The sequence below is a fragment of the Carboxylicivirga sp. M1479 genome, from assembly GCF_007097485.1.
In the GTDB taxonomy this organism is placed as follows: domain Bacteria; phylum Bacteroidota; class Bacteroidia; order Bacteroidales; family Marinilabiliaceae; genus Carboxylicivirga.
In genome coordinates, this window is the sequence record NZ_VKDE01000018.1 from 1 (window position 1) to 57671 (window position 57671).

Annotated in this window: 37 protein-coding genes, 1 pseudogene and 1 riboswitch (1 of these 39 running past the window's edge); of the genes and pseudogenes, 23 read left to right on the forward strand and 15 right to left on the reverse strand. The window is 38.6% G+C overall.

The window, feature by feature from the left end:
- Positions 1-260 precede the first annotated feature (260 nt).
- The 3 genes from FNN09_RS11980 to FNN09_RS11990 all read right to left on the reverse strand — a co-directional run bounded on the left by FNN09_RS11980 (position 261) and on the right by FNN09_RS11990 (position 6210).
- Positions 261-1385, reverse strand: a complete 1125-nt coding sequence (locus tag FNN09_RS11980; protein WP_143302601.1) for a hypothetical protein — start codon at positions 1383-1385, stop codon at positions 261-263.
- Between the two features lie 80 nt (positions 1386-1465).
- The gene (locus FNN09_RS11985) at positions 1466-2995 is read right to left on the reverse strand and encodes a RagB/SusD family nutrient uptake outer membrane protein (protein ID WP_143302602.1); all 1530 of its coding nucleotides are present in this window, start codon (positions 2993-2995) and stop codon (positions 1466-1468) included.
- Between the two features lie 74 nt (positions 2996-3069).
- Positions 3070-6210, reverse strand: a complete 3141-nt coding sequence (locus tag FNN09_RS11990; protein ID WP_143302603.1) for a TonB-dependent receptor — start codon at positions 6208-6210, stop codon at positions 3070-3072.
- A 285-nt stretch (positions 6211-6495) separates the two neighbouring features.
- Between FNN09_RS11990 and FNN09_RS11995 the strand changes: the two genes are divergently transcribed.
- From FNN09_RS11995 to FNN09_RS12005, 3 genes are all read left to right on the forward strand, one after another.
- Entirely contained in the window at positions 6496-10455 is a 3960-nt protein-coding gene (locus FNN09_RS11995) for a hybrid sensor histidine kinase/response regulator transcription factor (RefSeq protein WP_143302604.1), read from the forward strand.
- A 670-nt stretch (positions 10456-11125) separates the two neighbouring features.
- Entirely contained in the window at positions 11126-12532 is a 1407-nt protein-coding gene (locus tag FNN09_RS12000; protein WP_143302605.1) for an amidophosphoribosyltransferase, read from the forward strand.
- 1348 nt (positions 12533-13880) lie between these two features.
- The gene (locus FNN09_RS12005) at positions 13881-14213 is read left to right on the forward strand and encodes a hypothetical protein (RefSeq protein ID WP_143302606.1); all 333 of its coding nucleotides are present in this window, start codon (positions 13881-13883) and stop codon (positions 14211-14213) included.
- Between the two features lie 152 nt (positions 14214-14365).
- Here FNN09_RS12005 and FNN09_RS12010 read toward each other — a convergent pair whose 3' ends face one another.
- From FNN09_RS12010 to FNN09_RS12035, 6 genes are all read right to left on the reverse strand, one after another.
- Positions 14366-15571, reverse strand: coding sequence for a Pycsar system effector family protein (locus tag FNN09_RS12010; protein WP_221932488.1), 1206 nt, complete (start codon positions 15569-15571; stop codon positions 14366-14368).
- Between the two features lie 19 nt (positions 15572-15590).
- On the reverse strand, positions 15591-19277 hold the full coding sequence (locus FNN09_RS12015; protein WP_143302608.1) for a metallophosphoesterase: 3687 nt from the start codon (positions 19275-19277) through the stop codon (positions 15591-15593).
- Complete coding sequence (locus tag FNN09_RS12020) at positions 19274-20062, reverse strand: SdiA-regulated domain-containing protein (RefSeq protein WP_143302609.1); 789 nt, start codon at positions 20060-20062, stop codon at positions 19274-19276. The genes FNN09_RS12015 and FNN09_RS12020 overlap by 4 nt, the downstream gene beginning before the upstream one ends.
- A gap of 6 nt (positions 20063-20068) precedes the next feature.
- Positions 20069-22090, reverse strand: coding sequence for a polyphosphate kinase 1 (gene ppk1 / locus FNN09_RS12025; protein WP_143302610.1), 2022 nt, complete (start codon positions 22088-22090; stop codon positions 20069-20071).
- Between the two features lie 34 nt (positions 22091-22124).
- Positions 22125-24467, reverse strand: a complete 2343-nt coding sequence (locus FNN09_RS12030; RefSeq protein WP_143302611.1) for a GAF domain-containing protein — start codon at positions 24465-24467, stop codon at positions 22125-22127.
- Positions 24468-25140: 673 nt separating this feature from the next.
- Positions 25141-25911 (reverse strand): 4Fe-4S binding protein, encoded by a 771-nt coding sequence (locus FNN09_RS12035; protein WP_143302612.1) that lies wholly within the window; start codon positions 25909-25911, stop codon positions 25141-25143.
- A 652-nt stretch (positions 25912-26563) separates the two neighbouring features.
- On the opposite strand from FNN09_RS12035, the gene FNN09_RS12040 reads away from it, so the two are divergent.
- From FNN09_RS12040 to FNN09_RS12050, 3 genes are all read left to right on the forward strand, one after another.
- The gene (locus tag FNN09_RS12040; RefSeq protein WP_143302613.1) at positions 26564-28885 is read left to right on the forward strand and encodes a TonB-dependent siderophore receptor; all 2322 of its coding nucleotides are present in this window, start codon (positions 26564-26566) and stop codon (positions 28883-28885) included.
- 39 nt (positions 28886-28924) lie between these two features.
- Entirely contained in the window at positions 28925-30721 is a 1797-nt protein-coding gene (locus tag FNN09_RS12045; RefSeq protein ID WP_143302614.1) for a YfiR/HmsC family protein, read from the forward strand.
- A 167-nt stretch (positions 30722-30888) separates the two neighbouring features.
- Positions 30889-31842, forward strand: coding sequence for an AEC family transporter (locus FNN09_RS12050; protein WP_143302615.1), 954 nt, complete (start codon positions 30889-30891; stop codon positions 31840-31842).
- 465 nt (positions 31843-32307) lie between these two features.
- Here the strand turns inward: FNN09_RS12050 and FNN09_RS12055 are convergent, their stop codons facing one another.
- Positions 32308-32958, reverse strand: coding sequence for a hypothetical protein (locus FNN09_RS12055; protein ID WP_143302616.1), 651 nt, complete (start codon positions 32956-32958; stop codon positions 32308-32310).
- Positions 32959-33166: 208 nt separating this feature from the next.
- Between FNN09_RS12055 and FNN09_RS12060 the strand changes: the two genes are divergently transcribed.
- The 14 genes and pseudogenes from FNN09_RS12060 to FNN09_RS12130 all read left to right on the forward strand — a co-directional run bounded on the left by FNN09_RS12060 (position 33167) and on the right by FNN09_RS12130 (position 49646).
- Entirely contained in the window at positions 33167-34624 is a 1458-nt protein-coding gene (locus FNN09_RS12060; RefSeq protein ID WP_143302617.1) for a sulfatase, read from the forward strand.
- A 120-nt stretch (positions 34625-34744) separates the two neighbouring features.
- Positions 34745-37291, forward strand: a complete 2547-nt coding sequence (locus tag FNN09_RS12065) for a glycoside hydrolase family 2 protein (protein WP_143302618.1) — start codon at positions 34745-34747, stop codon at positions 37289-37291.
- Between the two features lie 136 nt (positions 37292-37427).
- A riboswitch (cobalamin riboswitch) is annotated at positions 37428-37607 on the forward strand.
- Positions 37608-37852: 245 nt separating this feature from the next.
- A pseudogene (locus FNN09_RS12075) lies at positions 37853-38458 on the forward strand (bifunctional precorrin-2 dehydrogenase/sirohydrochlorin ferrochelatase).
- 3 nt (positions 38459-38461) lie between these two features.
- Positions 38462-39244 (forward strand): uroporphyrinogen-III C-methyltransferase, encoded by a 783-nt coding sequence (gene cobA, locus FNN09_RS12080; protein ID WP_143302621.1) that lies wholly within the window; start codon positions 38462-38464, stop codon positions 39242-39244.
- Entirely contained in the window at positions 39237-40091 is an 855-nt protein-coding gene (locus FNN09_RS12085; RefSeq protein WP_143302622.1) for a sirohydrochlorin chelatase, read from the forward strand. The genes cobA and FNN09_RS12085 overlap by 8 nt, the downstream gene beginning before the upstream one ends.
- Positions 40092-40099: 8 nt before the next feature.
- Complete coding sequence (cobI, locus tag FNN09_RS12090) at positions 40100-40801, forward strand: precorrin-2 C(20)-methyltransferase (RefSeq protein ID WP_143302623.1); 702 nt, start codon at positions 40100-40102, stop codon at positions 40799-40801.
- Between the two features lie 2 nt (positions 40802-40803).
- Complete coding sequence (gene cobJ, locus FNN09_RS12095) at positions 40804-42195, forward strand: precorrin-3B C(17)-methyltransferase (RefSeq protein WP_143302624.1); 1392 nt, start codon at positions 40804-40806, stop codon at positions 42193-42195.
- Entirely contained in the window at positions 42188-43387 is a 1200-nt protein-coding gene (gene cbiE / locus FNN09_RS12100; RefSeq protein ID WP_143302625.1) for a precorrin-6y C5,15-methyltransferase (decarboxylating) subunit CbiE, read from the forward strand. The genes cobJ and cbiE overlap by 8 nt, the downstream gene beginning before the upstream one ends.
- Complete coding sequence (gene cobM, locus FNN09_RS12105; protein ID WP_221932489.1) at positions 43380-45248, forward strand: precorrin-4 C(11)-methyltransferase; 1869 nt, start codon at positions 43380-43382, stop codon at positions 45246-45248. The genes cbiE and cobM overlap by 8 nt, the downstream gene beginning before the upstream one ends.
- Positions 45181-47073: a cobalt-precorrin-5B (C(1))-methyltransferase CbiD gene (cbiD, locus tag FNN09_RS12110; protein WP_143302626.1), complete on the forward strand. Its 1893-nt coding sequence runs from the start codon at positions 45181-45183 to the stop codon at positions 47071-47073. The genes cobM and cbiD overlap by 68 nt, the downstream gene beginning before the upstream one ends.
- Positions 47074-47085: 12 nt before the next feature.
- Complete coding sequence (locus FNN09_RS12115; RefSeq protein ID WP_143302627.1) at positions 47086-47850, forward strand: energy-coupling factor ABC transporter permease; 765 nt, start codon at positions 47086-47088, stop codon at positions 47848-47850.
- Positions 47837-48136 carry an energy-coupling factor ABC transporter substrate-binding protein gene (locus FNN09_RS12120; RefSeq protein ID WP_143302628.1) on the forward strand — a complete coding sequence of 100 codons (300 nt, stop codon included), beginning with the start codon at positions 47837-47839 and terminating at the stop codon, positions 48134-48136. The genes FNN09_RS12115 and FNN09_RS12120 overlap by 14 nt, the downstream gene beginning before the upstream one ends.
- On the forward strand, positions 48126-48884 hold the full coding sequence (locus FNN09_RS12125; RefSeq protein ID WP_143302629.1) for an energy-coupling factor transporter transmembrane component T: 759 nt from the start codon (positions 48126-48128) through the stop codon (positions 48882-48884). The genes FNN09_RS12120 and FNN09_RS12125 overlap by 11 nt, the downstream gene beginning before the upstream one ends.
- Positions 48885-48887: 3 nt before the next feature.
- Entirely contained in the window at positions 48888-49646 is a 759-nt protein-coding gene (locus FNN09_RS12130) for an energy-coupling factor ABC transporter ATP-binding protein (protein WP_143302630.1), read from the forward strand.
- Positions 49647-49659: 13 nt separating this feature from the next.
- Here the strand turns inward: FNN09_RS12130 and FNN09_RS12135 are convergent, their stop codons facing one another.
- From FNN09_RS12135 to FNN09_RS12155, 5 genes are all read right to left on the reverse strand, one after another.
- The gene (locus FNN09_RS12135) at positions 49660-50079 is read right to left on the reverse strand and encodes a hypothetical protein (RefSeq protein ID WP_143302631.1); all 420 of its coding nucleotides are present in this window, start codon (positions 50077-50079) and stop codon (positions 49660-49662) included.
- Between the two features lie 306 nt (positions 50080-50385).
- On the reverse strand, positions 50386-51078 hold the full coding sequence (locus FNN09_RS12140; RefSeq protein ID WP_143302632.1) for a YjjG family noncanonical pyrimidine nucleotidase: 693 nt from the start codon (positions 51076-51078) through the stop codon (positions 50386-50388).
- 345 nt (positions 51079-51423) lie between these two features.
- On the reverse strand, positions 51424-52305 hold the full coding sequence (locus FNN09_RS12145) for a hypothetical protein (protein WP_143302633.1): 882 nt from the start codon (positions 52303-52305) through the stop codon (positions 51424-51426).
- Positions 52306-52363: 58 nt separating this feature from the next.
- Positions 52364-53083 (reverse strand): 16S rRNA (cytidine(1402)-2'-O)-methyltransferase, encoded by a 720-nt coding sequence (rsmI, locus tag FNN09_RS12150; RefSeq protein WP_143302634.1) that lies wholly within the window; start codon positions 53081-53083, stop codon positions 52364-52366.
- Positions 53083-54012, reverse strand: coding sequence for a hypothetical protein (locus FNN09_RS12155; RefSeq protein WP_143302635.1), 930 nt, complete (start codon positions 54010-54012; stop codon positions 53083-53085). Before FNN09_RS12155 ends, rsmI begins: the two co-directional genes overlap by 1 nt.
- A gap of 69 nt (positions 54013-54081) precedes the next feature.
- Here FNN09_RS12155 and FNN09_RS12160 point away from each other — a divergent pair, with 69 nt between their 5' ends.
- The 3 genes from FNN09_RS12160 to FNN09_RS12170 form a co-directional block, all read left to right on the forward strand.
- Positions 54082-54657 (forward strand): thymidine kinase, encoded by a 576-nt coding sequence (locus FNN09_RS12160; protein ID WP_143302636.1) that lies wholly within the window; start codon positions 54082-54084, stop codon positions 54655-54657.
- A gap of 2 nt (positions 54658-54659) precedes the next feature.
- A complete protein-coding gene (locus FNN09_RS12165) occupies positions 54660-57113 on the forward strand; it encodes a bifunctional UDP-N-acetylmuramoyl-tripeptide:D-alanyl-D-alanine ligase/alanine racemase (RefSeq protein ID WP_143302637.1) in 2454 nt (817 codons plus the stop codon).
- 430 nt (positions 57114-57543) lie between these two features.
- A protein-coding gene (locus tag FNN09_RS12170; RefSeq protein WP_143302638.1) for an RND family transporter crosses the window boundary here: on the forward strand, positions 57544-57671 show its beginning. 2266 nt of this gene lie beyond the right edge of the window; 128 of the gene's 2394 nt are visible here — the first part of the coding sequence; it begins with the start codon at positions 57544-57546; the stop codon falls past the right edge of the window.

A 57671-nucleotide genomic window follows, 5' to 3' on the forward strand; every position in this document is an offset into this window, starting at 1 on the left:
TTAGATTTTATCTATCTGTTTATTAAAGTTAATGCAGCAGATGGAGCTTTTTGCCTAAGTTAAAAATCACGTTTGACTCCTAATTGGTTTTCTCATATTTAGGTATTCCACAAACTAACGATGTGTTTATATTTTGCTTTTTATTACCACTTGGAACTCGCCAAATTAATCATACTTCTGTGTGAGAAATAATTATCATGGCTCGTTTCATCATCTGTTATTTAATATTAATTGAGTCCTGCACATACAAATTGCTTGTCTTATTCCCATCTTAATTCGTCGAAAACCTTAAGCAATTGTTGTGTAAACTCATCGTTTTTAAAGCGCATATTCTTGCTATCCCATATACGGCGGGTTTGTATGCCACAACTGGCAATTCCATGATCTTTTAATGTATCCAACAAGCACTTGACAAATTCCAAATTCTGTTCCTGTGTCCATTCTCCATATTTCCAGTAGTTGGGTTCCCATCGATCGACCCAAAACTCGATACCGGTTTTATTACTCCAGTTAATTGCATGCATAAGGGCATCTTTGGGTGCTTCGTCATTATTCAGCAGTTGATGTTTCAAGTCGTTAAGGCTGTATTCATTCCATACACCATAGTCTTCCCAATGACCAATACCATAGCCCATCATACCCGATACCATATAATACTCTTCATCAGGGTTTGAGCTGTTTCCGTCATAAGGTAAATCCAGATCTTCGAAGGCAAAATTACCGGCCCTGAACCACATTCTATAGGATATGATGCGTTTGGGGTTGCTCTCCCGAAAGATTTTAGTGAGATCGTCATAAAAACGGTTTGTACTGTCGTTCAGGCTAATTAAATGCGAAGAATCCTGCGTATCTTTAAATTGATCATACAAATAATCCCACCCCTGAAAATGTATGGTCGGGCACATTGCCAATAAATAGTCTTTATCTTTTAAGGCAGTGCATAGCTGCCTCCAACTTTTAAAGTATTTATTTTTAGCTGCTTGCCCCATATAGTAACGTTCTTCCTTTAGCAGGCAGTCATATTGCAAACAAACCGCCATGTCGCGACTGGTAAGTTCATCGATGATTGTTGATACAAAATCCACTGCTTTTGAATCCAAAAGATGGGTATGCGGATCGATCATTTCCCTGGCCTGCAGGTGTAGGCGACCACCGGTAATACCTCTGGATTTTAAGGAATCAAGTAATTGCGGCTCAAAAGAAACATCAGCAAAGCCTGTATGCTTTGGAGGAATATTAAATATCATCCAATTGCCATTACCCATCTTCTGCAACCATTCTTTAGGGGTGATTGGTTGTTTTTCAATGTCTTGCTGACACCCAAAGCTTACTAACAGGATAAAAACAAGCATTGAGGCACTATGTTTTAAGTTATCAACATTCATGCTGTCGATTTAATTTATTATGTATAAATATTTGAGGATACCCTAAAACAAGTTCCGGCATCCTCATTATTTAATTCCTATTAATAACCCTGATTTTGATCACTCACGTTGATGGAGTCATTCGCGGCTATCTCTAAACTGGGAATCGGATAATACATATTGCGCTCAAATACACCATGTTTAACGATTTTACGTCCATAGGTATTGTCGTCTTCCTTAAAGGTTCTGAATTTGTCCCAACCTTTTCTAACAAGGTCAAAGAATAGGTGCTGTTCGGCAGTCAACTCAAAACGTCGTTCATTCCACACCTTCTCCCTAAAACCGGCTTTATCAAGCGTACGTTCCCAGTTGGCCGGTTCCAAACGAGTTGTTCCATTGGCATTTCTTGCCCTGTTTAATACCTCGTCAATAGCATTATAAGCATCATCCGTAGGACCATTTACTTCATTTTCAGCTTCGGCAAACATTAATAACACATCCGCATATCGAATCACAATAAAATTATTATCTCCAGCCGCATTATCGGGTGCCTCAGGGTCTTTCCATTTGGCAATATAAGGCCATGCGCCAGAGTTCTTGTTATAGCCATCTGTAGGATAAACAGGCGTTAGTTTATTTTTATTGACATCCAAATACTCAGCCGTAAAGGTGACATCAATCCGGTAATCACCCGGGTAAAGGTTGGCAAAATCGTCGTAGTTCTTTTGGGTACATGTGCAGCGTCCCCAACCGCCATTTTTTGCTGACCAGCCACTTCCACTTGGATTAAAAAGTTTCGAATAAGCCGAACCTGTTTCCAATCCACGCATAAATTGGACTTCAAAAATTGCTTCCCCTGTGTTTTTAGTTAACCATAGATCAGCAAAATCAGGCGCTAAGCTATAACCACCATTGGTCATTACCCATTGTGCCATATCACGGGCCTGAACCCAATAAGGTGAGTTTTCATCATTGCCGGCCAATGTGATATAAACTTTAGCCAACACTGCTGCTGCTGCACCCTTTGTGACCCTGCCTATATTTATAGGCTCATCTGGCAAAAACTCTAAGGCATATTGTAAATCAGGCATTATCACTTTGTCATACAAGGCTTCTCCCGAGCTTACATCTACATAAGCATTATCAAGAGAGGTTGTTGGCTCTAGCTTTAAAGGCCCTTTGGTAAACATACGTACCACCATAAAATAGGACCATGCACGTAAGAAGCGGGCTTCAGCCATGATGGCATTCTTCTTTTCCTCAGATGCCGCATCTCCCATCTTCATAGTATTGCTAAGCAGATCATTGGTGCTGTCAATCGTCTTATACAAGTATTGCCAGACTTCAGCAATATCTTTATGTAAACTGGTATAATTACCGCCAATAAAATCGTGCGTCGATTTTCGTTTATTGAATGCTCCCGAATTGTACAACAACATTTCGATGGTTTTTTGACGATACACATCAGCTACCGTTGAATAAACACCCGTTATTGCTAAGTCCAGATCCGCTTCTTTGGTAAAGAAGTTATTGCTCGTTTTCATGTCAAATACTTCTTCGGTTAAAAAGTCGGTACAACCGGCACTCACCAACAGTATTACTGACATGATATATACTAATATCTTTTTCATTTGTTTAATTTTTTGTCATTGCCACATTTAACGTTTGGGTGTTGGAACCCCTCGTTTCAATTCAATAATTACAATTAAAGCGTTAGTCGTAAGCTAAAAATAACTGATTGAGCCATTGGGTATGAATTACGATCAATTCCAATTGCATCATTTGCATCGCCATGAATGTTTGTTTCAGGATTATACCAGCTGTAATCAGTTAAGGTAAATAAGTTCGTTCCTGTTACAGAAACATTTAACTGTTTTAACCATTGTATTTTTTGCACCGGCACATTGTAAGCCAGTGAAACATTTTGTAAACGCAAATAGCTACCATCCTCAATAAGTCTGTCAGAAGCTTTTAATTCATTCAAGGATTGTTCCGGTTGCAAACGCGGGTAGTAGTTAGATGTTCCTTCGCCTGTCCAGGCTTTTTTATATGCATCAACAATCACATTTGTACCTGGAGCTGCAACTTTAGTCATTCGCTGAAGGTTATGGTTGAACACATCTACCCCTTGTACCCCCTGGAAGAAGGCATTTAAAGTAAAACCTTTGTATGTAAAAGTACTATTGATACCGTATGTAAAATCAGGATTAGGGTTACCAATGATTGTCTTATCTTTTTCATTCACAACACCATCTCCATTCAAATCAACATATTTAATATCTCCTGCTGAAACGCGATCATCTTCAAACTGGTAAAAGTTTCCTGTTCCCTCAGCAACAGCATGGGCATTAAGTGCATCAACTTCTTCCTGAGTCTGGAATAAACCATCCGTTTTATAACCCCAAAATAAACCAATGGCTTCACCTTCAATAAAGGTATTTACCGGTTCGTTTAAGCCTCCTAATGTCTTGCCCCAGTATTGCGAATAACCATAATCGGACTCCGGCAGACCTAAATTAGAGATCTTGTTACGATAAAGGGAAAAGTTACCTCCAAGATCCCATTTAAATGCACCGTCCATTACTCTGGCATTTAACTCCACATCAACACCCCTGTTCTGTATTTCGCCCATATTGGTCCAGGCTGTCGTGAAACCTGAAGTCAACGGTATATTACGTTTTATTAATAAATCCTTTGATAATTTTTCATAAACATCAACAGATGCCATAAAGCGATTTTCAAATAGGCCAATATCAATACCGGCATTGAGCTGCTCTGAAATTTCCCAGGTGATATCTTTCTCAAAATCACTAAGTAAATATCCACTATGTGATACACCACCATAAGGATAGATGGCACCGCCATACTGCGATAAGGTAGAATATGGTGGCAGACCCTGGTTACCAACTTGCCCCCAACCCAATCTTAATTTTAAATTGGAAATGGTAGAATTATCCTTTAAAAAGTTCTCTTGTGATATTCGCCATGCAACGGAGGCTGAAGGAAAAAATCCGAACTTTTTACTTTCTGAAAATTTTGATGAACCATCGTAACGACCTGTAACAGTAAGTAAATACCGATCTTTGTAATTATAATTCATCCTTGCCAATACAGAAAATAGGGTCGATTGTACCTTGTCAAAGTCAGCTGGCGTGAAAATACTGGCATTTTCCAATCCCCAATAGGTAAGATCATCATCCGAAAATCCATCACCCCTTACTTTAAAATACTCCTTTTGGGCTTTGCTTGTTTCTGTACCGGCCACTCCTGAAAATACATGGTCTTTATTGATATTAAATTTAAAGTGCATCAAATTATTCCAAGTATATGTTAGCTGCTCGCTGGTTGAATAACCTGCCCTGCCTTGGCCTTCCACCATTGGTAGTGTTGATGGCCAATATTGTGCCTTTTTATTGAAGGCATAATTAAGTCCGAACTTACTTTGGAATGTCAACCATTTGAATATTTCATAATCAATCGACATGTTTCCCCTTAAGGTGTTTGTAGTTGGGTGTGATACATATTCATTCACAAACGATAAAGGGTTGGGTGACTCAATAAGTTCCGGATCAATATAGTCATCACCATCATAATCATTAGCATTTGGCACCGGTGACTTTGACAACATCCAGCTGGTAGCTGTCCATGAAGTGTTCTGAGAGTCTCCACTCGTTGATGTTCCTTGTCCACTGGCATGTGTATAAGCAATCTGACTTCTGGTTTTTAAACGCTCATTTAACTTCAAATCATATTTTCCGCTAAATGAGTAGCGATCAAGAGATGAGTTTAACATGATTCCCTCACTCTGAGCTACACCAAGTGACACATAGTAGTTACTTAACTCATTGGCTCCGCTAATCCCAATATTATGCTCATGTGAAAAAGCCGTACGTAAAAGTTCATCCTGCCAGTTATAGCCCACTACATCCTCAGGCAATGGCAAACCATCTTCTTCACCATTGTAAGGCGGATTGGCTTCATCCCCCTGAACTTCAGCACGGGCCAGCTCCCAGTCGTTTAAGTACTGTGCATACTCCTGTGGAGACAATACGTCAATATGTTTTGCTGCTTGTGATAAAGAAATGGATGAACTGTAGGTAATTTCACTTTTACCTTTTTTTCCGCTTTTAGTGGTAATTAATATTACCCCATTACTGGCTCTTGAACCGTAGATGGCTGTTGCCGATGCATCTTTTAATATTTCAATATTAGCAATATCGTTAGGATTTAAACTAATTAAAGGACTAATGCCAACTGAAGAAGTTTCTCCCATTGAACTTGGTGTATTCACGTCAATGTCAAAAGGAATACCATCAATCACATACAATGGCTGATTGGATACACTCAATGAACTGACTCCGCGAATGCGAACATTTACATTGGCACCTGGTTCTGACGAAGCGGTGGATACATGTACGCCACTGGTACGTCCTTGTAGTAATTTATCAACGGAGGCTCCTGCCGCATTATTCTCAAACAGTTTAACCGAGGATACACTTCCGGTCAAGTCACTCTTTCGCATTTCGCCATAACCAACAACAACGACTTCTTCCAGGTCTAACATTTCAGACTTCAGCACCACGTTAATGGTTGATTGTACGCCGACTGTTTTTTCAACGGTCTCAAAACCTATAAAGGAAAAAACAAGGGTAGTTCCTTCTTCAACCTCAATAGTATAGGCACCACTCATATCTGTAATCACACCTTGAGTGGTGCCTTTCACTGTAATATTAACTCCTGGAATTGTTTCCCCGCTAGTATCAGTTACAATTCCATTAATTTGCTTTTGCGCAAATGCTTGGAAGCATCCCAATAGCACCGTTAATAAAATGATAGTTTTTTTCATAGAACGAATTTCATTTATAATTAAAATATGGTCCAAAATTAAAGTCAATCATCCCACTGGTAGTTTTAAATGCGTTCGTAATGGTTTTTAAACGGTTCATAATACGACATAATTGAACGGGTAACCTGAGTCCTACGATAAGAGTCGCCATCACAAACAATTGCATTTCTGAACATTAAGAGACCTCAGCATAACTAATTCATCATTTCCATCTTTAAAGCTGAAAATTACACACGGCGACCGTTTGATTTTATTATTTATCTTTGACGCATATACCAGACAGTCATGAAAAAGTTATTGCTGTACATAATTGTACTGTTCTTTTTATTTTCAAAAGTAACAGGTAATACTAAAAACCTGTCATTACAGGATGGCATTTCAGGCAGCCGCATTTATTCTATTATTGAAGATAAGAACGGCATCATCTATTTAAGCACAAATAATGGGATTGACAGATACAATGGCAGTGATTTTGAGCATTACAAGTTCTACGATGATCGTTATAGCCAAACAGTATTCGGTAGATGCATGCATTACAATAAAAACAAGCATGTTTTGTGGATTGGTACTCAAGCTGGATTATATGAATTTGACTTTGAATCCGATAAAATAATAAGAGTTAAGTGCGAATCACAGGAATTACAAAAATTGAATATTCGCACCATCCGGACAGATAATAATGGTCGTCTATGGCTTGGTGCACGAAGAGGTTTATTTATAAAGAATAATGATACGATCATCAAGGTATCTGAAATCAGCAGAGAAATAAATTCAATTGACTTTATTAATAACAAAACCGCTGTAGTAGGAACTTCAAGAGGCTGCTATAAAGTTAACACTGAAACATTAATGGTTAGTTTCCTGAACTTATTGACCGATACAACTAATGATTTCCGCAACGAACATTTCACGCTTGTTCGGAAAGACAAGCAAAACAGACTTTGGTTGTGCTCGGTAGAGAACGGACTTGCCGTTTATGATATCACCAAAGGTTCGATGATAGAGCTGCCCAAAGCAACTCAACAATTAATCCCGAAAGGAACTACCATAAAACAAATCATCAACCATTCTAACAATAACGTTTTAATTGCAACCGACGGAACGGGAGTTTATGAACTCAATGACCAATTGATGTTGCAACAACATTTGAGGCATGACGAAGATGATCCGAGTACCATTGGTAGCAACGCGATCTATAATATGCTAATTGACTCTAACTATCGCCTTTGGTTAACAAGCTATGGAGGAGGCATTTCAATTATTGATCCTAACCGAATAACCATTGGTCATCTATCGCATCAATACAACGAAAAAAAATCACTTGGGAATAACTATGTGAGAGAAATTATTGAGGATGAACAACAACGACTTTGGTTTGGAACGCGCAAGGGGATAAGCATTTATAATAAATCAACAAAAAAATGGAATCATATTTACAATAAGTCCCTTAAAAACAAGAATCTTGGCAGTAACACCATTCTGTCTATGTGCCAGATAGCACCAAATGAAGTTTGGGTCAGTAGTTATGGTGGAGGCATCAACGTGATTAATACCAAAACGTTAGAAGTTTCTGCTTTATACAACAGAAAAGCGTTGTTAAGAACAATTGGTTCACCACATATTTTTTCAATTCATAGGGACTCACATGATGACATATGGTTAGCTGTCGCAAATGAGCCGCTCTGCAAATATGACAGAAAACGTAAAACAATAAAAAAATACCCGGTTAAAGACGTTAAAAGTATTTATGAAATGAATGAAGGGCTCCTGATATTGGGCTCAAATAACACTTTTGGCACTTTTAACATCGGCAGCGGGCAATATAAGTCATACACCATTGACAAGGAAGATGATGTGCGAAACGTATACACAATCATTAATTGTTTTCATAAAATTAACGAACAGGAAGTCTTTATAGGTACATCAGATGGCTTAAAAATTTTCAACGTGGAGACCAAGGCAATTGAGCATTTTGGTTCTCATATGGGGTTTATTTCCAATGACATCCGCTCAATTTTAAAAGATAAAGATGGTGTTTTCTGGATTGGAACAACAAATGGGATATCGCAATTGAATATCATTAATGATGAGATAACCAATTTTATAGCCCCTGATGAAGTTAAACTAACAGAGGCATTGCCTGGGGCCTCTCTGTATAGCAAAAACGATACTATGTATTTTGGAGGCATTAACGGAGCAACCTACTTTTCCAAAGATGAGTTTAGAAAAAGCATTATTCCTCCAAATCTACATTTCAGCAATTTTAGAATATTGAATAAACTTATAAGGCCGGCAGTAAGTGGTAGTGTTTTGACAAAACACATTAACATGACCGATACGGTTACACTGAAAGCCAATCAAAACTCGTTCGCTGTTTCTTTCTATGGCTTAAACTACACCAACCCTCATAAAAATCGCTATACGTGGAAACTAGATGGTTTTCAAGAAGAATGGGGCGAATCTACACAAATAACTACGGCAAACTACACCAATATTCCACCGGGTGAATATGTTTTAAAGATAAAGTCGACGAATATTCCCAATACATGGAATGGCACTGAAAGAAACCTGCACATCATTATTGAACCGCCAATATGGCTAACTCCATGGGCATATCTTCTCTATTCGATCATGGTGATACTTCTGATGTATGGCATTCTTCGTTTAAATAAGGTTCGATATATGCAGAAACACTCAAAGGAAAAAATCGACTTTTTTGTTCAGTTTGCACACGACTTACGAACTTCTCTAACTCTAATCACTTCTCCTCTTTCAATCATTTCTGAAAACAATAATCTTGAGAAACGGGATAGAGAAATGCTTGAATTATCAAGAAGTAACTTACAAAAGCTGACTGCACGTTTTAACCAATTGTTGGATTTCCAGAAAGCTGACATTAACAAGCTTCAACCCCATATTGAAAAACATAACCTAATAGATCACCTTAACGAAACAATTGAAAATTTTCGCCCTGCCATTAACAATAAAGAGTTAACACTAAAACTGGAAAATTTTGATAATGAGATTCTGGTGTACTATGATCGTAACAAGTTAGACAAAGCCTTATTGAACCTATTATCAAATGCTATTAAATACACACCTGAAAAAGGCAGTTTAACAGTGCGGTGCTTTCTCGACAAGAAACACTGGCACATCACAATAACCGACACGGGTATTGGTATCCCCAAAGTCCAACAAAGGTACATTTTCAATGAGTATTACAGAGGCAGCAATGCCATCAATTCTACTGAGAATGGAAGCGGAGTAGGATTATTATTGGTAAAAAAAATAGTGGAGCTTCACAAGGGAAAAATTACATTTAAGAGCGTAGAGAACATTGGTACAAGTTTTACCATCCAAATACCCTATGCATTAGAAAAACAGGCCACAGAAACATCTCAAATTGAAAGTTCTAACACATCTATTCTCCCTGTTACTACATTACATGAAGAAAACGCTCCAAGTCAAGCTGGGAAATCAGGGAAGCAAATTAAAATACTGATCGTTGAAGATAATAAAGAATTAAGAAGCTATTTAATTGAAGCCTTTAATAACGAATACATTACCTATGATGCATCAAATGGGAAAGAGGCTTTAGAGATTATTAAAAAACAGCATCCTGCACTTATTATTTCTGATGTCATGATGCCTGTTATGGACGGAACCACCCTGACTCAAAAAATAAAAAGCGATCTTGAAACATGCCACATCCCGGTAATTTTACTAACTGCCTTAACGGATACAACATTTAAAAAAGCCGGTTACAAAATTGGTGCAGACGACTATATTGAAAAGCCATTTGACATTTCCCTGTTAAAAGTTAGGGTTGAAAACCTGATAACCGGACGTGACCGACTTAAAAATAAGTTTACCAGCTTTGTTGAATTTAAGGAGAGTGAAGTAACGTATGAAAATAAATTGGACAATGATTTCATTAAAAAAGCTATTCAATTTGTGAATGACAATATGATTAATGAAAAATTATCAGTTGTGGAGCTGAGTAAGGAATTATGCGTCAGTCGCCCTGTATTATATCGTAAAATTAAAGCACTGACTGATCAGTCTCCCCAGGAATTTATAAATCTACTCAAACTTAAAAAAGCCGCGGATATACTTAAAAGTCAACAATTATCAATCAGTGAAACTGCTTTTCTCACCGGCTTTGCCAATCCCAAACATTTCAGTACCAATTTTAAAAAACAATTTGGCATGAGTCCAAGCCAGTTTATTAAACGTGATAAATAGGGCTAAATGCAAGTAAACCTAAACATTTGTCATTGGTCAACTCTGAGGTGAGTGGACTTGATTTACTTATCTTTGCTATTAGAGGCGAAATTAATACCGATGTAAAGCTGTTCAGAAATTCTCAAAATACCTGAATTTATTTACACTACATTTACAACGTATTTTTCATAACATCCTGACATCTTGCATTTAGAAAATTCTGTATCGGCAAGTGAGTTTGAAGGGTAGAAATCCAAGTGTTTAGTGTGTGTTATTGTGTTTTGCTGACTAAATGGGAACAGTTGATAAAGACCGTAAAAACAAATAAAACTATGAGATTCATAAACGCAATTATACCCGCTCGGCGAAGTCTGTAACTTCATTGTTTATAACAGGTAGTTTGCAACTACTATCACAATAACGAGAATTGCTTTTCAGTATATCTTCCTGAAATTGTTCAAAACTTTTTTATGCTTATAACTTTTTTTTAAACCGAATAAAACAGACCAACTGGTCAAGACTTCTTTGATGCAATAGTAATAACTAAACCTCCTATCTTAATCATAAGATTTCTATACTCTTCATTTAGAACAAAAACAAATAACTGTTTATAGCCGTTTGCATAAAATTAACTTTGCAGAAATATCTATTTTAGACAACTTAATACCTCAATCACAAAATATTAATACACATGAGTGGATTCTTTGGCAGCATCTCTAAAAGTGACTGCGTAACAGATGTTTTTTATGGGACCGATTATCATTCTCATTTAGGAACCAAACGAGCCGGGGTGGCATTTTTCAACCGTGAAAAAGGCTTTCAACGCGCTATTCATAGCCTTGAAGATGGTTATTTCAGAAATAAATTTGAAAAGGACATTGAAGACTTTGATGGTACAAGCGGCATTGGTGTTATCTCCGATACAGAGGCACAACCTATTATTGTTACTTCGCACCTTGGTCGGTTTGCTGTGGCTACAGTTTCTAAAATTGTCAATATTGACGAGTTGGAAGAGCGTTTTATTAAACAACACCGTACCTTCTCTGAAACGAGCCAAAGTAGCATTAATGCAACCGAGTTAGTGGCCATGCTAATTGCCGAAGGCAAGACCTTTAAAGAGGGAATCGAGAATGTATACAACAGCATCAAAGGGTCATGCTCAATGCTCGTTATGACCGAGGATAGTCTACTGGTTGCCAGAGATAAACTCGGCCGTACTCCTATCATTTTAGGTAAAAAAGATGGAGCTTATGCCGCTTCATTTGAAACCTGTGCCTTCTCCAATCTCGATTATGAGATTGATAAATACCTGGGACCAGGTGAAATTGTGAAGATCACTGCCGATGGCTACCAACAGCTACGCCAACCTAATGAAAAGATGCAGGTTTGCTCATTTTTATGGGTTTACTATGGTTATCCACCATCGTTTTACGAAGGTATTAATGTTGACGAGAGCCGTTACCGTTGTGGAGCTGCACTGGCAAATAGAAACGGTACTGATGCTGATTTTTGTGCCGGCATACCAGACTCCGGTGTAGGTCATGCTATGGGATATAGCCATGCCACCGGTATTCCATTAAAGCGTCCTTACTCGAAATACACACCAACATGGCCTCGTAGTTTTATGCCACAAAGTCAGAAGACCCGAGATTTAGTAGCAAAGATGAAGCTATTGCCTAACAAAGCATTGATTGAAGGTGGGCGTGGTATTTTCCTTGATGATTCGATTGTACGCGGAACACAGCTAAAAGACAATGTACAGGACTTGCATAAAGCAGGTATTAAGGAAGTGCATGTGCGCATCGCCTGTCCTCCATTAACTTATCCTTGTGAATTCTTAAACTTTAGCCGCTCACGCTCCAACATGGATCTAGCTACCATTAAAGCAGCCAGCAAATTGGAAGGCAAAGAAGATGTGGATATGAAGGAATACTCTGATTGCGATTCTGACAAATACAAAGCCATGGTGGAAGAAATTCGAGAAACGTTGGATTTAACATCACTTAAGTTCCAAAGACTCGATGACTTGATAGAAGCTATTGGCTTATCTAAAGAGAAGTTGTGCACCCATTGCTGGGATGGCTCAAGCTATTTTTAAAGCTAAAATAATGTGAGTTCAATGAAAGGAACAGACTAACTCTTCGTATAACTCCAATAAATCACACCCGAAAGGTCGTCACGTATTAGGATAGGTCGCAGGTCTATTTTAAAATATAAAGTTCTTTAATGAGCTGAAAGGTCGACACATGATAAATATGCTTGATATTATTTTTATGTGTCGGGCCTACAGCCCTCATTATGATGTTTGGATTTTCCAACAGGCCTTTGGGCTGTGCTACTGCGCATTGCCCTTTGAGGCCTTTTGGTGCGGAATCTGAAAATTTCTGGTTTGAAAAGGAGATAAATACAAGATTTTGTTTGATAATAATTGTAATTCTTACATCGAACTCACATTACTTACCCAATTATCCCGTCGTTGGCCTCTAGGGAATGCCTTACCCACCCTCTTGAATCCGATTTTTACCCGATTGGCCGCTTTCATAAGCTGATTGACTGCATTATCCAATCTGTTGATTTCATTTTCTCGCCCAATTGGCGGGTTTTTCTGCCATTTGAGAAACTTATTTGGCTTTTTGAGATACATATTTAATCGATTGACGCTGTTTATTGCTACAAAAGATAAGGTAAAGACCCTATGGACTGCTCTGGTAGGCCCCGGGGCTAATGAAATCAAGGCTCCTGCTCCAGTAATTATGCAAGCTTGTCGGCAATGTTATACCGATTAGTTAATGACCTTAGTGTTACATTTGCTTTGCATTTAACGCTGTCATTAATATATCGGCATTATACCAAGCGCTAATTCCATAATCAAAATGGTATAACAGTAGGTCCATCATATATTCGGTGTAAGTATTCAGTAGTTCATAAGTAGGGAATTGGCTTACTATAAGTAATGTGTGTATAGTGCAATGATGTAGATACTACTGTCATTAAGCTTATAAAATTTGAAATAACTACAAATTAATTTCGTATCATCTTCGATATAAATTCGAAATTACTCGAAGGTGATATAAATTAATTATAGAGATGTTTCGTATTAAAAATGTTTTATGCCTGCTTTATGGTAGCATTATATATGTATAGGAAGTGGAGTATCTATAACTGGTGTTTGGGAGGACAAGCTAATGTTAGTTTCTAAATAGGAGATATAATTCGGAATATCACTGAAATAAAGCATGCAAGTAACAGACGCAAGCATCTTCCAAATTTTATATTGATGCAGAATTGAAAGGAATAACAATTATAAGCTTTGGCTTAAAATAATTGAACTACTTTTGCTGCTATATAAATGCCTTATGAAACGAGTCATACGAGTTGCTTCACACACAGGAGTAAGATTAATTTTGGCGAGTTCCATATGGCAATTGAAAGCAAATTATAAACACATGAAAAGTATAAATAGAAGAACAGAAAAACCATCGGCAGAGGCGAAAGCACTTTCTCTTTATTTGATGGCTTTTAAATCGACCGATTCGGCGTGTAAAGAGCAGTCAAAACGCATGAAACGTTTGTGGGACATCGTGCTTGAAAACGATGCTCGCATGAAAGACTATGTGAAAGAGGTGCAGAAGTTGCTAGCGGTGCATGGTGGTTATGAAAAAGTTGTGGAAAAAACAGTTAAGCATTTTGTTGAAAAAACAGGCGAATGGAAATTGAAGGGCGACGACAAGTTTTGTGTCGATGCTCAGCGTGTTGCAGATGACTTAAAGAAGAAGTAAATAGCACAGGTACTGATGAATTATCAGTACCTTTTTTTTGCTTCATAGGCTAGTAGATGAGGCGATTTCTTCCAAACAATAGCTAGTTGTATTGGCATACGCCAAGCCTCATTCTAACTTGTATTAGGCAACTGCAAGCATGCATCCTAAGCCTACATGCCCGCCTTTAGAAAAATTACAAACAAAGTTATTGACACAATTAAATTCAATACAAAAGCGATATAGGCTATTCTGAGGTAGATGTATTTTTTATTCAGTACTTTCCCCAGAAAAAACAAATCGCGAGTAAGGCTTTTGTATAGGTAGCTTTTGTCCTTCAGCACTTCTTCCATACCCCATTCAAAGTCATCTTGACTCATACGATGGAAATTGCCAAAAAAAGCAAGATTACCCTTTTTGTTTTTAACATCTTCCCGTGTCATTATTCCATGGGTAGTGCGTGGTATGGTTGACACCATGGCCAAAATAATAGTAATAACGCACAAGAATAGTAGAACGGATGCTGGGATAAATAGGCCTTGATAGGCAGCAAAATTTGGGAATAGGGTAGAGAGCACAATTGATATAATAATAGCATTAACGCTAATAATAGTATTGGCTTTATTATCGGCAATTTGACTTAGGCTGATGTGGTTGGGCAGAGTTACCCTAAATAAGGTTTCTATGCCTTTATCTGGTTTTTCAGTTGTGCTTTTGCTTTTCTGATTTTTCTCTTTGTCTTTCTTGTCTTTTTTCAAGCTGTCAATAGCATCCTCCAGTTTTACGATGTCGCGCTTAGCTAGTTCTTCCAGTCTTTTAATATTCTTTAGCTTTCCCTTAGTAAAGTTCTTGAGGGCATATTCGGTGTAATATTGATGTTGATTTAAGAACTCGATACACTCTTGAACCCATTGCTGAGGACTTAGCTCGCGCATTGCTTTTTGCTCATAATACAAATTAGTAAAAGCTTGCTTGAGGTATTTATTACTCTGTAAATGCGAAAGATCGGCATCAATAATTATCTGCTCAAGCAAATCACTAGGCTGATGATTGTGTTGAGTGGCTAATATTAAACGTTTAACGGTTTCTAATTTTGCTTTTTCATAACCCTCAGACTTTAGTAATTCTTCGGCATAACAGGCGCTTTCTGTTTCGTGTTCTTTTCTGTTGCAATGAAAACATGAATCGTGGAAGATGGCTGCCAGCTGTATTTGTTCCAGTTCGTCATCACCTACTTCGGGCGTTGCATTGGCAATTTCGCTTGCATTGATCAGCACATTATTAATATGTTCCCAGTTATGGTAAAACAAATCACTTTGCTTATTCTTATCAATTTTGTCCTTTACAATGTTTAAACAGGTGTTTACTATATCCATCATCATGATCTACTGTTATATTCTAAAATAAAAAACTGGTTCCTACTACAAAGAGTTCGTCGTTTTCCGATATGGAAAAAGTGCCTTTCAGCATAAAAGCATCAAGTATGCTAATAAATGTGCCAAAACCGTATGAGTGATGCCACTTGTCATCTATGCCATCGGCCTGCCACATGCGTATAAGGTCAAAATGCCCTAACAAACCCCAGTCAAACGGAGCAATGTAATTTGGCACCCGTAAAAGGCTCATTCTTACATCAACATTCTGATAAAAGAAAGCTTTTGATGAAAAGCGATTACGCCTAACCCCTCTAAAGTTTTTTATGCCATCAACAAAATTAGACTGGTAAAATGCATATGAACCAAAGTTATTGACATAGCCCGAACGCAAGGCCAGGGTCGTCTGTTTGGATGAGATATTAAGAGGCTGATAAAAGCTTAATGCTGTATTTAAATGCAAATATTCAACATGATTGTTGTTGATGCTGTGATTCCAAAGTAAGCGAGTATAAAATTTAATACCTCTATATGGATGAATGACATTGCTTAGATTTTCATACTTGTATTCCACTGCAGGAGCCAGGTAATTCTGACTTTGTGTTTGCCAACTATCTCCCACAAAGGTAGGGAGTTCTTCAAAGTTAATGTGCAGGTATAAAAGGCCAAATCGTAATTGTCTTGTTTGATCGTCAGACCTCAATTTAAGGTTGAGGTTAAGATGATAATCATTCATTTTTACATTGTATTCATCACTGTCAAAATCAATGTCCGTATAGTCGGTGTCACCGTAGTATTGGTATACATCGGGTAGGTTTATGCGTACATTACCTTCCAGATTAAAATTGCCCACTAGCTTGGTGTAGTCAAAGTTATAATAGAGGTTTAGTCCATTGATGTTAAAGGCGTAATTGGCCAGTGCCTTGTGGTAATATTTATATGGTTCTTTCTTAAAACCGTGCTTAGTATATTTAAAACCTGGTCCGATATAAAAGCCATCATCGGCATTATAGCCCAAGGAAGCCAAGGGCAAGAGCTTGTCGTATTTAAAGGCTTTGCGGTCGTAGTCATAGGCTTCACTATCCTTAACCGTTTTGAGTTTTGTGTCTGCGCCACCAATAACTTTGTTCTTACCTTTCGAATCGTACACCAAGGTGTGTTTTTTTAAGCCTTTAACCACTGAGTTATCTTCAATTTTATCTTCTTTAGGACCAGCAATTATTCTTACCAAAACACTTTTATCGCAAACGCCCTTTAGCTGATATTCGTCTTCTCCATCTAAGCCATAGAGTTGTACTTCTTGTGTTTCATCTGCATTAAATACACGGTGGTAATAGCGTTTCTTTTTTACTTTTTTACCCTTTTTACGTGGGTAAATATTTAGTTCTAACGAAGCACCTTCATGGCGAATTATCTCAAAATAATCGTCACCCAAAGTACCAGGTATGCTGACTGTTTTGGCAAGAATATCATAGTATTGTTCTGCTAGTTGCGGCAATTGATCACGCCTTGCCTTTAGTGTCGATATTATTTTATCCCCATTAACAGCGAATGCCTCAGGCGGTAATGCATGTATTGATTTTTCGATGCTTTCATCACTCAAATTTGCTTTTAACTCTTCGGCATTTCGTAACCAATCACTTTTTGATGCTTCGATTAAAAAGGCACGATCAAAATAACGAGCGTTAAAGTTTAATCCTGCAATGTCTCGCACTTCGGAGTCAAAAGACTGGAATTTTCTCATTAACCATTTACGGTTAACAATGGATGGTAATACGCCGTCAAATGTAAAATAAGCCTGGTCACGATCGCGAGGGATGGCTCTGTAAATTACTTTATCATTGGTTTTAAAGGTAGCCCACCTCCACTGGTCGTCGTGCCTATCCCAGTCGCCAATTGTCATGTCAAATAGGCGTGCCTTTAAATTGTAGTTCTTATCCACCACATGATCGTATTCGGCTTGCATTTTTCGAATGGCATCGGTGTAGCTTCTTACCTTTTCAGAATTACCAAACGATGGAGCATCAGACATGTCGCCATCAGGTCGTTCTTCAAACAAGCAAAACATACCCCCGAATTCATCCAGGTAATCGCCCAGTATCGAATCTTTGGGTACATAAACCAAGCGCGGATTACTGTGGTAAACACCTGCAGCCTTGGATAGCTCAGGAATACTAACTGCCCCATAAGGATGAGAACCTGCCATGCCATCGTAAATCACATCTTGAGCAATAGTACCACGTAATTCTTTCTCAACCAGAAAACGGGTGTTCTTCTTAACGCCACGCAAGGTGTATTCTTTGCCATCGGCTCCCTCCATTCGCAAGGAAATGGTCTGTTGACCGCCACCTTTTTTTATGGGATTCAGGCCACCTTTTTCGTAATGAATATCTAAATAGGGAACTTTTAGAGGGGTGGTCCACAGGTCGCGGTTGAGGTCTCCCTGAAAAAAACGTTTGAATGCTGATGCTGCCAGAGTAGAGTCAGGAACAACCTGAGCCCATTGGTTTTTATAGGATTTTTTGCTGACTGGAGCATTCATCTTTGTGACAACTGGCTTCTTTTTAAAGAGCATCTTTCTAAAGGCCATTAAAGCCGAGTTATCACTAGGGTTGATGGTGTAAAATTCAAGCCATAGTTCACCATTTTTGTAATATAAAAGGCGAGAGTAGCCTCGTTGTTCCGATCCAAATCCGAGGTGGATGTTGTTTTTGATGTAGGATGTTTTGCTGCCGCTACCACTTATAATGTGATGTATGTTTTCCTTATGATGATACTGAAGGTTGTGTTCATGGCCTGCTGTATAAACAATATCTTCATACTCTTTGAGCGCCTCACTAATTTGAAAGACCATATCGTTATAAACAGGGTGTGCCAGGTCTTGGTTATGGCCTATGAACTTGCGATAACCTGGGTAAATACTGCCGATAATGGGCAGTGGGAGGTAAGCCGACTCATTGATATGGGTCAATGGAAACAGATGATCTTTAAATTGAAAATACCCACCATGCGTACCATTACTGTACAAAGGGTGGTGGCCTGCAACAATAATGTGTTGGTGCCGGTACTTTTTAAGCAAATCTTTGAACAGTACCATCAGTTCAGCCTCATTTCGGCATTGACAATCATCCTTTAAACCACTTGATTTTTCAAAGGGGTGGAGCCACCATTGGGTATCGATAATAATCATTACCAAGCCTGGACTTAGTTTTACAACTTCAGGACCAGGGCAACCATTGCTAGGCAGAAAAACTTCTTTTCTGTCGAGGTAGTTTTCAATGTATTTTTCTTGCCTTTTAACGGCTTTCAAACCTCCCTTGTCGTATTTTTTCCAATCGTGGTTACCCGTGAGGAAAACCACATCTCCTTCAAAATCTTTGACAATGTCAAGTTGTGCATTTAGCCTTATCTCATCCTCCGCTCGGTGTTCACTTTTCTTTTTACGTAGTCCTTTGGGGTATATGTTATCACCTAAAAAGACAACACCTGTGTTTTTTTTATCACTAGCCTGTAGCTGAAGATGCAACTTGCTTAATACAGGCATGGAGTTGGTTGTGTCATCTCCCGCATCGCCAATTAAATAAAGAGAGTACAATAATTCGGTATTGGTAGGTAAATCTGGTGTCTGCTCAGTACTCTGGGCGTAGGCCTGGCCCAATACCAGAGGTAAAATGCTTAAAAGTGATAATAAACCGATCTTTATTAAGCTCATTTAATAAATTTTAGCAAGGTTGGGTACTTGATTTTCTTCTCATTGCTGATGAATAAGTCTCCGTTTGGTGCGAATGTTATGCCTTCGGGCTGATTAAAAATATCTTTAAATAGAGGTCTTTTTTGCAGTATTTCTCCTGCTGAGGATAAGATAAGCAACATTTTAGCCGTTGAACTTAATAGATAAATATTACCATCGGGATGAATGGCAATGGCCGAGGGGGAGAATAGTTTAGAGACCTTGTCTTTTGGAATTTTAAAAGCTGGATGTTTGGCATAGCTCATTGATCGTAAACTGAACTCATAAATTCTGATATAATCGTTTTTGTCTTTATCACCATGTGTTTTACATGCTACCAGCAATCGCTTATTCTCTTTATCCATGCATAAGCCTTCAAAATCAAAACCCTTACTATTCTTAAAATCATATGTTTTCGTCTTATCCTTTTTGCGCTTAATCAAGGTAATATCGCCATTGCTTTTAAGTACATAGATATCATTTTTATTAGCTGTTACGCCCTCATAATCGCCTTTTTTTCCAAAACGATAGGTATCGGTTATTTGTCCGTTGTTGCTATTCAAATAGTATAGTATGCCTTCTTCATCCTGCACAGCTAATATGATTGAATCGCTATAGTAGTGCAGGCCTGAGATCTCATTTAGCTCACTATCCAAACGAAATCCCTCTGTGGGAACGTGGAGCTTATAGGTATTCGCCTGATTAGTTTCGCAGGCATTTAAACCCAGTAACATTGCCAATATACCGTATGATAATAATCGCACCATATTTTATTACTTTGAAAATGCTGTTTGCTGCATTAATTCTTTTACAAATATAAACATCATCTCTTGCGATGATTTACTGTTGTTACCTTTCAGGTATTGATTGTTATTAACATTATCATTTATTCTGCCCTTTTTGCTGTCGGCCAATTGTGTTTTTATTTGTTTTAGCAGAAACGATTGAATGTTTGAGTCCCATATTGGAAAACACACCTCAATGCGGCCCGATAAGTTACGTGTCATCCAATCGGCCGAAGCAAGATATACTTTGGGGTTTCCGCCATTGTTAAAATGGTATATTCGTGTATGTTCTAAATACTGGTCAACCACACTAACAATGGTAATATTTTGTTGTTGTTTTTCTGTGAGAGGCGTGTAACAGCAAATACCCCTAACCACCAGTTTGATTTTGACACCAGCATCTGCCGTTTCTCGTAAATGATCGATCATTGATAGGTCTTCGAGGCTGTTAACTTTTATGTGTACAAGGCCTTCTACACCTTGCTTTGCCAAACGTATTTCCTTGTCTAGCAAATCAGCTAAACTTTGACGTAGGGTAAATGGAGCAACCAATAAGTGATGGAATTTGGGATTACTGGTTTCTTTTTTCATATACCTGAACACCTCATTGAGCTCCGTTGTGAAACGCATATCGGCTGTTAGTACTCCATGGTCAGCATATATTTTAGCCGTTTTCTCATTCAGGTTTCCAGTTCCCAGGTAGGCATAAACAGCACTGCCTGTATTTTCCTTTCGATGTATGGTAAATGTTTTGGCGTGTACTTTAAGTTTGTTAAGGCCAAACTTAACTTTGGCACCTGCCTCCTTTAATCGTTCGCCCCAATAAATATTTGATACCTCGTCAAAGCGTGCCTGAACCTCAGCCAGTACAAATACATGCTTACCTTTTTGCGCCGCCAGTTCCAGTGCTTTACAAATGTCCGATGAATCGTTGACTCGGTAGAGGGTAATGTTAATTTCGGTCACATCGGGATCTTCAGCTGCCATCATCAAAAAGCGCGACACATAGTTAAAGTCCTGGTAAGGGTAACTTAGAAATACATCTTGTTGCTGTATTTCATCAAACCAATTATTTGACTCATCCAAGCGAGTGCAAGGTACTTGTGCTTGATGTGAAAAATAAAGGTGCATTTTGTCCTTAAACTCAGGAAAAGTGAAAAAGTCGTAATAACTGTGGTATTTGCCACCAGGAATCAAACTTGTCATGTCCAGGTTCATCTGCTTCCTCAGCTTGTTGATGTATTTAAAAGGAATATCTTCGTTAAATAACAGGCGGCTGGGAAGTCCTGTCTCTCGCTTTTTCAAACTCTTTTTAATTTTATGCACAATGTCAGCATCCTGCTCATCATCAATGTATAATTCCGCATCGCGCGATATTTTAACCGCATATGCCTTTGCATTAACGCCCACAAAATGTTTGAGGTTATACCGAAAGATATCGTCCAATTGAATTATCCGTGTTCCTTTTTTATCATTATGAAGTGTAATAAAACGCCCCCATTTTTCATAGTCCATCTCCAATAAATATGTTTTTTGCCTATCTAAAATATAGAGGTAAATCGCCTGGTTCTTAAGTTCAACATCTGGTTCATTAGTGATATCAATCAGCGAGAAATCTTCTTTTATGTGTTGTTGAAAATATTGTTCGGCTAACTGTTGATCTTGATCATTGAGTTTATCAAATAAGAAGTGAATGCCTTCATGTGACATGGCGGGCAATAGCAAATGATAAAAGAGCTCGCCTAGCTTTTCTTGTTGCTTACTAACGATGCTATTAATTTCCTGAAGTATAAAGGAGGGGCGATAAGCGTACTTGTTTTTCTTATCGCCTTTATATTTTTGAGAGAAGCGGAGACTAGCCACTCGCACTTTATAAAATTCTTCGAGGTTGGATGAGTAGATGGCAATAAATTTGAGGCGTTCCAAAAGAGGGATATCAGGGTTTTCAACTTCCTGTAGTATACGCTCATTAAAAGCTAACCAACTGATGTCGCGATCAATGTATTTCATAGATTATAAAGATTATAACTCTTGCCTCAATTTTTTAAATAATGTCTTCCAGGGCATCTGTATTGTTGAAGTTAATCTCGACCCTTAGCGCTCTTAAGCCCGAGGCTCCTTTCAGATCCTCCAACTCTAAGTCTTCAACCGTTTCATGAAGATAGTTCTTCGAAATAAGATAATCAATGTATCGGCTATACTCTGTTATTTCGTTTGAGTGCGAATAGATGATGGCAATTTTACCCACCTGAGTTAAGCGCTCGTTGCTTCCTTTAATCAAGGCTTTATCTATGCGTTTTTTAGTTATCTCGTAACGTATATTGTACGCTCCTGCAACATCAAATTTCTTTTCATCCAGCCTAAAGGCGATGCTCAAGGGCTTGGTATGTACCAATATAAGTTGTGTAATATCTAGCTTAGTTGTAAGTGATGCTTGTAAGTTATGTACCGCACGTGCCACCTTAACCTTTAGTAGAAGTTGCCATAAACGCATGTTGTTAAGGTAGAGTTCACTGTATTTAAGCCCCCTAACCATTGATTGACCAATGTAAGCATTGTACTCTATGCCATCAGTTCGGTATTTTTCAAAGTAATGAGGGAATACTTTTTGAGCTTTCTTTTGTTCATCATCAATGATTTCTGATACCTTGTCGTTTATCAAAGTCAGGCTTTCTTCAAATTGCTTTCGCCTTTTGTATAAAACGTTTAACTCAGTGTCCAGACTGTTAAAATATTGCTTCACAGGCTCGTTGGCGCCTTTGTAAGTATCTTTTAAAAGAATAAGAATAGGGTTTATTTCTTTAGTAAGGAAATCGATGATACTTACTTCATCACCAGCTTTGAGTCCGGCTTTTACAGTGTCAAGATGTTGTTTAATTTTGTAGCTTAAATTATTAAGCAATGGAATGCCTGTTTCCTTTACTTCATTTTTTACTATGATTAAAGCAAGTTCTAGTTGCTCAGATAGGTCTGCCTGAATGGCTTCGTTGCGAATTACCGACGAAGCCCTAATGTCTGAAGCACCATAAAGGGGCACCACATCCTTAAATAAAATAGGTTCATTACTTACTGCATCACCGTGTGGTTGATTGAGTTGTTGAGCCGCAATTTCTCTGAAGCGCCACTCAACGGTAGGATGAATAGCGGTATACTCTTTTTGGATAACAGCCCTTACCTTGTCGCTCCAATCATCTCTTGATCGTTTTAGAGCCAAGGCAAATATTGGAAATAACTCATACAAGAGTTTTATTTGCAAGGTATTTAATTCATTGGCTTTGTAGCAAGCGAATTCTAACATGCCCACCACTTCATCGTCGAGCAATAATGGTACAACGGCATGACTACGAATGCCTTTTTTTAGAAAAGCATCCACAACAGAGTTTCTCTCTATTGACTCAAGGTCGCCTGTTAATATTATTTGCTTTTCTCTATATGCCCTCTCATATACCGAACCTTCGTATTCCGAACAGCTCAATTCACTTTGTGGAATAATGGTGTTCCAGATGTAGTTCTGGTTAAGTGTCGATTCAAAATCCTGATTGGCTGCAAAACCGAATTCAACATTGGGTTTCTCCATTAATGCCCTTACCCGCTCCAGTATTTTATTGAATCCATTCTTGGTTAAAAAGGTTTCTTTTTCCAACAAATCCGACTTCAGCTCTGAGATAACATAGCTTCTGGTTACATCAAACTGGTTGAACTTTAGAAGTCCAGTAAATTCGTATTTGCTGAGGGGTATTTTGCTATTCCAATAGTCTAAATCATTCTCTTTATCCAGTAAATCTTTAATGTCTTCAGATGAAAAATCAGGAACATCACCCAGTCGCTTTACCCGTAAGAAGCGTGTGTCAATTTTAACATTAAAGAATTTAACCGATTGATTATCTTGATTTGTGACCTTAAAGGTAAATGGCATTTGTTGAGGTAAATCCATGCCATATTCCTTTTGCATGATGATCAGGAATGATTGATACAGCATCGATATGAGCATTTTATCCTTTTTAATATCCTTACTGATGTCCAAAGTTTTATTATCTCCCATAAATACTTCCTGGTATAAAGGAGTCGAATAAATGGGCTCAAAACGAAAAGGCATATGCACTGCGGCATATTCCATATCGCTTGCCATTGGGTTAATCATAAAGGATATCATTTGCTCCAGCAAATCATTGTGAGGTTCTAAGTCTGATAAGTTCTCAATAACAGATTTAAATATTGGAGTCTTATCCACTTTAAGCAATACCTCTTTGGCCATACTTTTCATCGGATGAGACTTTTTATTGCTTATTTGTTTTATCTCTTCAATTAAATACTCAAAGCTGAGCGAAGTTTTAAACGGTATTTTATTTAAATGGCAATTGATTGTATTGCGTTCTTGATTCATCATATCCCTAGGTTTACAAGGCAAGTTAGACATTCACCCAGCTTGGATACATTTAAATTGTACCGAAGAGGAAATTACAGTTCTAAGACTGCAGAATTACAGAATGAACAAAACCACCTATTGATATAACATCCTAGTTATTTTAATGTTTGATGTATTATCATATGTAATTGGCGAGATAGAGTTATAGCCAATAAATTGTATGAAAAGAGAAGAGCTCACACGCACATGATGATAATTAGCCACGTGAGATTTGTAAGACCATTTAGTGAATGGTTTAAGAACAATAGCGTCCGAACGTTTTGTTTCAATGTTTATTGTTTATTTCAAACGGCCTCAGCTGGTGAGCCAAAAAGCAAGGTTGAATTATTCAGTTTTGTTTATTCTTAATGGTCTTCATGAAGAGCTTCGCAATTTGACGGTTAAAAATTGATTTCTGTTTGAGACTTTTAGAGGTGCGGAAAAAGGCGAGTTTAATCAATTTCAGTCAATCAGACGTAGTCCTTTTGAGTAAAGCGGGTGTAGCCTTGATGTTTTTTCCTTAGTTTTTGTCATTAAGAACATCGGAACAATAAAGAATTGAGTATTCTTAATTGTTTCAGCATACAGTCGGGCTTGGGCGAAGCGCCAATTTAATTAGAACAATAAAAATATAAGTTTATACTTAAAGATCCTTTTATAAAGGGATATTGATATCGATTTCTTTACGAAGTTTGTTTTTATCCAACAAGCGTTTTTTGGTAATGAGGTACATCAGTCCACTAAACTTTCTTGCGCCGTAAGGGCACACATCAATACAGCGTGTGCAGGCAATACATGTTTTCTTACAAGTTTTCTTAGGGTTGCTTTTGTCAATAGCGCCAACAGGACATGCCTGAACACATCTGCCGCAAAAGTTACAATTTGAATTGGTTTTTGCTACCAAGGGAACATGTCCCTGTGGCCGTAGGTTTTTGTTGTCAGATTGTTGTTGATGGCCTCCATTCATAATACGAGAATGCATCACGCTTTTCCTCCCAAATTGTTCAGCTTTATCCAAATCATTCTGATCTGGTCGCCCTTGGCCTAACTCGGGAAACAAGGAGTGGCGCGCAACAAAAGCACCACTGCTTATGGGTATAAAACCAGCTTCAACACTTATGTTGCTTAGTTCATTCAGTGTATCTTCGTAATGGCAGTTACCATACGCACAACTTATTATTGCGCGAGCTCCATTACCATTAATTTGTGAAATAAACTTGGTAGCAAGGGCTGGAACGCGACCCGAGAATGCTGGAACGCCGATAACGGCAATGTCCGTACTTGATAGTTCAATGCTTTTGTTTAAGCCTTGGGTAATATCATAAGTAATAAAGTCCTTATCAATACCACTGGCTATTGCTTCAACTATTTTTTTTGTTGAACGGGCAGGACTAAAAAAGATGGCGATTACTTTTCTATTAAGCATTACTATTGGGCCTTTTTGTTGTTTAGCTTTATTAAGTACACCTTATGGATGCAAAAATAGAGCTAATTGGTACCTCTAAAATTGACCAAAGTCATGCTTGTGGTATGTTACAAAACAGCTTGGGTTAAAAGTTGGTAAAATTGTATAATACTCTTAAATTATTGATTCATATTCTGAGAAATGATCATGCCTTATTTAAATAAATCAGCATTGGTCAATTGTTACCAAAAGTAAATTGTAGCATGCCATTATTTGCTACATGTATCGAATATTTATTAATGGCGTTGCATTGAGCAATTTGACGACTCGTGTATGGTTATTTAGTTAAATTGATTTACATGTATGATCATTGTAGGAGTACTACTTCTTAAACAAAACTGTTGTGAACAAGCAGTTGCACATTTTATGTGAGTGTCAACAACCAGTTTAAGCCCAATTTGGTGAATATTTGAAGAGTTTTGCATATTATGGGATAAAATTTTTAAAATAAGTGACTGTTACGTTTTGGAACGTAAGCATAAGGGAGTTGCTATGTGGGTATTATTGTAATTTGTATAAATCACATCAATTATATTTATCTATAATTTTGATACTTAGTTATTTTTTTCTTTATTCGAATGTCTTAATATTTTATCTTGAACAATTTTTGAGAATGAGAAAACAAACGCTTGATAAGCGGCTATTGGTGGGGGGTGCGATTGATATTGTTATAAATATATGGCCGTTAAGATTTTTGTTTGCATTACTATTCATCACATATACTGCGAAAATTAGTGGTCAGGATTCCTTGGGTATAAAGCCTACCTATCAATATTCATTACTGGAGCTGTCGCAATTAAAGACCATTACCGGATCTATTAAAGAAGTCAAAGTCAATAAGTCACCTTCAAATATAACTGTTGTCACTGCCAAGATGATAGAAGACAGGGGGTATCAAACGCTGGTTGATATTTGTCAGGACATTCCTGGGTTTGATTTTATGCTTTATAATGAAGGCAATGGAGAATACCCAACTCACAGTATGAATCGAGGCATAGGAGAGGTCGGGAATTCGGAGATATTGGTAATGGTAGATGGCATTATTCAAAACAATATTAGTTTTAACTGGTCCTCTTTATGGACCTTTGAAAACATGCTCATTGATATTGAGCGAATAGAGATTGTACATGGACCTGGTTCTGTTATTTATGGTGCACAAGCATTAACGGGAATCATCCACTTTATCACCAAGTCCAACCAAGAAAGGATAATCGTTAAGCCATTCTTTGGTTCATATAAAACACGCGGTGCCGATGTGTTGGTAGGGACTAAAATTGGTGAGTCGGCCCATTTTTCTTTAGCATTACATACCTTGTATTCAGATGGAGATAAAGGTTTAAATCGTTATGATCCTGGTGAGTACTTTAAAGAGAAAAGATACCCTGTTTACTTTACTAAAGATTATAATTACGATGGTGATTTACTGTACAATCAACCCAATACGTCGTATGGTGGTAAAGCTATTCCCGAGGGTTTCAACACAAGTCAAACTAGTTTTGCTATAAGAAGTAAGTTGCAACTAAAAAAGTCAACTTTGGGCTTTTTCTACAATGATTATTTACGTGGTTACGGGCCTACCATTGTATCGTACGAATATGACTTAACAGATAAGGAGAATACAACGCATTATAGAACTTTTCATGCATATTTTAATAACAATGCGCCATTATCTGACAAGCTGCAACTAAATTCATCAGTCGTATTCAGGGGTACTAACATAATTCCTGATGGTGGATTTAAATATTTATACCGATTCCCAAATCTGCGAAAAAGTTATGGAGCATATGCTTACCAAGGTTATATAGAGGAACGTCTGGATTGGAATGTCAATGAAAGAAATGATTTTTCTCTAGGTCTCAAAGCCAGTTTAAGTCGAAAAAGTGATCGGGTGGTTTCATTAGGTGATTATCCAAGCAATAAATACTCAACATCATCATCGTGGGATGAAGCGGTTAAGGATGATGGCAGCCTAAATGTTCCAAAAGCTTATCCGGTTTTTAATGTTAGTGAAGTTGCTTTGTTTGGTTTGTGGAATAAACAATGGAAGCAATTAAGTTATTCCTTAGGATTACGTTATGATTATAGTTCTGAATTTGGTAATATTTTTAATCCGCGGATGACATTTGATTATCATCCATCAGATTATTTTGGAACTAAATTATTATTTGGTAAGGCATTCAGGCAGCCAAGTATTTTTGAATTGGTGAATGAGTTTAGAGGTAACCCAAATCTTATTCCCGAAAAAATTTATACCTCTGAATTACAATTGCGAAGTCTCCTTTTTAATGAGAAATTATCTCTAAAAACGAACTTTTATTTATCTGTAATTGATGATCGCATTGGTAAGGTTAATGACCCCACATCTTTATCAGGCGAGCGATTCGAAAATATTGAACGAATGACGATAACAGGAATGTCTTTCGATTTAAATCGTCAATTACATAAGTACATTCGGTATAATGTCAATTATAACTTTATCGTTGGCCTTGATAACAATGAAATTTACACCATTAATCGAACAGCAAAACATAAATTAAATGCTGGGCTTAATACTGTTTTATTTAAAGAAAGAATTATTGGTGATATGCGCATGAATTGGGTTGGTAAACGAAAAGCACCAGATGAAAATGTTTGGATAAATACTTATGAAGGTGGATATGCACCATCCTATTTAAAATTTAATATGGCACTATCTTATAAGTTATCACCCAACCTAAAATTTCAGTTCGTCGTGAACAATCTTTTTGATGAACAGTTTTACGGTATTGGACGAGAGACCGGATCGGCCTTCGCGGATGATTATCATCATGAGTCAAATATAAATCCTGATGGTTTAATTCCGGCATACCACCCACAACCAGGTAGAACATTTTTAATTAATATTACTTGGGAACAACCATCGAATATGATTACTAAAGCATGGGATAAAATCTAAAACATTACATTTACAATACCAAAGTCAATAATCTATTAAATGAATAAGGAGCAGTTTCGCCACATAGCCATAGTTTTACAGCTGTTGATAGTGACTGCCTTTAGTGATGTTCAGGCTCAACAAGTTGAGCGGTCAGAACTTATTGGTGCTTACATTTATAATTTCGCCCGCCTTTCGTCTTCAGATTTGCAAAAAGAAAAGTCAAGCTACAACATTGTATTGATAAGTGAAGAGCCATCACTCATAACTGAGCTTAGAGCGCTTGAATCGAGTTTAAAAATCAATGATAAGGAAATTAAAATCTTTGTAGCCGACGAAATAGAAGAGGAATATAAGCAAAGCTGTTTGATCGTAATTGGAGAAGACAAGCAGAAATTATACGATGAAGTTTTTGATAAGACCAAGGATTATGGTACGCTGCTGGTGAGCATAAATAATCCGAATCCCCGGAATATTCTTTTTAATATTTATGATACACCAGATGGTAATCTTTTGTTTGAGATTAATAAAGGAAATATATACGAGCGCAAGATCGGGATCAAAAGTGAGATTGAATTGATGGGTGGAACGGAGATCGATGTTAAAGAACTATACCTTCAAGCACAAAGCAAGCTTGTAGAATCCGAGAAGCAGCTAAATACTCTAAAATCAGTAATTGATAGCACAAATTCGATCATTGTGCGATCTGAGAAGGAAATTGAAAATTATAAAGGTGAGATTGAAGCATACAAAGAGGAAATGAAGCAGCAAAAGCTTCTATATGAACAACAATTTGAAAGAAGTAAAAACCTTTCGGATAAACTTATTGAACAAAAAAAAGAAGTTTCAGAAAGCAAAGTTTACTTGGGAGATATACAGGATAGTTTACATGCATTAAAACTAGAGTTGAATGCATCGAATGATGAAATTTATAATAACAGGCAGATACTTAGTCGTCAGCGTGAAGCTATGAATACTAAAGAACTTACTCTGCAAGAGAAGAATAAGGTTATCAGCCAGCAAAAGAATACAGTAATTTCGTTTATTATTGGTTTTGTCGTTGCGTTCATTATTTTAGTTCTTCTTTATCGAAGTGAAAAGCAAAAGCGACAACAGAACAAACTTCTTGCTAAGCAAAAACAGCAACTTGAGAAGCTAAATAGTACAAAAGATAAGTTATTTCGAATTATCTCACATGATTTATTGAGCCCATTTTCTGGTATGTTGGGTATTGCCAATATTCTGAATGTTAGTTATGGTGAATTGAATGAGAGCGAACGGAAAGAATACATTGAATTGATCAATGGAGAGATGGAGAATTATTTAAAACTCCTCAATAATTTGCTGGAATGGTCCAGGTTACAAACGAATGATATTCAATTCTCGCCATCTGTTTGGAAGCTAATAGATGTCATTAAAACAGAAACAGATAATGTTAACATGAGTGCCTCTCATAAAGACATATCTATTTTATTTGATGATGATATGGAATACATGGTAAAAGCAGACAAAAACATGGTTTCTATTATGTTGAGAAACTTACTGATGAACGCAGTTAAATATAGTGACAAAGGCAGTATTGTTAAAATAAAGTGTCATGTATCAGGTAATGCAAATCCGAATTTAACCACCGTTTCTATTATAGATGAAGGAATTGGTTTTGACAAGCAAAATTTGGAGCTTGCATTAGATAATGGGGTTATGGCATCTAAACCTGGAACAATTGGTGAAAAAGGAACGGGACTTGGCTTGTTTCTATGTAATGAGTTTGCCGAAAAACATGGTTATAAATTAAAAGTAGAAACCGAGGTGGGGATTGGTAGTAAAATTAGTTTCTCCTTAGACTCAGTCTCCTAGTTCGATGTGGGTAAGTGCTGGTTTTTTTGATATTCTTTACATCTGTAGTTAATCGGTTTGTTAAGTACAAAAATAGAAAACGAGTGTTTTTTAGTCTTTTAAAAGTGATATAATCTCTTATTTTTTGAATTATAGAACGCCTTTTTACGTAATTGATTTTATAAATAATGATTACAAGTACATTCATACCTGTTTTTAAAGCAGTACTTTCCATATTTCTTATTGCCATCGCTAGCGGCATTATGGTACGTCGTCAAATAATAAAACAAAGCGACATTCAAAGCATGTCCCACATTACCATTGTAATTTTACTGCCTTGTCTATTCTTTGCCAAGATAATTAGTAGTTTCGATCCATCTGGTTTTGTGTATTGGTGGGTGCTTCCTTTGGTGGCCTTCGTTATGATAGGAGTAGCTTTGGGAATAGCTTATCTGCTTTTTTATAAACAACGCAAACAGAAGAAAGCCATTATGGCTGTTGCTTCGTTCATGAATGCCAATTATATGGTGTTGCCTATTGCCATTATGCTCTATTCTGTTGAGTTGGATGAGTTTTTGACCTATTGTTTCATGTTTATTTTAGGTGTTAGCACAGCTTTGTGGAGCATTGGTAAATACATGGTGACCTCGGGTGAAAACGAGTCCATAAAAATGAAAGAGATTGTTAACCCGCCTTTAATAGCAAGTCTTGGATCTATACTTATTGTGTTATTGGGGCTGGAAAATTATATTCCATCAGCGATTATGATACCCGTCGATTTTCTGGGGCAGGCCGCCATTCCTATTGCGACCATTGTGCTGGGAGCGACGCTTGGTTCTATTTCAGTTCGACACTTACCACCCTTCTCCGACGTTATTAAGGTGGTGGGAATTAAACTATTTCTAATGCCTGCTTTGGTAATCGCACTTTTATATTGGACTCAGTGGCTTCATGACTATCCCTTAATTGCCGATTTATTAGTGTTGCAGGCTTCTGTTGCGCCAGCCACATTGCTCATTGTTCAGGTTCGTAAATATGGTGGTAATGCGCAAGAAGTAGGTAGTATGATGCTGATCAATTACATTATTTGCCTCCTTACAATTCCTGGCTGGCTAACTATCTGGCGAATGTTAATAGCATAATTGCTCTTGCTATGGTTTAAAAGCTTATCCATTTAACGGAACAATATGTACGGGTCAAACATCAAAAAATCACTTGGGTCTTATGGAGTAAATTTTTGATCAAATATGATTTAGGTAGTCATACCTGCTAAAGAATATTTGAGCCTATTAAAATAGCTTATTCAACGTTATGTCCTCAAACAGAAAAATCATGGTATTCTCAAAATCATTTGCTCAAAACCTTGAGTATTGGTGTTTCTATGGGAGCTGGTTGTACCCGCGTCGTGTCGTAGTCGATACATCATCGTGTCTTCATCGGCAACGCGCGTAAGCGATAAAGATCCGAAGAAGACCCAACGAAGCCCCAAAGCAGGTACGATGCAGTCCCAAAGCTCAATGCATGAACACTCATGTGTGAAGCGATGGCCGAACTAAGTTATTCCCGAATAGGAGTGTCTGCTTTTTTTTATTGGTGAAGAAAAAAATCTAATCTATACGTATCGGATGATTAATCCAATCATGGTTAAATGCCCTATATCGAATTCTTTGTAATTGTTCTTTGCTATATTGCTTATAATACTTAGTAGGTTCACCTGACTTGGTAATGACTAGAGAAACTAAATCAGGTAAATTTTTACGTAACAAAAAATCGCGTATGTACTTTAAAGGGTAAGCGATGTTTGTTCCCAATTCAAGATCACTCTCTTGATTAAGCTGCTTAAAGTTGATGGTTTCCTGTTTAAATGCAGCACAGCTTAATACCGGTAATATTCTTTCAGCCAAACTGTGATTGGTGTCATCATCATAAACAGTTAAAGAGTCGTTATCACGCTTTTTATTGTCAATAGCTTTGAGGCACTGTAAGGTAGCTGTGTAGTTAATGTTTGTGGCATTAAAATTTCTGATAATACTTTCTAACATGTGTTTGGCCACGTGGTATGGCCAATTTTTATTGTCGCAAACATGCACAGGCCAGTGGGCTACATTTTTAAAAAGGGTTCTTTGCTGATGAAAATCGACATGGTAATCCACAGCCCAGGTTATTTCCTCTTCCGTTAACGCCTTAATATCACTTTTAAGATTATACGGATTTTTATAAGTAAAGGTGTTCCACCCGTTTTTTTGCCAGTCAAACATGTGCTTTGAGTCTGCTTATTTCTATTTAAAAACAAAGGTAAGTAGTTTTCATTAACCACCTATAATGTGTGGCATCGAGATGGCTCTTTTTTAGCACTAAATTATCTCATTATATCACAATCTTATCATTTATTTCAAAATGTAAGGAGTGTTAGATACTATTGCCAATAGATTATTAAATACTTCTCAAATCAATAAAAAATAAAACATGCTAAAATTTTCAAGGGTACTATTTTCCCTTATTGCTTTGTTCAGTTTAAATGCTTGTAACATTGAGTTAGATAATCAATCATCAGAAACCAAACAGCCCAATATTCTGTGGATATATGTAGAGGACTTAAGCCCGGATTTTGCTTGTTATGGCAATTCTATTGTTAATACGCCCAATGTTGATGCTTTGGCAAAGCAAGGTATAATGTACACCAATATGCACATGCCAGCAGCTGTGTGTTCTGCTGTGCGGTCTGGAATTATTACTGGATTAATGCCAACTACGATTGGTCTTCATAATCACCATAGTAGTCGTGATTTAGCATCGGCTATATTTTTACCTGATTCGATAAAAACCATCCCTGAGATATTTAAAGAACATGGTTATTACACTTTTAATCATGGTAAGGATGATTATAACTTTTGGTATGAACGTCGCAACCTTTATTCCGGTGCGTTCAGATCCATTGGTATGTATGGCATGCAAGGTTTAAAAAACGATTGGAAAGCTCGCAAGGAAGGGCAGCCATTTTTTGGACAGATTCAATTATACGGTAATAAGCATATTTACAATTCGAAATTTAAAAGTAAGGTTATTCGTCCTATTGATCCTGCTAAGATTGAAGTTCCACCCTATTACCCCGATTCAGCATTTGTTCGACAGGATATGGCTGATCACCTGGAATGTATTGAGTTAACTGATCGCGAGGTGGGAGATATAATAACGCGATTAAAAGAAGATGGTCTTTTGGAAAATACTTACATCTTCTTTTTCTCTGATCATGGCATGCGTTTATGGCGTCATAAACAGTTTTTGTATGATGCTGGCACCAAGGTGCCATTTGTTTTGGCTTATTATGGTAATAATGGAGTGCTTCAAAAAGGAACAGTAAATAATGACTTGATGAGTGGACTGGATATTGGTACTACAACTTTAGGATTAGCCAATATTGATATTCCTAACTATACCGAAGGTCAGGATTTTCTTTCAGACAATTACCAAGCACGTGATCATGTGATTTCGGTACGTGATCGCTGTGATTTTACCATAGATAGAATTCGTTCTATTCGTACGAAACAATTCAGATACATACGTAATTATTTTCCAGATAGGCCTTATATGCAGCCTAACTATCGAGATGAATGGATAATAACACAACGCATGAGATATTTATCTAATGCAGGTCAATTAAATAGTAGTGCCGCCTCATTCTGGAGTGAGGAAAGGCCTTCTGAAGAACTTTATGATGTCAATGCCGACCCACACCAGATAAATAATTTGGCTAACAACCCTGACTATGCCATCCAATTAAATGAATTGCGAACAAGACTGGAAGAGTGGGTGCTTAGTACTGATGACAAAGGACAATATCCAGAAGGTGATGCTGGACTAAAATTTATGTATCAACGTTGGTCGGAGCAGTGTGTAAATCCTGAATATGATAAGTTTAAATAAGAAGAATTCTTGAAATTAATCTTAGAAAATAAAATGTCTGCAGCACCAATTAAGCTGTTAGCAAAAAAGTTTATCTTATAAAACAAAAAAATAATACGAATTAATAAAAATTGAATCAAGATGGTATCAATACTCCGAGTGCTAATTCCCCTGCTTGCTTTGGTCATTTTAAATGCTTGTAACACAACATTGGGCGATAAAAAGCCAATTCATGTGTCGCTAAACTCTTGTGAATGGACATTTTCAGAAACTGATAGTCTACAGAAATTACCTGCAACAGTTCCTGGGTCTGTTCATATGGACTTACTCAATAATGGAAAAATTAATGATCCTTATTTTGGCGATAATGAAAAAGATCTGCAATGGATTGGCGAACGTAACTGGACTTATCAAACAACATTTCAGGTTGATGAGCAGGTGTTAGCTCAGCCTTGTATTGAATTACACTTTGATGGTTTAGATACGTATGCCGAAGTACTGCTTAATGGAGAACAGGTATTGCTGGCTAACAATTATTTTAGAGCATGGAAAGTTGATGTTAAAAACAAATTAAAGTCAGGTATTAATACTTTAGATGTTCGTTTTACCAGCTCGGTAACAAACAACAAAGCTTTAAGAGCTGATGATTCAATTGAACTTTTTGACGATTACGTTTATACGCGTAAGCCTGCATTTCACGATGGATGGGATTGGGGGCCTGTTTATATAACTGCTGGTATTTGGCGTCCTGTATACTTAAAGGCCTGGTCAAGTGGTAAAATTAAGGATACGCACATTGTACAGGAGCGTGTAAGTAAAGAATTAGCCGTATGTAAGGCTGTTGTTGAGCTTGAGGCTCATGAAGCGGGCGAAGCAAAACTAACAATTAGCAGTGAAGTAGCTGACTTGAACAAGACGCTGGAGGTGACGCTAGATAAAGGAATAAATTCGATTGAGATCCCTTTTGAAATTGAAAAACCTAAGTTGTGGTGGTCACGAGGATTGGGAGAGGCACATCTTTATACTGTTACGACCCAACTAAGCAGCGGCAATGCTTTGCTTGATGATGATGAAACAGTGATTGGTATTCGTGATTTAAAATTGGTGCAGAACCCTGATTCAAAAGGAGCTTCTTTTCATTTTGAGTTAAATGGAATTCCTGTTTTTGCCAAAGGTGCTAACTACATTCCGCAGGAAAGCTTCCAAAGTAGAGTTGATTCTCTTGATTACCAAACAGTGATACAGCATGCTATCGATGCTAATATGAATATGCTAAGAGTTTGGGGTGGCGGCTTTTATGAAGAAGATTACTTCTATGATTTATGTGATCAAAATGGACTGCTTGTGTGGCAGGATTTTATGTTTGCCTGTAGCATGTACCCTGGAGAAACCGACTACCTCGAGAATGTAAAGCAAGAGGCGATTGAAAATGTTATCCGCCTGCGTAATCATCCATCTTTAGCCCTTTGGTGTGGTAATAACGAGAACTATATTGGATGGCAAGACTGGCGTTGGTCAAACCGCTATTCAAAGGAGGATTCGGCATCTGTGTGGCACGATTATGAGGCTTTGTTCGACGAGTTATTACCTGAAGTAGTAAAGCAATACGATGCTGATAAAGCGTACTGGCCATCATCGCCAAAATATGGTTGGGGTTACCCGGTAAACATCGATGGAGATGTTCACTTGTGGGCTGTTTGGCATGCGCAAGATCCTTTTGAAGTATTTTTAGAGGAAGAAAATATTGGTCGCTTTATGAGTGAATATGGCTTTCAGTCTCTTCCTGAAATGAAAACTATTAAAGCTTTTACTGATGTAGCTGATCGTGCCATTGATTCGGATGTGATGAAGAGTCATCAAAAGCATCGTGTAGGATACCCGGTTATTGATAAATATATTAAGCGTGATTATAACTGGCCCAAGGATTTTGAGTCATATGTGTATGTGAGTCAGTTGTTACAAGCCAAAGGCATTAAGATGGCTGTTGAGGCTCACCGTCGTGCCATGCCATTTTGCATGGGAACGCTTTATTGGCAGTTGAATGATTGTTGGCCTGTCGCATCATGGTCATCGGTTGATTACTATAACCGTTGGAAAGCATTACATTACAAAGTTCGTGATGCCTATGCACAAGTGATGGTGTCAACCCAAACGAACAACGATAAACTTGATATTTATGTCGTGTCGGATCGTATTGAAGAATCTACAGGTACTTTAAGTATCATTGTCAATGATTTTACAGGACAGCGCATTTGGAGTGAAGAGCTTGAGGTGGCAATACCTGTTAATACCAGTGAGGTGTTGGTATCACCATTAATAAGTAAGTTATTGGCCAATCACCAAGAAAACGAGTTGGTGGTGAATGTGGTTTTGAGGGATGATGAGATGGTATTGGCTCAAAACGAACATTATTTTGTTGCTCCAAAAGATTTGAATCTTAAAAATGTAGATGTGGCTTATACGCTCGAGCGATTAAACGATACGGAGCTAAAAATTAAGCTGTCGACCGATTATTTGGCTAAAGACCTGTGTTTATCATTCTCAAATTTGGATGGGCATTTTTCAAATAATTATTTCGACCTCTTGCCAGGTAATCAAAGAGAGATAATTTTTAAAAGCAATACAATATTATCTGCTAATGTTGATACTTATGAATTGTCGACTAAGTCTTTAGTAGATAGTTACTAAGCCAATTTGTAAGTTAGTTTCTTTTATAGATTTGAATTTAATTTTAACCATGGTGGATAAGGATTTGCCATGGTTTTTTTTATCCAGTAGTTGTCAGAATATAAAAAACACTATATTTGCCGACGAAAATGGTGAGTCAAAACCAACCTATTCGGGTTTTGATGATAAAGAGGGAATCCGGTGTAATTCCGGGACTGTACCCGCAGCTGTAAGCTCCATAACTTCATTGCAAAAGGTCACTGTTAGTTTCATCTAATGGGAAGGCGCAATCTGGAGGGAGTAAGTCAGAAAACCTGCCATGTAACAAATACATTATTAATCAAAGCTTTCGGGTTTAAAAGTTTGATGCATATGAAAAAGCATTCCATATTTTGGGATAGCCAGGAACAAGTGCTATCTGCCGTTTTTAAGAGTTTGTTAAAAAGCATACCCATTCGGTGTGTTCATAATCTGCATTTCAGTTTTTTAAGCTAGAGACTTTATAATTTCCACTTATAAAGCCAATCGTTGTGACTTGTTTTCAAGTTCTGGCTTTTTGCTTTGTATGATTAAATTTTTGCGATGAATTATTATCCGATTCATATCGATATACAAAATCAAGCTTGCTTGGTTGTTGGTGGTGGTCGAATTGCCGAACGAAAAGTGATGAAACTGAATGAGGCAGGTGCTGCCATAACTGTTATTTCCAAAGATTTAACACCGGCTCTTGTTCAGCTAGTTTAGCAATCAAACGTGACCTACCTAAAGCGTTGTTACGAAAGTAATGATGTAAAAGGCTTTTTTCTGGTGTTCGCCGCTACCAATAACTCACAAGTTAACCGGCAAGTATGTGCTGAAGCGAAACAATATGGTGCAATGGTCAATAGCCTTAATGGCGTTGAGGAAGGTAATTTTATATTGCCAGCAAGCTGCTCGGTAGGAGATTTAAACTTAGGCATTACAACGCAGGGGCAGTCTCCTGCCTTATCGGCTCAATTACGTCGGTATTTTAGTGCGAAAATTACTGCTATTACTGAGTCTCAGATAGAGGCAGTGGCCAATGCACGTTTGGAAATGTTAAGCTCATCAGAGGCTGATAAAGAAAGTAAACGACAGCAGATGCAAGTGATGATTGATGAAATCATTCAGACTATTGAAAAAACACAAGTGAACCTAAACGATCTATAACTTATGAAGTTCCAAAGCGGAAAAGTATATTTGGTAGGTGCTGGTCCTGGCGACGCCGAATTAATCACAGTCAAAGCCTTGCGCGTCTTACAACAGGCCGATGTTGTGCTCTACGACTACCTGGTTAATAAATCCTTGCTTGAGCATTGTCCCGATAATTGCCAGTATTTATATGTTGGCAAAAAGAAAGATAAGCACACTTACCCCCAAGAGGAGTTGAACCAATTATTGGTAGAGTATGCCCAAAAAGGTAAAACCATTGTTCGGTTAAAAGGTGGGGATCCTTTTGTATTCGGGCGCGGTGTGGAAGAGATTCAACAATTAATACTGAATAATATTGATTATGAGGTGATACCAGGTGTTACTTCTGGTGTAGCGGTTCCTGCTTATATGGGAATTCCTGTTACGGCGCGCCATGTTGCCTCATCAGTCACATTTGTAACCGGGCATCCGGCTTCAAGTGGTCAGGAAAAAGTTAGTTGGCAAGCATTGGCCAAAGCATCAGATACCATTGTGGTGTATATGGGAGTTAGCAATGCTGCTCACATTGCCAATGAGTTGAACCGAGGTGGAAAAACAGAAGATACGCCAGTAGCCCTTATTCGATGGGGTACTTATCCGCAGCAAGAGATGCTGAAATCTAATATCAAAAACATTGGCAAGGATATGCAGGAAGCTAACTTTAGGCCACCTGCCTTAATGGTGATTGGTGAAGTAGTTAATTTTTCAGATCAACTACAATCGATTACACAATCTGACAATACAAAAAATCTGATACATGCATAAAAAAGGCGTATTACTATGTGGCCATGGCACACGCGTAAAACAAGGCGAAGAAGCATTTATTGCTTATGCCAGGCGTTTTGCTGCTATGTTACCTGAATATGAGGTAGAAGCTGGATTTTTAGAGCTTTCGGAACCTGATTTTGAAAAAGGCGTAAAGAACCTGATTGAACGTGGGATAGAGGAAATAATAGCTTTGCCTGTGTTTTTATTTACTGGTGTTCATATACAAAAGGATATACCGTGCATCTTATTCCAGCTGCAGAGAAAATATAATGTACGTATTCAGCTGGCATCTTACATTGGCGATTGTGATGACATGGTGATGCTATCCAATGAATTGGTGTCACAAGTTGCATCCGAAATTAAAGGGCAAGAAAAAGAAACTTTGTTCTTCGGATTGGGAGTAGGTGCATCAAAAGCAGCAGCCAATGGCGATTTGGCCCGTCTAACACGTTTGGTACAAGAATCTAATAATTTTTCTTTTTCAATAAATGGCTTTTGTAGTCGAATGACCTATCCATCGGTAGGTGAGGCTTTAACTATTAGTGAGCGATTGGATTATAAAAATATTGTTGTGCTGCCATATGTCTTCTTTCCAGGTGTATACATGGATAAGGCTTTGGCTTTACTGGACGCATTCAAATCAAAGCATCCTGATAAAAGGGTTTTGGTAACCTCTTTGTTAAGTGAGTCATCTGCTTTAAGTAAGATATTGATGAAACGCTTGCACAGCATCGAAGAGGGCGAAGCGGATTTAATAAGTCGCGTAGATAAGGAAACGCTTGAAAATTATGAACCGCACCACCACCATCATCATGGACATGCGTGCAATGGTCATCATCATTAAATAAAACAATGGAGAAAGGAAGCATATATGGCGTGGCACTTGGACCAGGTGACCCTGAGCTAATTACTTTAAAAGCACTCAAATGCCTGCAAAGGGTGGATGTAATTTTTTACCCTACAACGCTTAATAGCAAAGGGCAAAAAAGCAGTATGGCCATGCGTGTGTTGAAATATTTGGAACTGGATGAAGCGAAGCTCAGGCCTGTTGAAGTGGCTATGAAATATGACCGCACAGAGGTTAATCGCACCTACCATCATTTGGCAAATGAGTGTATTACTCTCTGCAAGCAGGGCAAAAATGTAGCTGTTGTTAGTGAGGGCGATATATCGTTTTACAGCACTTTTGCCTATCTCATTGATGACATTAAGCAAGCACAGCTTAATTACGAAATGATACCAGGAGTACCTGCCTTTATTTTGGGAGGTTCTTTGGGTAAACTACCGGTTTGTACTCAAAATGACAAAGTATTGGTACTACCGCAAGTGGATGATGAGGCTGCTTTAGCCCGATATACGCAAGAGAATGAAACGGTGGTGCTAATGAAAGTGTCGAAGGTTAAAAAGTGGATTGCTTCATTTATTGAGGCTCAGCAACTGAGTTTTTTTTATGGCGAATACATGGGAACAGACAAAGAGTTCACTTGTAATTCCATTGCACTTTTGAAAGAGCGTCGTATTCCTTATTTCTCAATCATTATTATAAAAAGGTAAGCATGGGTAATATAAAAGTAGTTGGTCTAGGGCCAGGTAATCCAAATATGTTTTTAAATCCTGCCGTTGATGCCATAAAACAGGCGGATGTTATTATCGGGTATAAATATTATTTCCAATTTATTCAAAGCTATCTGCAAGAGGGTACGGATTGTATTGATACCGGCATGCGTCAAGAGGTAGAAAGGGCAAAAATTGCCTTTGAACAGGCAGAGGCGGGGCATCGTGTTGTGGTCATAAGTTCAGGCGATGCTGGTATATACGGCATGGCATCTCTCATACTAGAAATGGCAGATAAACGTTCAACCAACATACCTGTAGAGGTAGTGCCTGGCATTTCGGCATTTCAAGCTGCTGCAGCTAAGTTGGGTGCACCCTTAAGTCACGATTTTGTGATTCTTTCCTTATCGGATCTACTAACGCCTTGGAACTTGATTGAGAAAAGGATGAAGGCTGCAGCCTATGGCGATTTTGTTACCGTGCTTTATAATCCACGGAGTAAAAAACGCTATTGGCAAATTTACCGACTACAGGAATTGTTTTTAAAGGAACGAGAAGCCTCTACGCCTCTAGCCATTGTAAGGCAGGTTGAACGAGAAGAGGAAGAAATTACCTTAACTACTTTAGGCGAATTTAACCCTGAGATTGTGGATATGTTTTCGATTGTTGTGATAGGTAACTCTCAGAGCTATGTCGCCAATAATCGCTTTATAACACCCCGTGGTTATTATTCAAAATACGAACAGGAGGGAGCACCAGGGCCACTGATCATGCAAGAAAGCTTCCGTACTATTGCAGCTAGTCTGTCTGATTTAGATATATCCAATGAAGAAAAATGGGTGATGATGCATTGCATTCATACATCGGCAGATTTTGAGATGAAAAACTTGCTACGTGTGCAAAATAATGCTGTTGAACGCATCAATAATTACCTTGTACAAGGAGGTACCATCATAACCGATGTGACCATGGTTCAAAGTGGTATTCGAAAAAAAGCCTGTGAGCGTTATGGCATTAACATCAAATGTTATCTGCACGATGAACGTACAGTAGAATTGGCTAAGCAACAGAATATCACACGCACCCAAGCCGGTATTCGCCTGGCAGTGGAAGAGCACCCCGATGCGCTCTACGTATTTGGGAATGCGCCAACCGCTTTAATCGAGTTGACGGAACAAATGAGAAAGCAGAAACTGATGCCTGCAGGAATTGTGGGGGCACCCGTTGGCTTTGTCAATGTGGAGGAATCGAAACACCGCTTGCTAAGTTTTGCCAACTTACCTTTTATTAGTATTGCTGGTCGTAAAGGAGGTTCAAACCTGGCAGCAACCATTGTTAATGCTGTATTAAGTCGTGATGAAGCCATTAATTTAACTCCCGGTCGCGATGTGTAGTTTTCATGTGATAGGTATTTCCGATGAGTCTCTTCCGGTTTTCAACAAGGAGGTGCAGGAACTGATGGCGTCTGCCTCCTATTTCTCTGGAGGTGCAAGGCACTTTGAATTGGTACAGGATTTATTACCACTCGATTACCAGTGGATAGATGTTGAAGTGCCTTTGGCAAAAACTTTTACCCATTATGAGGCAATAGCAGAGCCTATTATTGTTTTTGCTTCGGGCGATCCCTTGTTTTTTGGTTTGGCTAACACGCTTAAACGAGAGTTTCCAAGTGCCGCAATGAATGTGTACCCAAGCTTCAATAGCTTGCAAATGTTAGCCCACGCCTGCTTATTGCCCTATGGACATATGAGCATTACTACCTTAACAGGACGTCCTTGGGTGAATATCGATCAGGAATTGATTAAAGGAAAAGCATTGATTGGTGTGTTAACCGATAAGAAAAAAACGCCCGCAGCCATTGCTAAGCGTATGTTGGCGGCAGGAATCAACAACTATTGTGCCTACCTGGGAGAGCGCATGGGTGGCGAACGTCAAAGGGTTCAAAAGCTGAGCATAGAGCAGTTAAGTAGTGTTGACGCTCAAATGCCTAACTGTTTAATACTTGAGAAAACAGGAGATTTTAAGCGTAGCATTGGCATACCCGAAGAAGAGATGCACCACTTGGCAGGTCGGCCAAAGATGATGACCAAGCGGAGTATACGTTTGATGTCTTTATCCATATTAAAACTAGATGCTGCAAAGGTAATGTGGGATATTGGTTTTTGCACGGGTTCTGTTTCCATTGAAGCCAAGCAGATGGCGCCTCATGTGGATGTTTATGCCATTGAGAAACGGGAAGAATCTCGTGATTTGATGACTAAGAATCAACAAAAGTATAGAGTACCAGGCATCAATCATTCGATAGGTGATTTTTTTGAAATGGACCTTTCACTGTGGCCTGAGCCTGATCGGGTCTTTATTGGAGGTCATGGCGGTCGTTTAGAATTAATGTTACAGAAGCTGGATGCTGTTTTACAAACTGATGGAATCATTGTATTTAACGCGGTAAGCAGTGAAACAGAAAAGATATTTAGGGAAGTAACAACCCGCCTGGGGTATGGGATTAGTGATTCGATGATCTTACAGCAAGATGCGCACAACCCAGTCAATATTTTACAGGCAAGTAAACACAAAAGAAATGAGTAAAAGCCACATTAATCTAGTTCCTACGAATACAGATATGAGTAAACAGGCAATCCTAATTAATAACAGCAATGCTTATCCACTTGCTTCGCTTTTACAGCAAGAGTTGGGTGGGCAGATATATTCCACTGCTGGGTATGCAGGAACGGAGAAGATTACATCCATTCAAAGCTTCTTGCAAGGTTCGTTCTCGCAGTTGGATCAATTAATTTTTATTGGTTCACTGGGTATTACAGTACGTTCCATCGCAGGTTTTATACAAAGCAAACAATGCGATCCCGCCGTCATTAACCTCGATTTGAACGGCCGATTTATTCAGCCGGTTGTATCGGGTCATAAAGGAGGTGCCAATGCATTGGCCGAACGTATTGCACGCATAACAGGAGGCCATGCGGTTATCACAACCGCTAGCGACACATTGGACTTGTGGGCTTTGGATATTATAGGTAAGGCTTATGCCTGGACGAATGAGTATGTCAATATCAATGAGAATGAGTTGATTTCTAAATTTGTGAATGGCGCTAAAACAGCTCTAGTACTAGAAACAAAGGATGCTGGAACGCAGTTTTTGGAGCACAGTTTACCATCTTTTGTTGATTGTTATCATCAAATGAGTGAGGTAAATGAAGATGATTATGAGCTTTTAATAGTTGTGTCTCCGCACCTTACTCAGCTTAAAAAACCTACTCTATTCTTTCGCCCCAAATGTTTGGTTGTAGGCACGGGTTCACAAAAAGGGGTAAACAATACTTTTTATCAAAAGGGCATTGAAACAATTTTTCAAGAGGAATCCCTAAGCATTCAGTCTATTCGCTCCATCCATTCGGTGGACGTCAAAAAAGAGGAACAGGCTTTTATTGATTTAGCAAGCACCTTGTCAGTGCCATTTCAAACGCATAGTGCCGAGGATCTTAATCGAGTAGCTGATCACTTGGAAGTATCAGAAGCAGCACTCAATGCTACTGGTGCTCAAAATGTTTCTGAGGCATCGGCACTAGTCGGATCTAAAAATCATCACTTGTTATTGAACAAGACCAAGGGCTGCGACGAGCAAGGCAAGCATTTTACATTGGCTATTGCCATGGATTTGGGCCAGGAACGAATCGGGCAGGTGTATATTGTTGGGGCAGGTCCTGGAGATCCAGAACTGGTTTCGGTCAAAGGCAAACGGTTATTGCAAGCTGCCGATCTTATATTGTATGCTGGTAGTTTGGTGCCCGGGCAACTTACTCACTATGCCAAAGAGGGCTGTGTAGTGCGCAACTCAGCACAAATGGATTTGGAGGAACAGTTCAAGTGCATGAAAGATGTGTATGATGCAAGTGGTTTAGTAGTGCGCTTACATACGGGCGACCCATGTATCTATGGTGCTATTCAAGAGCAGATGAATTTTTTCGATGCTCATCAAATTCCCTATGAAATTATACCTGGGATATCCTCATTTCAGGCTGCCGCCGCTCGTTTGCAATCACAGTTTACCATTCCGGAGCGCATTCAAACAATTATCCTTACACGAGGCGAAGGACGAACGCCAATGCCACCCCGCGAAAAGCTTTCGGAGTTGGCCAAGTTCCAGAGTACCATTTGCTTGTTTTTGAGCGTTACCTTAATTGAAGATATGCAGCGTCAGCTTTTGGAGGGTTATCCTCCTGAAACACCTATTGCCGTGTGTTATAAGCTTACATGGAAAGAGGAAAAGATATGGCGTGGCCAGTTGAAAGATTTGGTGACGATTGTGAAAGATAATAAACTGACTTTAACCGTGATGATTGTTGTAGGTGAAGCGATAGATAATCGTGAAAATCGTTCAAAACTATACGACCCAAAGTTCACGCATTTATTCCGTACAGCTACTAATGATTAAGGCCACCAACATATTACTGTTTGGTGGAACCACCGAAGGGAAAGCAACGGCCAATTGGTTGAATGATATGGGATTTAAGTTCTATTATTCTACCAAAACACCCAGCTCTTTTGTTGTGCCCCAAGGCTCCACGTCCATTGTAGGTGCTTTATCAACTGAGGAAATGATAAAGTTATGTGTCAATAACAGCATCGAAGTTATCATTGATGCAGCGCATCCGTATGCCACAGAATTGCACCATACCATTGCTGAGTGTGCCCAACAATGCGGCATGCCAACAGTGCGTGTTGAACGCCAATTGACCGATGTCGAAGATGATGAGCATGTTGTGCGTGTGGCATCACTGGAAGAGATGCAGCGTTTTGTTAAAGAGGGATCTTATCAACGTGTTTTATCGCTCTTAGGTGTTAAAAGTATTGCCTACCTGCATGAGCATTTAGTTGACTTAAATACTTGGTATCGGATTTTGGACCGGGAGTTGTCGTGGAATGAAGCTTTGCGTTGTGGCGTATCGAAAATTCAGCTTATTGCCTCATCAGCATTTGAAAACCTTGATGATGCTAAGGAGTTAATTGCGTCTAAGGGAATTGAGGTGCTATTAACCAAAGATAGTGGTTACAATGGTTTGTTTGATCAGAAAGTGGAGTTGGCAAAATTTTTTAATATTCCTCTGGTGGTACTAGAGCGTCCTGCCTTACCCAATTATACAGCAATAGTCAAGCACCGAGCCGAATTGAAAAAAGTCATGAGCAGTCATTTTACATTGCCCAATAAGCAATTGGCTCATGGTTATACAACTGGTACATGTGCTACCATTTGTAGCAAAGCGGCAGCCAGTTATCTATTAAGTGGTATAAAACCATCTTCCGAAACCATTTATTTGCCCGATGGAGAAGCTGTGACCATGCAGATTCATACTTCTGCGTGTGATGATCAATCGGCTTTTGCTACAGTCATTAAAAATAGTGGTGACGACCCTGATTTAACAGATGGTATGGTCATTGGCAGTAAAGTAAGCCTTCGAAAGGGCGATGATATTCAATTTGTGCAAGGAGAGGGAGTCGGAATTGTACGTTTAGCTGGTTTAGGATTACCTATTGGCGAGCCCGCCATTAATGCGGTGCCGAGGGATATGATACGCAGCGTATTAAACGAATTGATAGAGGAGTACGAGCTAGATAATGGTTTTGATGTTTCTGTTTTTATACCACAAGGCAAACGCTTGGCTAAAAACACCTTTAATCCACGCTTGGGCGTTGAGGGTGGATTGTCCATTATTGGCAGTACAGGGCGTATTAAGCCATTTTCTTCTGAAGCTTACATAGCGACCATACACCGTCAGCTGGGACTTGTGCTAAAGAATAATATAAAGCATGTGGTGATGAATTCGGGTGGACGAAGCGAAGGGTATCTTAAGCAATATTTCGGCGCATTGCCCAATTATGCTTTTGTGCAGTATGGTAATTATATTGGTGAGGCCCTGAAGATAGCTGCCAACACAGGTATTTCCAAAGTAAGCATGGGTATTATGACAGGTAAAGCCGTTAAGTTGGCCGATGGTCATTTGGATACGCATAGTCGCGAAGTAGTGATGAATAAAGAGTTTTTGGTGCAATTGGCTATTGATTGCCAATACTCTTCATTACAGATTGAGAAGGTTCGCAGCATACGCATGGCTCGTGAATTAGAAAGCATATTTCCATTTAGCATAGATGAACCATTTTTTTATCAGCTAAAAAAGCGTTGCCACAACACTTGTCAAACACTCATGCAAAGCACAGAGCTTGAGCTTTTATTAATTAGTAATAAGGGACACATCATCTAAAAATACTTGGTAATGACAAAAAAGAATCTGTATGTATTGCTTCTCGTATTATTGCCTACTCAGGCTTATAGTATGCACATTATGGAGGGATATTTACCCTTGCAGTGGTCGGTGATTTGGAGCTTAGCTTTTGTGCCATTTTTTTTGCTGGGCTTACGCAGCATGAAGCGTTTAGTGGCGCTAGCACCTGAAAAACGTATGGTGTTGGCCATGGTAGTAGCTTTTGCCTTTGTGTTATCATCTCTTAAATTACCATCAGTAACAGGAAGTAGTTCACATGCCACCGGTATGGGCTTCGGAGCAGCCCTGGTAGGGCCTGCTAGCATGTCGGTTGTTGGTACCATAGTTTTGGTGTTTCAGGTGTTTTTACTGGCTCATGGCGGACTAACAACTTTGGGAGCCAATGCTTTTGCCATGGCTTTTGTTGGGCCTATTGTTACTTATTTAGTGTATCGAGGAATGAAAAAGACAGGAGTGTCATTACGTGTTGCTTTGTTTCTTGGAGCTTTCCTGGGCAACCTGTCTACTTATCTGGTGACCTCTATTCAGCTGGCTCTTGCTCATCCCGATGAGGCGAGTGGATTTATGGGAGCTTTCGGAAAATTCATTGGTGTTTTTGGAATTACTCAAATACCAGTTGCCATTGTAGAGGGTTTACTAACGGTTGTGGTGGTAAATATACTGGTGAGTAACGATTTTATTAAGGAAAATGATTTGTTTTCAATCAAGGGCTTGAGGCTCTTTAAATCAAAAGTATCTGCACATGGAACGAAATAGACGCTTAAAAAGACAAAATTACTACCTGTTGCTTTTGGTCTTAATCATACCTGTTGTGAGTTTGTTTCTTGGCGGTAATTCTGAATTTGGAGGAGCCGATGGTATGGTCGTGGAGCTAATTGATGAAGCTGATCGATACACGCCTTGGTTTGATAATGTGTGGGCACCGCCAGGTGGAGAAACGGAAAGTCTGTTATTTTCGTTGCAAGCCGCGATTGGTGCAGGTGTACTGTTTTACTTTATTGGCTACATCAAAGGAAAAAGAGCGGCTGCGAATGACAAATAGTGAACATATAGCTTATCGTATGGTTAGTGGCACAGCAGAGAAATTACTGTTCTTCTGCATGGGCATGCTCATTGTACTAACATGTTCAAGATGGAGTATTCAACTATTTATTCTTGTTGGTGGCGTGACTAGTGTAGTGCGAGCTGTATATAAAAGGTCCTTATCATGGCGCTTATTGCTACTGGCCATTTCATTTGTTGTGCTGGGCAGTTTGGTGTTAATGCTGGTGGTGGGACATAAGAATATTGATGCCTGGTGGCAAATAGAATGTTTTGGTTTGTGGTGGAGTATTACTTACAATAGCTTCTGGTATGCTCTTCAATTGGCTTGCCGTGCTGTCAATAGTATACTATTTATTCAGTTGTTATCTGTTAATATTTCCTTGGCCGAAGCCATAACGACTGCACGTAAATTAAAAGTGCCCAACAGCTTGCTTGAGTTGGTGTTACTATCATACAGGTATTTATTTGTTTTAAAAGAAACGGCCCATGTAGTGCGCCTGGCACAGAATCAGCGCTTGGGCTATATCTCTTTTCGAAATAGTTTGCGCTCAACGGGCCTATTACTTTCAATGGTATTTATTAAAAGTTTACGTTTCTCCATGCAAAATTTCCAGTCCATGCAGGTAAGAGGGTACGGAGGCTTTACCCATCAAAGCGAAGAGTGGCACCCAAGTTCATTCCTTGGCATATTGCTAATTACTGTTTCAGCAATCATCCTTTTTTGTGTTGAATTTTTTAAATTTTAGCCAATGACTTTACTTCAATTAGATCAGGTTAATTACGCTTATTCATCTGAGGCTGTTGGCTTGGATAATGTTTCGTTTACACTGGAGAAAGGCAGTAAGGTAGCCTTGATGGGAGCGAACGGATCAGGCAAATCAACACTTTTTCAAACTTTGGCTGGCATATTAAAACCCCAACACGGCCATTATCTTTTATTGAATAAGGTGTTTAGGTATTGCCGCAAGTACCGTAGACAATTGAGCCAAACCATCGGATATGTATTTCAAGATCCAGATGTTCAAGTAGTGGCCACGCACGTATATGATGATGTGGCTTACGGCCTTCGTAACAAAGGGATGAAAGAGCATGAAATTAAGCCACGTGTTGAGGCTTATCTGGATTTGGTAGGTATCAGTGATCTGAAAGACAAGGCTATTCATACACTCAGTTACGGACAAAAAAAACAGGTGGCGCTGGCTGGTGTATTGGTGATGGAGCCCCAAATTATTTTGCTGGACGAGCCCTTTGCCTGGCTCGATTATCCACAGTCGTGTCGTTTGCGTGCTTTGCTGAATGACTTACATCAACAGGGCCTAACCATAGTGGTGAGTACGCACGATTCTCAATTTGCTAATGAATGGGCTGAACGTATTTTGGTGATGAAAAAAGGGCAATTAGCTGTTGATTCATCAGGGAATGAGTTGTTTAATGATGATGAATTAGTAGCTGAAATGTTGATAGCACCTGTTTCTGTAAGGGAGAGAGAGAGCTGTCATCTCGTTTAATAATTTTTCTACATTACAACCTAGGTACTTTTGCGCTCTGCGGAGGTATTTTTATGTTATCCGAAACTAGCTCCAAGTTCTTTGGCGATGCTGCCGTATTGTTGGGCAATGTTGCCACGTCGTTCGGCGGTAGCTCCATGCTTTGCGGCGGTACTTCTACGTCATCCGAAACCAGTTTCAAGGTCTTTGGCGATGCCGCCGTATTGTTCGGCAGTGCTGCCGCATCGTTCGGCGGTAGCTCCATGCTTTGCGGCGGTACTTCTATGTTATCCGAAACCAGTTTCAAGGTCTTTGGCGATGCCGCCGCATTGTTCGGCAGTATCGTCGAATCGTACGGAGATATCTCTAAGCTCTTCAGCGGTACCTCTATGTCTTCCGAAACTACCTCCAAATTATTTAGCGATACCTCTACATCGTTCAGTAGTGTCTCCACGGTAATCGCATTTAATTTTTAATTTTGTTTTACCTTGCGTTATACCGACATAAGCAACGCAGTTTGGGACCCATTGACATAAACGGAGGTGAGAAAAATTTGATACCAAGCTGTCAATTATTAAATTTTTCCCGTAGTGATGTCATAATGGGTAAACGAGTGCTTTAGTCGGCGGCCTTTTTCTCCCCTTTTTGGGCTGAAGGCAAAAAGGGGAAGCCTCAACGGCTTGAGTTGAAAAAATAATAATCTCTCAAATGGGATTGCCGTGGTAGTGTCTCTTAATCATTTAAAACTACCCCTAAAGGACTATAGAAAATTCAATAACTCTGATAAGTCTTTGATGACATAGGTAATGTCAATATCATGCTTTACCTCTCGTGTATTAAAATACACCTGATCAATACCAGCTTTTTGAGCGCCTTTTATATCTGCTTCCAAGCTGTCACCAATAACCAAACATTCCTTTTTACTGGCGTGACAACTTTTAACAGCATAGTCAAAAAAGTAGGTATTGGGCTTTTGTACGCCAATGAGTTCTGAGATGTATATTTTATCAAAGAAAGGACGCAATCCGCTGTTATCAAGCTTTTTGTTTTGGACCTCTTTAAAACCATTGGTGATGATGTGCATTTCGTAGTTTTCCTTCAGCTGCTCAAGTACCTCAATCGTATTAGGAAACAGGCGTGTTTGGGTAGCGCTAATGCTGAGATAATCCTGAGCAAATTGTTGGGCCACATTGATATCATCAAAACCAACTTCGGTAAATGGTAAGTGAAAACGCTGTACGTTTAATACGCTTTTCTTCACTCTTCCTCGTCGATACTGCGCCCACAAGTGTAAATTATGCACTTCGTACTTCGCATGGAAGTCTTCGTAGTCAGTAAAAAAACGCGATAACTGATAGGTATCAAACATCTCGCGTAAAGTGGCCTCTGAGTTGGCCTCAAAATCCCATAATGTATGGTCTAAATCAAATAGCAGATGCTTGTATTTCTTCATTATTTCAACTGTTTACAGTGTTGTCCTAATTAAATCAATCAATTGGGCTATCCGCCCAAACTGGACTTACTTTTTGTTCTTGATCACAAAAACTAAGGAAAAAAGATCAAGGCTACTTTTTAAATATCTTTCTTATTTATCTTAAACTTAAGTGCGGCTGGGTGATCTTCGAACAAGTTCTCAGCTTCCCAGTCTTTCTAAAGTTTTCTATAAAAAGTAAGCTATTTAAAAGAGAGGCCACAATGCAAGACACTTAAAAGAACCCAAGCTTAGAATAACTACATATAAACAATCTAATATTAATCAGTTACGTTCATATTGGTTTACAATTCCCTACGAACTTCTTTATTTACTCACTTGTACTACCAAATGCCTTGACATGCTCCAGAAATTCTCCTTGTCGGTTATCTTCATCAACATAGCGCCATTACTGCCCAATTCCATGGTGTACGACGATGATGGGTGGTTCGAAAGGACTTTTGCCTTAGGCATATACAGGTTTAAAGAATCTAACTCGCGATAGTCGATGGTAGAGAAATAGTCTTGTGAGAAACCTTCTGATAGGAGTTTGGACTTTTTAAGAAATCCGTCGCTACTTAATATACCTTCGTTTCTCAGTTCCTTTTTAGTGCCAAACACATAATAGGCTCGGTATAGCTTTTCAATGGTCTCATTCAGCTCCTGTTGGGTGGCATGTTTAACTCCTTCCAAGGAGTCAACCACTAGCTGCAGTCCTTCAATGGTAAAGTTTAAGTCAGCTATTTGTAAGCTCTGACTTTCCAATTTTTTCTGAAGCTTAATGATTTCTACTGTTTTTGTTTTTAACTGTGAATTCAATCGCTTTACCAACTTACTTAGGTTGGTGTTATTGGTGCTCGAATTGGCTAATTGTGCTTCCAGCTTCGATATCTGCTCCTTGTTTTGCACCATCAACTCGTATATAACTTTTATATCACGATTAATGCGTTTTTCCAATGCTTCGCCACCAGCTTCATTGTTAGCTACATTAAGGGTTATAAGGTTTTCTTTTTCTTTAATCTTTTGCAAGTTATCATCTACTTCCAGAAGCGTTGCCACCAGGCTATTCATCTGTATGTCCTTGTCCATCGATATTTGTTTTAGCGAATCGATCAAACCATCTTGATTAACGACAATGGTAGTAGGTTCTTGTTGCTGTTGGCAGCTGATAGTTGCTAATATAATGCTGATAAATAATAAATATCTCATGAGTATGGTGTTGTGAATAATGTCTTAGATTTTTTGCAATGCTTGTGTTTAGTTCGCGCTAATTATCTTTTTGATATTTGCTTTCGTGTTTCTTTTTCTTCTTTTCTTCCACTTTACCTTCTACAATCAGCACAATTTCTCCTTTAACTGTTTTGGCTGAAAAATGTTGAATCAATTCCTCCAATGTACCTTGTTTGTTTTCTTCGTACAGCTTACTTATCTCCCTCGAAACAGATGCTTTTCTATCACTACCAAAGTACTCGGCTAACTGACCAAGCGTTTTTACTAAACGAAAGGGCGATTCGTAAAAAATCATTGTTCTCGATTCTGTTGCTAGCGATTCCATTTTTGTTTTACGTCCCTTCTTCTGGGGTAAAAACCCTTCAAAACAAAAACGGTCGTTGGGTAAGCCTGAGTTAACCAATGCAGGCACAAACGCTGTTGGTCCTGGCAAACACTCCACTGCAACATCTTCTTCCAGACATTTTTTTACCAAAAGATAACCAGGGTCGGATATGGCAGGCGTACCAGCATCGGATACTAAAGCGGCGGTTTCTCCTGCTTTTATGCGTTGCGACACTTTATCAACCGAAGTGTGCTCGTTAAACTTATGGTGAGAAATCATGCTGGTTGATATCTCCAAATGTTTTAGTAAAAAACCAGTTGTGCGTGTGTCTTCAGCTAATATAAAGTCCACTTCTTTTAAGATGCGAACGGCACGTAAAGTGATGTCTTCAAGGTTGCCAATAGGGGTTGGCACCACATATAATTTACTCATTATATAAATCTTCTCTTAATGCTGTTGAAAAATGATTCGGTCGCCTGGTTGTCATCGCTCCAATTGTAATTGGCCTTTAAAAATTCTTTGGCCGACTGGTATGAATCCATGGCATTTATTTGCTCCAGTGTCTGATTAAATAAATCGGCTTTGTTGTTAAATAACTCACGCTGATAATAAAAACGATCGTTCAAACCAAAGGCTTTACGAACATCGTCAACGGGTTTACCTATTTGACGTACATCTTGAACTTCTTCTTTTTGAGTAGCTAATTTATCGTTAACTGATGAGTTGTCTTTGTTGATGACTTCGCCTAGTACATTGGGTTTGTTGTTAACGCTTGCTTTTGGCTTTGAGCTGCCTTTATGACTGGTATTTGATACTGCAGCCGGTTTTTTATCTTTACTCTCAGAAACTGTATCCTGCTTATCATTTACCCTTTCATCAGCTTCATTGGCCACGTCTTGCTCACTTATGCTTATTTCCTCACTGACAGAACTTACTTCTTCTGGCGTTGTGTCTGTTTCTTTATCGCTTGAGATGATCTCATCTATAACCGAGGTTTTTTCAATAGTGGGGGTAATTTGCTTTTCCTCTATTTGATTGGTTTCAACAAGAGGGGCATTTGCTTCAATATTGGATTCGGCTTTAACAAATTCACTTGATGATTCTGCTATGGCTCTATTATCTTTTGTACTTGAAGTATTTGTTATTTCAGATGTTAAGGATGACTCACTGATTGGATTATTCGTTTTTTGAACATTAAGTTGTTCCAACAATGATAACTCCTCGTTAATGTTTGCTATTTTAGTGCGAGTTAAATTGATAAAAGCTGAGTTAAGTTCTTCTTTACCTTTAAAGCTGTTAACCAGGTTGTGAACTTCTTTAATGTCATTGAGAATTATATTGATGAGTGCTTCTTTTTCCATAATAAGTGCGTGGCTTTTAACATACATGACAAAGTTAACGATTGCAATTTAAAAAACGGGTTACGATAAATGTTTCTTGAAAATAAGGCCAATAGGGATTCTCAAAAAGGATGGATTGAAGTGATTGTGGGTTCAATGTTCTCGGGTAAAACCGAAGAGCTGTTGAGACGATTAAAACGCGCAAAAATAGCACAGCAAAAAGTGGAAATTTTTAAGCCAATGGTTGATGTTCGCTATAGTGAAACGGAAGTGGTGTCGCACGATGATAATGCTATTCGTTCTACGCCTGTAGAATCATCGGGTAATATATTGTTGCTTAGCGGTAACGTTAATGTGGTGGGTATAGACGAAGCACAGTTTTTTGATAAAGGTTTGGCCGAAGTGTGCCATCAATTGGCCAACCAGGGCATCAGAGTAATTGTGGCTGGATTGGATATGGATTTTCAAGGTAAGCCTTTTGGTCCTATTCCATCCTTATTAGCCACGGCTGAATATGTGACCAAGGTACATGCCATTTGCATGCGTTGTGGCGATTTAGCCCAATTTTCGCACCGTTTATCGGATGAAGAGAAATTAGTGCTTCTGGGAGAAAAAGGGGAGTATGAGCCGCTTTGTCGCTGTTGTTTTACCAAAGCCAACTGTTAGTTATGATTTATACGATACAACAATTAGCCGCTTGGTCCAATGCTGAGCTTAGGGGTATTGGAACTTTAGAGATTGAGCGCTTGGTATATGATAGCCGTAAGACTATCATCCCTGAAAAAACGGTATTTGTGGCCATAAAAAGTTCAAGTAACAATGGGCACGACTATATTTATGAATTGTACCAAAAGGGCGTGCGCTGTTTTATTGTAGAGAGTGATCAGTCAATTGATTACGGCTATTACTCAGAAGCAGGCTTTGTTGTGTGTGATAATTCAAATGATTGTTTGCAGAAGATTGCTGCTGAAATACGCCAGTCTTTTAACATCCCTTTTATTGCTATAACAGGTAGTAATGGTAAAACGATCGTTAAGGAGTGGTTAAACAAAGTTCTGGAATCTAATCATAAAACAGGTCGTTCGCCACGAAGCTACAATAGTCAGATTGGTGTGCCCTTATCCATATGGATGTTAGCTAAGGATATTGATTATGCCATTGTTGAAGCAGGTATTTCGCAGCCAGGTGAAATGGAACGCATTGCGCATTGCATTAAGCCTACCCATGGTGTATTGACTAATTTGGGACAGGCACATCAGGAGAATTTCCAAAGTTTGCAGCAAAAATTGGATGAAAAATTGTTGTTGTTTCAATCGGCTCATACCATTTTTTATCATGGCGATAATGAATTGGTAAACGCAAGTGTAACAAAACAATATGCTCATAAGAAACTACTGAGTTGTGGGTATAAGTCCCATAATTCGCTACAACTTCTAGTAGTTAAAAAGGAAGAGTCAGGTTCTACATTGGAGCTTTTGTGGCAGCAAACAAAATTTTCAATAACCGTACCTTTTCACGATGAAATATCCTTTGATAATGTTCTGTTGGTAATACTGTGTGCATTGGATTTGGGCATGACAGTTGAACAGTTGAGAAGAGAATTATTGTTGTTGGCTCCCATGGCCATGCGACTGGAGCAGAAGGAGGGCATCAATAATTGCTTGTTAATTGATGATGGCTACAGTGCCGATTTAACATCACTTGAGTTGGCACTTGACTCCTTAAACCAGATGGGTTCCAAACGTGGTTTATCTAAGACACTCATACTATCAGATATTGTGCAAAGTGGTAAAACTACTCACGAATGGTATCAAAGTGTGGTAAAGCTGTTGGAGGAGAAAGGTGTTTCAAAACTAATTGGTATTGGTCCGCAACTGCATAGCGTGATGAAAGGTGAGAATGCCTTTGAAAGTACCGATGCTTTTTTGCGAGAGTTTGATGGAAATAGTTTTCAGAGTGAGGCCATTTTAATTAAAGGAGCCCGTCAGTTTACCTTTGAGCAGATATCAGCCGTTTTGGAATTGCAGCGGCACAAAACAGTTATGGAAATCAATTTAAATGCACTGGCGCATAATGTTAAGTACTTCCGTTCAAAGTTGTTGCCTGAAACTAAGTTGCTGGCTATGGTAAAAGCCTTTAGTTACGGAACAGGGTCCTTTGAAATTGCTAATCTGTTAGCGCATCAAAAGGTCGACTATCTAGGGGTAGCTTTTGCTGATGAGGGCATAGAGTTGCGTAAGGCGGGTATCACATTACCGATTATTGTGATGAACCCAGAGTTAAACAGTTTCCCTCTAATGCTTGATTATGAACTGGAACCTGAGGTGTATAGCTTTGAGGTGCTTGATGCCTATTTAAAAGCGGTACAACGACAAGGTTACAGTAGAGTACCCATACATATTAAGGTGGATACTGGCATGAATCGATTGGGTTTTTTACCCGATGAACTCAGTCGACTGCTTGAGGTATTAAAGCAATCATCAGATTTATATGTCAGCAGTGTGTTTACTCATTTGGCAGGAAGCGATGAGGCAGTGCACGATAAGTTCACAAGCCAGCAGTTAAGTCGTTTTAACGCAGCGTGTTCGCAGTTAAACAATGGATTAGGATATTCATTTATTCGACATGCTCTAAACTCAGCAGGTATTGAGCGATTTGTTGATCAACAAATGGATATGGTTCGCCTAGGGATTGGTATGTATGGAGTATCGGCTCTGGCAGATGAAAACCTACAGCAAGTCACTACCTTAAGATCTTATGTGTCGCAGTTGAAAACAGTTAAAGCTGGCGAAACAGTTGGATATAGCAGAAAAGGTAAGTACGCCAAAGATATGCTTATAGGCGTTATTCCTATTGGTTATGCCGATGGGTTTAACCGACAGCTGAGCAATGGAGTGGGACATGTTATAATCAATGGACGAAAAGCATCTGTGGTTGGCAATGTTTGCATGGATATGTGTATGGTTGATGTGAGCAACATTCCTGTTAAAGAGGGCGATGAAGTGGAAGTGTTTGGTAGCCACTTAACGATATCTGCCTTAGCAAAAACACTTAAAACAATTCCATACGAAATCCTAACCAGTATTAGCAGACGTGTAAAGCGTGTGTATGTGATGGAATAATAACTGAGTTCGTCGATAAATTTTCATGTTTAGTTTATAACGTCCGAAAAATTATTGATGTACGGTATATGTCTTGTTCTATCTCGGCCTCAGCCAGAGAATATAAAAAGGGGATTGAAATAACGATACTTTGCTTTAGAGAGGTTTATTTTAGGTGTTATGCATGATGGCCTCTCTTTTAAATAACTTTAGTTTTCTCGAAAGCTTTAGAAAGACCGAGAAGTTCCGAACTTGATTCGGAAATCCCTCGGCCGCACTTAAGATTGAGATAAATAAGAAAGTTATTTAAAAAGCAGCCTTGAATTTCTTTGCTTGCGTTTCTTGCTTCAAGGCAAGAAATGAAGTCGGGTTTGGGCAGAAAACCCAATAGTTAAAAAATGGCCACTTTCAAGGCTTTATAATGGAAGATTTGTATTTATAAAGCTTACTTTTGCATGAATTTTTAATGACATCGTACAAAGTGGATAAAGAGGCAGTTAATCACATCATCATAAAATACAGAGTTGCATTACTTTCCGTTATAATTGGCATAACGCTTTTTATGGGATACAATGCTCA

Coding starts and splice junctions, on each gene's coding strand:
- FNN09_RS11980 (WP_143302601.1), bottom strand. CDS start 1,385: ATGAATGTTGATAACTTAAAACATAGTGCCTCAATGCTTGTTTTTATC.
- FNN09_RS11985 (WP_143302602.1), bottom strand. CDS start 2,995: ATGAAAAAGATATTAGTATATATCATGTCAGTAATACTGTTGGTGAGT.
- FNN09_RS11990 (WP_143302603.1), bottom strand. CDS start 6,210: ATGAAAAAAACTATCATTTTATTAACGGTGCTATTGGGATGCTTCCAA.
- FNN09_RS11995 (WP_143302604.1), top strand. CDS start 6,496: ATGAAAAAGTTATTGCTGTACATAATTGTACTGTTCTTTTTATTTTCA.
- FNN09_RS12000 (WP_143302605.1), top strand. CDS start 11,126: ATGAGTGGATTCTTTGGCAGCATCTCTAAAAGTGACTGCGTAACAGAT.
- FNN09_RS12005 (WP_143302606.1), top strand. CDS start 13,881: ATGAAAAGTATAAATAGAAGAACAGAAAAACCATCGGCAGAGGCGAAA.
- FNN09_RS12010 (WP_221932488.1), bottom strand. CDS start 15,571: ATGATGGATATAGTAAACACCTGTTTAAACATTGTAAAGGACAAAATT.
- FNN09_RS12015 (WP_143302608.1), bottom strand. CDS start 19,277: ATGAGCTTAATAAAGATCGGTTTATTATCACTTTTAAGCATTTTACCT.
- FNN09_RS12020 (WP_143302609.1), bottom strand. CDS start 20,062: ATGGTGCGATTATTATCATACGGTATATTGGCAATGTTACTGGGTTTA.
- ppk1 (WP_143302610.1), bottom strand. CDS start 22,090: ATGAAATACATTGATCGCGACATCAGTTGGTTAGCTTTTAATGAGCGT.
- FNN09_RS12030 (WP_143302611.1), bottom strand. CDS start 24,467: ATGATGAATCAAGAACGCAATACAATCAATTGCCATTTAAATAAAATA.
- FNN09_RS12035 (WP_143302612.1), bottom strand. CDS start 25,911: ATGCTTAATAGAAAAGTAATCGCCATCTTTTTTAGTCCTGCCCGTTCA.
- FNN09_RS12040 (WP_143302613.1), top strand. CDS start 26,564: ATGAGAAAACAAACGCTTGATAAGCGGCTATTGGTGGGGGGTGCGATT.
- FNN09_RS12045 (WP_143302614.1), top strand. CDS start 28,925: ATGAATAAGGAGCAGTTTCGCCACATAGCCATAGTTTTACAGCTGTTG.
- FNN09_RS12050 (WP_143302615.1), top strand. CDS start 30,889: ATGATTACAAGTACATTCATACCTGTTTTTAAAGCAGTACTTTCCATA.
- FNN09_RS12055 (WP_143302616.1), bottom strand. CDS start 32,958: ATGTTTGACTGGCAAAAAAACGGGTGGAACACCTTTACTTATAAAAAT.
- FNN09_RS12060 (WP_143302617.1), top strand. CDS start 33,167: ATGCTAAAATTTTCAAGGGTACTATTTTCCCTTATTGCTTTGTTCAGT.
- FNN09_RS12065 (WP_143302618.1), top strand. CDS start 34,745: ATGGTATCAATACTCCGAGTGCTAATTCCCCTGCTTGCTTTGGTCATT.
- cobA (WP_143302621.1), top strand. CDS start 38,462: ATGAAGTTCCAAAGCGGAAAAGTATATTTGGTAGGTGCTGGTCCTGGC.
- FNN09_RS12085 (WP_143302622.1), top strand. CDS start 39,237: ATGCATAAAAAAGGCGTATTACTATGTGGCCATGGCACACGCGTAAAA.
- cobI (WP_143302623.1), top strand. CDS start 40,100: ATGGAGAAAGGAAGCATATATGGCGTGGCACTTGGACCAGGTGACCCT.
- cobJ (WP_143302624.1), top strand. CDS start 40,804: ATGGGTAATATAAAAGTAGTTGGTCTAGGGCCAGGTAATCCAAATATG.
- cbiE (WP_143302625.1), top strand. CDS start 42,188: ATGTGTAGTTTTCATGTGATAGGTATTTCCGATGAGTCTCTTCCGGTT.
- cobM (WP_221932489.1), top strand. CDS start 43,380: ATGAGTAAAAGCCACATTAATCTAGTTCCTACGAATACAGATATGAGT.
- FNN09_RS12115 (WP_143302627.1), top strand. CDS start 47,086: ATGACAAAAAAGAATCTGTATGTATTGCTTCTCGTATTATTGCCTACT.
- FNN09_RS12120 (WP_143302628.1), top strand. CDS start 47,837: ATGGAACGAAATAGACGCTTAAAAAGACAAAATTACTACCTGTTGCTT.
- FNN09_RS12125 (WP_143302629.1), top strand. CDS start 48,126: ATGACAAATAGTGAACATATAGCTTATCGTATGGTTAGTGGCACAGCA.
- FNN09_RS12130 (WP_143302630.1), top strand. CDS start 48,888: ATGACTTTACTTCAATTAGATCAGGTTAATTACGCTTATTCATCTGAG.
- FNN09_RS12140 (WP_143302632.1), bottom strand. CDS start 51,078: ATGAAGAAATACAAGCATCTGCTATTTGATTTAGACCATACATTATGG.
- FNN09_RS12145 (WP_143302633.1), bottom strand. CDS start 52,305: ATGAGATATTTATTATTTATCAGCATTATATTAGCAACTATCAGCTGC.
- rsmI (WP_143302634.1), bottom strand. CDS start 53,083: ATGAGTAAATTATATGTGGTGCCAACCCCTATTGGCAACCTTGAAGAC.
- FNN09_RS12155 (WP_143302635.1), bottom strand. CDS start 54,012: ATGGAAAAAGAAGCACTCATCAATATAATTCTCAATGACATTAAAGAA.
- FNN09_RS12160 (WP_143302636.1), top strand. CDS start 54,082: ATGTTTCTTGAAAATAAGGCCAATAGGGATTCTCAAAAAGGATGGATT.
- FNN09_RS12165 (WP_143302637.1), top strand. CDS start 54,660: ATGATTTATACGATACAACAATTAGCCGCTTGGTCCAATGCTGAGCTT.